The organism is Micromonospora sp. NBC_00389 (assembly GCF_036059255.1).
In the GTDB taxonomy this organism is placed as follows: Bacteria; Actinomycetota; Actinomycetes; order Mycobacteriales; family Micromonosporaceae; genus Micromonospora.
In genome coordinates, this window is the sequence record NZ_CP107947.1 from 2,265,797 (window position 1) to 2,323,467 (window position 57,671).

Consider the following 57,671-nt stretch of genomic DNA (forward strand, 5'->3'; position numbering starts at 1 on the left):
GGGCGACGCCCGCGCCCAGGCCGCGATGCACCAGAGCATCGCGCTCGTGCAGGTCAACAGCGGCCGGTACGAGGAGGCTCGCGACCATCTGCTCGACGGGCTGCGGCGCACTGACGCGGACTGCTGGGAGGAGGGACGAACCGGAATCCTCAACAACCTCAGCGCGGTGCACCAGCGACTCGGCGACCCGCAGGCGGCGATCGACTGCGCCCGCCTCTCGTTGGCGCTCAGCCGCCGATCGGGCAACGACGGCGGGGAGGCGATGTCCCTGGCCAACCTCGGGTTTTCACACTGGCAGCTCGGCGCGTTCGCGGAGGCGGACGCCCACTTCCGGGCCGCCCTGGAACGCGGTGAGCGGGCCGGCGCGCACTACAACGTGGCCGTGCTCCTGGTCGACCTGGCCAACGTGCGCCGGGATCGGGGAGACCAGCGCGGCGCCGATGATCTCTACGCCCGGGCGCTCACCGCCAATCAGGACCTCGGCTACCGCTACGGCGAGGCGACCGCTCTGGCCGGCCGGGCAGTGCTCTGGTGCGGCACGGATCGAGCGGAGTTGGCCCGTGCCGACGCCGAGCGGGCGGTGGCCCTGACCCGGGAGATCGGCGACGCGGGAACCGAGGCATGGGCGGCGGACGCACTGGGGCGGGTGCTGCTGGCGCTGGGGCACGCGGGCGAGGCGGCCGAGCAGCATGCCCGAGCGCTCGAACTGGCACGGCGTACGAGGTTCTGCTGGTGCGAGGCGACGACCCTGACCGGCCTCGCCGCCGCCGAGTTGGCCGGGGGCGACCCGGAGGCCGCCGGGCGGCACGGCCGGGCCGCGTTGACCCTGGCCGCCCGCTCCGGATACCGGCCGATCGAGATCCGGGTGTCCCGCGTCCTCGCCCGTGTCGCCGAGCAGTCCGGAGACGCCGTCGAGGCACTGCGGCTGGACGGCCGGGCGGCGCGGTTGGCAGGGGAGACCGGGTACGCGCCGCCGGACTGCTCAGCTCCGCAGCCGCACCGGTAGCGGGGCCGGTCGTTGGGCCGGCCCCGCCGGAGGGCGTTACGGCCTCCAGGAACCGGCGGTCTCGAACTCGTGCTGGTACTCCAGCACGCCGTTGGTGCCCGACACGTCGAACACCACGGTGCCGGTGCGCTTGGTGCCGGCGCTCAGGCCGTTGCCCGCCGACATGGACTTGCCGCAGCCGGAGAAGATGCCGGCGATCGCATTGGTCTCGGTGCCGTCGGCGGCGACCCACTGGAAGTAGAGCGGGTTCGCCGAACCGGTGCCCTTGGTGACCGTCACGGTCACATCGGCGATCACGTAGATGCCGTTGTCGGGCTTGAGTCCGTAGGACGCGCAGGGCTTGGTGGCGGTGCTGAACTTCGTCACGGTGACCTCGACGGTGCCGTCGTCGCCATCGATGACCAGGGTTTCCCCGGCCGACATGTTCCGGGTGTCGTCGTCGGTCGAGGGCGGGTTCGACGAGGGGGCGGTTCTCGGCGACTGCCCGACGCCCCGGGTCACGCCGGGGGTGGGCAGGGCCTCGGTCACCTCGTTGGCGGCCCGGTTCGCGCCGATGACCACGGCCACGATGCCGCCGGCGCAGCACAGCAGGGTGAGCACGGCCGCGGTCACCGCGACGATCACCACGGTCTTCTTGGACTTCTTCGCCGGCGCGGGCGGCGGCATGGTGAGCGGATGGCCCGGGCCGCCGGGCGGCGGGTACGCGCCGCCGCCAGCCGCCGGGTACGCGCCGCCCGAGAACGGTGGCTGCGGCCAGGGCTGGTCGGGCGAGGCCGGGTAGGGCGTGCTGGCATAGGGCGGCTGCGGCGCGGCGGCGTACGGGGGTTGCGGCGCGTTGGCGTACGGGGGCTGCGGCACGGTCGGCGGCGCCCACTGATCCGGCACGCCCGGCTGCGACACCCCGGACACCGGCATCCCGGACACCAGCGGCTGCGGCGCGTTCGCCGCCGCCGACCACGGGTTGGCCGGTACGGGTGCCTGCGGGACCGTCGGGTCGGCGGCGGACTGCGGCTGCGATGTCGCCGGGAACCGCTGGGTCGGCGGCTCCGGGCTCGGCTGCTGAGGGTCCTGCGGCCCGACGGGGGGCTGGGGGTGGGTCACCGTACTCCTAGACACTTCGGTACGTGCGGTTCGGGAACTCGCCGACGCTACCGTGTGTCGCGTACCGCCCGGTCGCCGCTCCGGACCCCGTCCCACGCTGCCGTCGGATGGGCGGCAGAGCAGCCCACCGACCACTATGGATGGTGCCGGGCCGGGATGCCCGACGGATGGACGTGTGGCACCCGGGAGTCAGCGGAGCGGGAGGACGGCGGCGGTGCGGACCAGCCCGTCGGCGACCACGAACCTGCCGGTGACGGTGGACGGCGGGTCGGCGACCGCCGCCGCGTCCACTCGCGCCGGAGCGATCCGGGCGGTGAACGTACCGGCGTCCGGGTCCAGGTCCAGCCGGGCGTCGTGGAAGTCCAGCCAGCTCCCGACGACCGGGTACCAGACCTTGTAGACGGTTTCCTTGGCGCTGAACAGCACCACCGGCCAGGAGATGCCGCCGGGCAGCCGGGCGCAGTTCTCCTCCTCCTCGGGCAGCAGCACGAGTCGGCGTACTCCCGCATTGACCTCGCGGTGCTGCTCGGCGTCCATTCCGACGGACCGGATATCCGTGCTGCGCGCCGCCGCGGCGGCGCAGTAGCCGGTGGTGTGGGTGATGGTTCCGACGATCCCGGCCGGCCAGACCGGCGCTCGGTCGGCGGCGGCGGGCACGGCCGCCGGCGGGAGGCCGAGGCCGGTCATCGCCCGGCGGGCGCACACCCGCCCGGCGGTGAAGTCCCGCCGACGGGTCTGCACCGCCCGCTCACCGAGACATGCCTGCTCGGCGGCGAGCAGGTCCCCGGCCCAGTCGTCCGGGCCGGCGACGGCCACCGCGACCGTTGCTGGCAGCAGGTCACGCATGACCGCTTACCCGTCGGTAGGAATGGACGTGCTGCCAGGACATGCGGTCAACCGTCAACTTTCCGACTGTCACGAGGGGACAACGTACCGCAAAGATGTAACACCGGAGGTACGCACAGCGCTCCCCGGACAACACCGGGGGTGAGGACCATCAGCCGCTGGCCGGGGCACGGCAACAGGCAGTCCCGCGGACATCTGGAGAGGACGTGCGATGACCCATGGTGCGGAACGGCCGGGGGCGCGGGCTGACGAGCACGCCCCGACAACCCCCGGCTGGAGCTGCGGCTCCTGCGGCGATGAGTGGCCGTGCGCGACGAAGCGCAGTCGGCTGCTGGCGGAGTACGGGGGTGACCGGGCGATGCTCAGCGTCTACCTCGGCTCCTGTCTCGCCGCCGCCACGGAGGACCTGCGCTCCGCCCCGGTGATGTCGCTCCAGAATCGGTTCATCGGCTGGCTGCCGCGCGGTTCGCAGCGCGGCTGAGGCCGCCCGGTGGCCGCCGCTCGGCGGCGGCCACCGGGGCCGGACGATCTCAGCGGCGTCCGGGCCTGCGGGTCAGGGCGAAGCCGACCACTCCGGCCACCGCGGCGAGCACGCCACCGATGCCGGTCCAGACCCAGCGCGACCCGAGATCCGGGAGCCAGTCCGCCGGTGAGTCACCCTCGTCGTCGGCCTCCGGGTCCGCCGCCGGTACGGCGTTGAGCACCGTGCCCGCCTTGGTGTTCGGCACCAGCGGCGCGGCCAGTTCGCCGTCGTCGGCCGAGGCGCCCCGGTCGGCGACGGTGCCGACCAGCAGGTCCACGTCGATCGGCGCGCCCAGGTCCGGTTCCGGCAGGTCCACCACGGAGAGCCGGATGACGTACGTGCCGGGCAGCGGGTCGGCCGACCATGGCTCCGCCCAGGGCCGCACCTCACGCAGGATGCAGCCCAGCGCCACGCTCGACGCCTGCGCGTCCACCGTCGGCGTCTGCGCCCCGGCCGTGCACGCCTGGCGGCGGCGCAACCCGTCGAAGACGTCGACGGTCCAGGTGGAGGCTCCGCTGCGCGCCTTCGGGAAGGTGACGGTGGCGCTGATCTCGTGCACCTGCCCGGCCGTCGCCGGGAACGACCAGTAGAGGTGGTCGCCGACCGAGGCGTCCACCCGCACCGGTTGCCCGGCGGTGATCGGCGTGGCAGTGAGGAACGACGTGCCGGCCCGGGTGACCGGTGTGGCGCCCGGCGAGGGGGTGGGGGCGGCGACGGCCGCCGCGGGCAGCAGCGCGGACCCGCCGGCGGCGACCAGCGCCGCCAGCGACCGGAACAGTGCGGTACGCATCAGTTCTCCCTCCAGGTGGCGACCCACCAGCGGGTGAGCAGCCCGGCGAGCAGGCCGGTGAGCAGGCCGGCAACGGTGAGCAGGGCGAGCAGCATCCAGCCCCGGCCGAGGTCCGGCCCGTCCGGCGCGGGCGCGGCGGCGACCACGTCGATGGTCAGCTCCACCGGCATGCCGGGGGTCGCCGAGGTGCCGGGGCGCGGGGCGAAGGAGTTGCTCACCACCAGGCAGACGGTGGTGGGCTCGATCGCCGTCGGGGTTGCCTCGGCCTCGGTGGCGTCCTCGTCGTCGGCGCTGGCCGACCAGCGCAGCCCGGCGGAGAGCACGTCGGCGCGCCCGCTGCCGGCGTCCGCGCCACGGACCAGTTCCCGGCCGTCCGCCGCAGTGGCCCGCAGCAGCACCCCGTAGTCCCGGTTCACCGGCCGGTCCAGCGCCATGCTCACCGACGCGCGCAGCTCCTGCCCGGGACGCACCGGCACCCGGTAGTACCGGTGCTCGGAGAACGACTCCCGGTCGGCGTACACGCCGGGGGCCAGCAGTGGGGCGGAGTCGCAGGCGTTCGTGCCGCCGACCACGGTCGGGGCCAGGGTGTGCGTGTCGCCGGCCCGCTCGACGAGCTGCTTGATGCGGTCGGTCAGCTCCTCGGCGCTCTGCGCCGCCGTGTAGGTGCCACCGGTCGCACCGGCGATGCAGAGCAGCTGCTTGCGGACCTTCTCGTCGGGGGCCAGACCGAGCGTGTCGACCACCAGGCTGGTGCCCTGGGCGGCCAGCTCCCGGGCCACCTCGCACGGGTCCGGCGGGGCGCAGGTGTCCTCTCCGTCGGTGATCAGCACGATCCTCCGGGTGGTGGCCCCGGTGCCCAGGTCCTGCGCGGCGGTGCGCAGCGCGAGGCCGACGGGCGTGAACCCGGTCGGTCGCAGCGTCGCCACCGCCGCCTTGGCCCGGGCCCGGTCGACCGGCCCGACCGGCACGATCTGCTGGGTGTCCTGGCAACCGACCTTCTTGTCCTTGCCCCGGTAGGTCGCGCCGAGCACCCGGATGCCGAGCTGGGTCTCCGCCGGAAGCGCGTCCACCACCTCGTTGAACGCCTGCTGGGCGACCGAGATCCGGCTGCGCCCGTCGATGTCCGCGGCCCGCATCGAGCCGCTGACGTCGAGCACCAGCTCGACCCGGGGCGGCTCGGCCACCGGCTCCTGGTCGTCGGCCGCCGCCGGGGCCGGCCCGGTCAGTGCGGTGGTCGCCAGCAGTCCGAGGAGGACGGCCGCCGATCGTCTGAAGTTGATCACGGGCCGCAGTGTAGTGAGATCCACTTTGGATGATCATTTGGGTGGCGGATTGGCGATCGTCCAGGTGCCGGACCGGCGGTGGGCGAGAGCGGTGGGGTGTGGCGGGTGGGGTCAGGCCGGCTCGTCGGGAGCGGCGTCAAGCAGCGTGACCAGCCGCTTCGGCGCGATCTCCCGGTAGGCATCGCGGCACAACTCGTCGATCTCGGTCCAGTCGACCGCGCCGTCGAGCCGTACGCCGAGCCAGCCCCGACCGCCCACATAGGGCGGTCGGAAGAACCGGGCCGGGTCGGCGGCGGTCAGCTCGGCCTGGGCTCCCGGAGGGGCGGCGCACCACAGGTGGGGAAAGTCGTTGTGGTGGTGCCCATCGGCGTGCAGGGTCACGAAGACGCTCTTGTCCCGGACGAACCAGGTGGGCGACCCGTGGCTGGGCCGCTCGGTCACCTCGGGCAGGGCCAGGCAGATCACCCGGACCCGGTCCAGCAACTGCATGGCATCCCCCGCCCTCGTCACGATCGCGACGCCCGGTCCCGGCGAGCCTAGCGCCACGGGTCGCTCGATGGCGGTCTCGAAACGGGTCGGCGACGGCCTCGGACCAGCCCGTTCTTGGCTCTGGGTCCACGCCGGGTCACCCTCGGTCAACGCCTGGAGGGGAGGTGTCGGCCCGGCCGGCATCCGTCGGAAATCTGACCTAAGTCGACCCGTTGTGCCGGTGGTGCGCGGTGGTTAAGCTCTTCATGCGCGCCCCAATCGCCCGCTTCCCCCGTGGCAGGCGATCGGGGCGCGCATCTCTGTCGAAACGGGCCCGCACGCTTGAAGCGTGCGGGCCCGTTTTCGTCGCGCTGCGCTGCGCGTCGCCTGTCGATGCTTATATCCAGCGACCGTCCAGCCACATCCGGGACAGCCAGTCCGAGTACGGAATCACCTGGCCCACGAAGATCGGATAGAAGTACGCGAAGCAGAGCGCCACCAGCAGCACGTACGCCCCGGCCGCGATGCTGCCCACCAGCCGGCGTTCGTAGCCCGGGTCACCGGGGACCAGCGGGGCCACCGCACCGACGTCACCCCCGGCCGGGGCGATCAGCGCGCCCAGCACGTACACCACGGCCAGGACCATGAAGGGCAGCGCCGGAGCGGTGTAGAACGAGAACATCGTCCGGCCATCGAGAGCGAACACGAACCAGGGCAGCAGGCCCGCCGCCACGCTGAGCAGGATCGCGCCGGCCCGCCAGTCCCGGCGGGCCACGCCCAGCCAGGTCAGCGCCACCAGGGCGGGCAGGAACGACCACCAGAGCAGCGGGGTGCCGAGCAGCAGGATCTCGGAGGCGCAGCTCGGCGCGCCGCAGGCGCCGTCGCCGGAGTAGTGGAACGCGACCGGACGGCCGAGCAGCAGCCACTGCCACGGCCACGACTGGTACTTGTGCGGGTCGTCCAGCCCGGTGTGGAAGCCGTACGCCGCGCGGTGGTACTCGAAGAGGTTGATCAGCGGGCCGATCACCGGGGTGTCACTGAGCGGGGCGTTCGGGTAGGACGACGCGAGCCGGTAGTAGCCGTCGTCGCTGAGCAGCCAGCCCGACCAGGTGGCGATGTAGGTGCCCACCATGAGCACGCCGGCCAGCACCAGCCAGGGCAGCTCGTCGAGCAGGGTGTCCCGCCAGGGCCGGCGGACCCCTGCCGAGCGGCGGACGCCGACCTCCCAGAAAAGCACCAGCAGCGCGAAGACCGGCACGAAGTACAGCGCGCTCCACTTCACCGCGCAGGCGCAGCCGAGCAGCACCCCGGCGGCGAGCCGCCACCACGGCCAGGTGCGCCAGCCGGTCGGCGGTCGGCCGGCGCGGCCCCGCTGGGTCGGGTCGAGCCCGTCGTCCAGGGCCCGCGCCCAGCGCCGACGGCGGGCGTCCCGGTCGAGCACCAGCGCGCCGAACGCCGCCAGCACGAAGAAGAGCAGGAAGATGTCGAGCAGCGCCGCGCGGGACAACACCAGGTGGAAGCCGTCCAGGGCGAGCAGCAGGCCAGCCGCGCAGCCCAGCACCGTCGAACGGAACATCCGCCGGCCGATGCGGACCAGCAGCAGCACCGACAGGGTGCCGACCACGGCCGCCGAGAACCGCCAGCCGAACTCCGGCGCGGTGGTGAACAGGTGCCCGGGGACGGAGACCTTCGACTCGGCGTCCTGGTAGCCGAAGGCCCACTCGCCGAGGCCGATCAGCCACTTGCCCAGCGGCGGGTGCACCACGTACGACGGGGCGTTGTCCTTGTAGTTCCACTCGACGCCGCGGCTGATCAGCCCGTAGGCGTCCTTGGCGTAGTACGTTTCGTCGAAGATCTTGCCCTTCGGACCGGACAGGCCGACGAAGCGCAGGATCGCCGCGATGGCCACCACCACGGCGGTGGCCAGCCACGAGAACCGGTCCAGTCGGGTATCGACGGTGGTGAACCCACGCCGGACCACGCCGGTCACCCCGGTCCCGGCGACGCTGGGCGCCGCTGCTGTCTGGTCGGGGCGGTGCTCGCCTGCGGTCACTTCGACCGTCTTTGCCGGGTCGGCGCTCCGGCTCTGCGCTGTCGACGCACTCGTCACCCGGCGATCGTAGGCTGCCAACGTGTCCTGTGGCGCCCGTCGTCCCCGATACCGGTATCCGCTGTCAATGAAGGAGACGATCCCGTGGGTGAAATGTCCGAAGCTGGGCGCCTGATCCTGCTCGGTGCCCCGCTCGGCAACCCCGCCGACGCCTCGGCCCGGTTCCGGGAGGTGCTGACCAGCGCCGACGTGGTGGCCGCCGAGGACACCCGGCGGCTCACCCGGCTGGCCCGCGACCTCGACATCACCGTCGGCGGCCGGATCGTCTCCTACTTCGAGGGCAACGAGGAGCGGCGGACCCCCGAGCTGGTCGAGGTCATCCTCGGCGGGTACGTGGTGGCGCTGGTGACCGACGGCGGAATGCCCAGCGTCTCCGACCCCGGCTACCGACTGGTCCGGGCCGCACTGGACGCCGGGGCCCCGGTCAGCGTCGCCCCCGGGCCGAGCGCGGTGACCACGGCGTTGGCCGTCTCCGGGCTGCCCGTCGACCGGTTCTGCTTCGAGGGGTTCCTGCCCCGTACCCCCGGGGCCCGCCGGTCGCGGCTGCGCGCCCTCGCCGCCGAGGAGCGCACCCTCGTCTTCTTCGAGGCGCCGCACCGGATCGGCGCGGCGCTCACCGACCTGGCCGAGACGTTCGGCGCGGACCGGCCGGCCGCGGTCTGCCGCGAGCTCACGAAGACCTACGAGGAGGTGCTCCGTCGCCCGCTCGGCGAGCTGGCCCGGTGGGCCGCCGAGGGGGATCCGCGCGGGGAGATCACCCTCGTCGTGGCCGGGGCGCCGGTGACGGCCCCGGAACGGCCCGACGACGACACCCTGCGCGCGGCCGTCGCCGAGCGGGAGGCGGCCGGCCGGTCCCGCCGCGACGCCATCACCGAGGTCGCCACCGAGTACGCGCTGCGCCGCCGCGACGTCTACACGATCGTGCACAGCTGACCCCCACTCCCGCCGCGCCGGCCCCGAGGCGTGTTCACCAGGCGGCGACCAGGAAGCCGAGGGTGATCAGGGCCGGGCCGGCGATCGCGGCGCTCACCGCCCAGCGGCGGTTCCGCCGGCCGGCCAGCCGGGTCGACCCGGTCCACCGGGTGATGCCGGCCGCGCAGGCGAGGATCACCAACAGGCCGGGCACCCAGCGCAGGTGCCGGCCCATGCCGGTGTCGGCGTACGCGGTGCCGCCGTCCGGGCCGGCCATCCTCGCTGGCAGAGCCGTCCCCGGAGCGTTCTTCCCGGCGGGCACCCCGGTGACCCGTACCCCGTGTGCCAGGAACCGCCCGTCGTCGGCCATGAAGATCCCCCGGCAACGCTGGGTGAGCTCGCCGCCGGTGCACTTGTCGATCACCACCGTGCCGACCCGGGCATGACCGACCGCGAGCCAGAACGGGCCGGCGCTGACCCAGGCGAAGAAGGCCGTGACCAGGCTCAGCAGCACCAGCGCGGCGAGCCCGGGCAGCGGGTCCGGCGGTGGGGCGGTACGGGCCCCCGCCCGGCGCCACGCCACGCCGGAGCCGCGGTCCCGTTCCGGCGCGGGGTCCTCCCGGACGGGGGTGCCGTCCCAGTGGACCTGTTCGATCGGCGCCCAGACGGCGCCGTCGTCGATCCGGCGGGCGCCCCGGTGCCAGCGGCTCAGCTGCCGGACCGGCACCCGGCGTGGCACCGCGTCCACCGGCGCCCCGGTGGTCGGCTCCACTTCGACGACCCCTGCCGCGGGCTCCCCACCGCCGGACGGTGAGCCGTCCGTCGAGCCCGACGGGGTGGGGCGGGCCGGGCTGGGTGCCGGTGCCGCCGGAGCGGGACGGGCCGGGGTGGGTGCCGGCGCGGCCGGCGCCGGACGGGCCGGGGTGGCGGCGAGCCCCGCCGCGTCGTCCCGCCTAGGCGTGGCCGCCCGCCCTGCCGGCGTGGGCCGCTGCCGGCCCGGCCGATCGGCGGCGGGGGCGGAGCCGGGTGCCGGCGCGGCGCCCGATCGGGGGTTGGGGCCAGGTCGTGGGGCGACGGCTGGTCGGGGAGTGGCGTCGTCCGGGGCACGGTTCGCGTCTTCCCCGGGCACCGGCCGGGGTTGGGGCGCGACCGACGCGCCCCGCGACCCGCCAGCTCCGGGGCTCGGGTCGTCGTCGACCGCGGGACCGGTGGGACGGTCGTCGTGATCCCGGGCCGCTCGTCTGCCAGTCACGTCGTTCATTGCACACCGGTCCACGAGGAGGATCGGGCAGCTCAGCCGCGTGTCGGCGACAAATCGGACCAATGGACGGGGTGGTCGGCACGGTCCGCCGCCCCGGCACCCCCTATTGGTTCGCGGTCGCACCGGACGGGTCACTAGGCTTGCTGCTCATGAGTCACGTTCTCGCGGCAGTGGCCTGGCCGTACGCCAACGGCCCCCGCCACATCGGCCACGTCTCCGGTTTCGGCGTTCCCTCCGACGTCTTCGCCCGGTACATGCGGATGGCCGGCCACGACGTGCTCATGGTCTCGGGCACCGACGAGCACGGCACCCCGATCCAGGTGCAGGCCGACGCCGACGGGGTGACCCCGCGCGAGCTGGCCGACCGGTACAACCGGGTGATCGTGGAGGACCTGCACGGTCTCGGGCTCACCTACGACCTGTTCACCCGCACCACCACCCGCAACCACTACGCGGTGGTGCAGGAGTTGTTCGAGGGGATGTACCGCAACGGCTACATCGTGCCGAAGACCACCATGGGCGCGATCTCCCCGTCCACCGGGCGCACCCTGCCCGACCGGTACATCGAGGGCACCTGCCCGATCTGCGGGTACGACAGCGCCCGTGGCGACCAGTGCGACAACTGCGGCAACCAGCTCGACCCGATCGACCTGATCAACCCGAAGTCGCGGATCAACGGGGAGACCCCGAAGTTCGTCGAGACCGAGCACTTCTTCCTGGACCTGCCCGCCCTGGCCGACGTGCTGCGGCAGTGGCTGGACACCCGGGAGGGGTGGCGGCCGAACGTGCTGCGGTTCTCCCGCAACCTGCTCGACGACCTCCAGCCCCGGGCGATCACCCGGGACCTGGAGTGGGGCGTACCGATCCCGCTGGACGGCTGGCGGGACCGGCCGGACAAGCGGATCTACGTCTGGTTCGACGCCGTGATCGGCTACCTGTCCGCCTCGATCGAGTGGGCCCGCCGCTCGGGCGACCCGGAGGCCTGGCGCCGGTGGTGGTCCACCGACGGCGAGGGCAAGGACGCCCGGTCGTACTACTTCATGGGCAAGGACAACATCGTCTTCCACTCGGTGATCTGGCCGGCGCTGCTCTCCGGCTACTCCGGTGAGGGCTCCCGCGACGGTGAGCCGGGCGAGTTGGGCCGGCTCAACCTGCCCACCGAGGTGGTCTCCAGCGAGTACCTGACCATGGAGGGCCGGAAGTTCTCCTCGTCCCGCAAGGTGGTCATCTACGTCCGGGACTTCCTGGAGCGCTACGACGCCGACGCGCTGCGCTACTTCATCGCCGCCGCCGGCCCGGAGAGCAACGACACCGACTTCACCTGGGCCGAGTTCCTCCGCCGCAACAACGACGAACTGGTCGCCGGCTGGGGCAACCTGGTCAACCGGTCCGTCTCGATGGCGGCGAAGAACTTCGGCGCCATCCCGTCAGTCGACGCGGCCGGGCTCACCGAGGCCGACGAGGCGCTGCTCGCGGTGGCCCGGGCCGGCTTCACCACGGTCGGCGACCTGATCGGCCGGCACCGGCAGAAGCAGGCGATCGGTGAGGCCATGAGGGTGGTCGCCGAGGCCAACCGTTACCTCTCCGAGCAGGCGCCGTGGAAGCTCAAGGACGAGGCGGACAAGCCCCGGATGGGCACCATCCTGCACGTCGCCCTCCAGGTGGTCAGCGACGCCAACACGCTGCTCACCCCGTTCCTGCCGCACTCCGCGCAGCAGGTGCACGAGCTGCTCGGCGGCACCGGCGTGCACGCGCCGATGCCGGTCATCGAGCAGGTCGACGACCTGGACGGCGGGCCGGCGTACCCGGTGCTGACCGGGGACTACACGGTCGGCGCGCGCTGGGAGTCGGTGCCGCTGGAGTCGGGGCGGCCGCTGGCCGCGCCGAAGCCGGTGTTCCGCAAGCTCGACCCGTCGATCGTCGACGAGGAGCTGGCCCGGCTGGCCGGCTGAGCGCGACACGGCCGCACGGCTGAGCGCGGCCCCGGGGGAATCCCGGGGCCGCGCCTCGCCTGGACGGCCGGCGTCACATCGCGTACCGCGTGTCCATCACCTGGTCGTCGGTCACCTCGGCGCCCGGCGCCCACGCCTCGTAGACGCCGCGATCGTGGCACTGCGCCCCGGTGGCGAGCACCGTGTCCGGGTCCGGGAAGCGCAGCCGCAACCGCAGCCAGCCGGCCTCCTCCCGCAGCACCAGGCAGGGCACGCCCCGCCACTGCGCGAACCGGAGCCGCCGGGCGACCTGCTCCACCGGGTAGCGGGCCGCCCGGGTCATCGCCAGCACCCGGAACCCGCCGGGCAGATCGGCCACCGCCTCGTACTCGCTGTCGCCGTGCACGCCGACCAGCTGGGTGGAGCGCAGGGAGTCCCCGGTCGGCACGTACTCCTGGTCCGGGGAGAGACCCGGCACCGCCGACAGCAGGTGTCGCCACTGCGGGCCCACCATCCGCAGCCAGCCGCGCTGTTCGGCCTGGTAGGTGTAGAGCACAACCTCCACCCCCTCCGCCGGGTAGGCGAGCAGGGCGGCGTTCGCCGGCATCGGCAGATCGGCGAAGTCCCGGGTGATGAACTCCGGGATGAGCTGGCCGTTGCTAGGCACGAAGCCCGTGCCCAGCACCGGCGGACCCAGTCGGTCCCGGGGAGCCAGCGCGGTCAGGCCACGGTGCGCCTCGCCCACCGGCACGGCGTAGTCCCCCGGGTCGGCGGCCCGCCAGCGCAGCGCGTACGCCACGTCCAGGCCGTCCCGCCCGACCTCGCCGTCGGTACGCAGCACCGTGGTCGCCGCTGGTGTGCGCAGGTGCGCCACGTCGTGCTCGCGGTAGCAGAAGCCGTGCGGCAGCCACCCCCGCACGTACCCGGCGAGCTGCCGGGGGGAGAGCACCTTCACCATCCGGGTGCCCCGCCGGATCACCGCCGACGCGCGTGCCGCAGCCAGCATCGGGTCACCCGCCGAGGCCGGCTGCTGGCTGAGCTGTTGCAGCTGCGCCCAACCCCGCTCCCGGTGCGCAGGCATCATCAGCGGCGTCTCCGGCTCCTCGGCCGGCTCCGTCGCCCCGTGCACCGCGGCCACCTCGGTGACGTGCACGAACCGACGCCACGGCAGGGCGCTGCCCGGTCGGGGCGCCCACTCGAAGCCCTGCACCTCGTCGGCGCTGAACAGCTCGTACGCGGCGCCCCGGGCGATCTCCTCGGCCGGGTAGACGCCGCCGCCGAACGCCACGCGCAACCCGGTACGTTCGCTGGCGGCGCCGCTGGACTGGGGGGTGACGCTCACACCGCCACCTCGCACCGCTCGGCAGCGGCGCGAGACGCCACGCTGCCGCGCCTCATGGTTCGCTCGCTGCGCTCGCTCACGCGGCGACGGTAGAGTCGCGCGGCGTAGTCGAGGTGAACGTCGGGTGGCGGGCGGATGGACAGCCCCGGTGTGTGATGCTGTCGCTGATGAGCGAGCCCACTGAAACCCGCCGCGAGCGGGCCGCCCGGCGGGCCGGAGAGTTCCCGCCCGCCCCCGAACCACTGCCCCGGCCGGTGCTGGACAGCCACACCCACCTGGACATCACCGTCAGCGAGGCCGGCGTACCCGGCGGCGGGTCCGCCGATGACCCGGTCGCCGCGGCGATCGCGCTGGCCACCGACGTCGGGGTGGACCGGCTGGTCCAGGTGGGTGTGGACGTCGCCTCCTCCCGGTGGGGCGCGGACACCGCCGACCGGCACCCCGCCGTGCTTGCCACGGTGGCGCTGCACCCCAACGAGGCGCCCCGGCTGGCCGACCTCGACGAGGCGCTGCGGGAGATCGAGTCGCTCGCCGCCCGGGAGCGGGTCAGGGGGATCGGCGAGACCGGGATGGACTTCTTCCGGACCGGCGACGAGGGGCGCGCCGCGCAGGAGGAGAGCTTCCGGGCGCACATCGCCATCGCCAAGCGGTACGGCCGGGCGCTGGTCATCCATGACCGGGACGCCCACGCCGACGTGCTGCGGATCCTCGACGACGAGGGGTCCCCGGACACCGTGGTGCTGCACTGCTTCTCCGGTGACGCCGACTTCGCCCGCGAGTGCGTCCGCCGCGGCTACCTGCTCAGCTTCGCCGGCACCGTCACCTTCGGCAGTGCCACCGCGCTGCGCGAGGCCGCCGCGCTCACCCCCGTGGATCAGATCCTGGTGGAGACCGACGCGCCCTATCTCACCCCGATGCCGCACCGGGGCCGGCCGAACGCGTCGTACCTGATCCCGCTCACCGTCCGCTCGCTCGCCGCGACCACCGGAACCGACCTGGACGAGCTGTGCGCGGCCATCTCGGCCACCGGCGACCGGGTCTTCGGCCCGTGGTGAGCCCGGCCCGACGGTCGGCCCTGCCGCCGCTACGCTCCCAGGCATGACCGGTCTCCTCGGCCCGGCGGAGATCCGGGAACTCGCCGCCCGGCTGGGCGTCGCGCCCACCAAGAAGCTGGGCCAGAACTTCGTGCACGATCCGAACACCGTGCGCCGGATCGTCACGGCCGCCGGCCTGACTCCCGATGACGTGGCCCTGGAGGTCGGCCCCGGGCTCGGCTCGCTCACCCTGGGGCTGCTGCCGGTCGCCGGGCACGTGCACGCCGTGGAGATCGACCCGGTGCTCGCCGGCGCGCTGCCGGAGACCGTCGCCCGGCACGCCGGGGCGGACGCCGGCCGGCTCACCGTGCATCGCGCCGACGCGCTGCGCATCGACGCCGCCGAGCTGGCCGACCCTCCGCCGACCGCGCTGGTGGCGAACCTGCCCTACAACGTGGCCGTGCCGGTGGTGCTGCACCTGCTCGCCGAGCTGCCCAGCCTGCGGCACGGCCTGGTGATGGTGCAGAAGGAGGTCGCCGACCGGCTGGTCGCCGGTCCCGGCTCCAAGGTGTACGGCATCCCGTCGGTCAAGCTCGCCTGGTACGCCCAGGCCCGGGGCGCCGGCCGGGTGCCGCCGAACGTGTTCTGGCCGGTGCCCAACGTCGACTCCGGTCTGGTCGCCTTCACCTGCCGTCAACCACCCCGCGCCGACGTACCCCGGCAACGGGTCTTCGCCGTGGTGGACGCGGCGTTCGCGCAGCGCCGCAAGACCCTGCGCGCCGCGCTGGCCGGCTGGGCCGGCGGCGCGGACCGGGCCGCCGCCGCGCTCACCGCCGCCGGCGTCGACCCCGGCGCCCGGGGGGAGTCGCTCACCGTCGAGCAGTTCGCCGCCATCGCCGCGTCGGCTCCAGTCGGTACGCCGGCCGCGAAGTAGGCTGACGCCGTGCCCGTCGAGGAGGTCCGGGTGAGTACCGACCACACCGAGGAGCTGATCGTGGCCAAGCCGTTCGACATTCGCCTGCGCGTGCGGGAGATCGCCCCGTGACCGAGGCCTGGCGACCGGACGAGGAGGACGAGCGGCGTGGGGCCAGCGGCCCGGTGAAGGTCCGGGTGCCCGCGAAGGTCAACCTGCACCTCGGGGTGGGCCCGCTGCGCCGGGACGGCTACCACGAGCTGAACACCGTCTACCACGCCATCTCCATCTACGACGAGCTGACCGCTCGGCGCGGCGACACCCTCACGCTGACCATGGAGGGCGAGGGCACCGGCGAGTTGGCGCTGGACGACACCAACCTGGTGATCCGCGCCGCGCACGCCCTCGCCGGTTACGCCGGGGTGCTGCCGCACGCCCGGCTGCACCTGCGCAAGCAGATCCCGCTCGCCGGCGGGCTGGCCGGCGGCAGTGCCGACGCGGCCGCCGCGCTGGTGGCCTGCGACGCGCTCTGGGGCACCGGGCTGTCCCGCGACGAGCTGGCCGGGATCGCCGCCGATCTGGGCTCCGACGTGCCGTTTCTGATCTACGGCGGCACCGCGCTGGGCACCGGCCGGGGTGAGGCCGTGAGCCCCGTACTGGCACGCCCCACCTCCTGGTACTGGGTCGTGGCCATCGCCGACGGCGGCCTGTCCACCCCGGCCGCGTACCGCGAGCTGGACCGGCTCCGCGACTCCGGTGCGGCCGGCGCCCCGCTGGGCAGCACCGACGCGCTGCTGGGCGCGCTGCGCCAGCGCGACCCCCGGGTGCTCGCCCGTACGCTCGGCAACGATCTCCAGGACGCCGCGCTGGCCATGCGCCCGGCGCTGGCCGACACCCTCAAGGCCGGCGAGGCGGCCGGCGCGCTCACCGGCATCGTCTCCGGCTCCGGCCCGACCTGCGTCTTCCTCGCCGCCGGTGCGGCCGACGCGGAGCGGATCGCCGCCGAGTTGACCACCGCAGGCGTGTGCCGTGCGGCGCGGGTCGCGCACGGCCCGGTGGTCGGCGCCCGCGTCGTCTGACCCTGCTCAAGGTCAACTCCAGGGGCGACGTCGGCGCGTCCCGCCGCGACCTGGAGTTGACCAAGTCGCCGTCGGTGCCCCGGCGGGCGCCCGGGGCGTCCGCGTACCCTTGGGTCAGGCGTCCAGGTGCCCGCCGGCACCGGGACGCCTTGATCATGAAGGGTGGGAGTGTGGCCAACATCGTCAATCTGGACCGGGTGTCCAAGGGGTACGGCGCCGCCGGGCGGCTACTCACGGACGTCTCGCTCGGCCTGGACGACGCCGACCGGATCGGCGTGGTCGGCCTCAACGGTGCCGGCAAGTCCACCCTGCTGCGGTTGCTCACCAAGCAGGAGGACCCTGACGACGGCCGGGTCACCCATCGCCGCGACCTGCGGGTGCTCTGGCTGCCGCAGCAGCTCACCCTCGCCCCCGACGCCACCGTCCGGGACGTCGTGCTCGGCACCGCCTGGCTCGGCGAGGGCATGGGCGCCGAGCACGAGTGGGCCGGCGACGCCGGGGTGCGCGCCATCCTCGACGGCCTCGGCATGCCGCACCTGGGCCTCGACCAGCCGGTCGGCCCGATGTCCGGTGGCGAACGGCGCCGGGTCGCGCTCGCCGCGCTGCTCGTCCGCGACTCCGACCTGCTCATCCTCGACGAGCCCACCAACCACCTCGACGTCGGCGGCGTCGACTGGCTGGCCCGGCACCTGGTCGGCCGCAAGGGTGCCCTGGTCGTGGTCACCCACGATCGGTGGTTCCTGGACGCGGTCTGCACCAACACCTGGGAGGTCGCCGACCAGGCCGTCCGCGTGTACGAGGGCGGCTTCGCCGCCTGGATCCTCGCCCGAGCCGAGCGCGAACGCGTCGCCGCCGCCACCGAGGCCCGCCGGCAGAACCTGCTCCGCAAGGAGATCGCCTGGCTGCGCCGTGGTCCGCCCGCCCGCACCTCCAAGCCCCAGTTCCGCATCGACGCCGCCAACGCGTTGATCGCCGACGTGCCGCCGGCGCGGGACACCATGTCGCTGCAACGGATGGCCACCTCCCGGCTCGGCAAGCAGGTGTACGACCTGGAGAACGTCGAGCTGCTCGCCGGCCCCAAGGAGATCCTGCGCGACGTCACCTGGCAGGTCGGGCCGGGCGACCGGATCGCCATCCTCGGCGCCAACGGTGCCGGCAAGACCACACTGCTGCGGATGCTCGCCGGCATTACCCGCCCCGACGGCGGCCGCCTCGGCACCGGCTCCACCGTGCGTCCGGCCTTCCTGTCCCAGGAGCTCGCCGAGCTGCCCGGGCACCTGCGGGTGCTCGAAGCCGTGGAAGAGGTCGCCCGCCGGGTCCAGCTCGGCGACCGGGAGGTCTCCGCCGCCCAGCTCGCCGAGGTCTTCGGCTTCGACGACCGCCGGCTCTGGACCCCGGTCAGCGACCTTTCCGGTGGGGAACGCCGCCGGCTGCAGATGCTGCGGCTGCTCGCCGGCGAGCCCAACGTGCTGCTCTTCGACGAGCCCACCAACGACCTGGACACCGACACCCTGGCCGCACTGGAGGACCTGCTCGACTCCTGGCCCGGCACGATCATCGTGGCCAGCCACGACCGCTACCTGATCGAACGGGTCACCGAGTCGGCGTTCGGGATGTTCGGCGACGGCCGGCTGGTGCACCTGCCCGGCGGCGTCGACGAGTACCTCGCGCGGACCGCCGAGCGTGCCGGCGCGCCGCGGGCCGGTGCCACCCCGACCGCCGCGCCCACCGGCCCCTCCGCGGGCGGCATGTCCGCGGCCGAGGTCCGCCAGGCCCGCAAGGAGCTGACCCGGCTGGAACGCCAGCTCGGCAAGCTCGACCAGCGCGAGACCACCTTGCTCGACCAGCTCGCCGCCGACGCCACCGACTACGCCCGGGTCGCCGAGCTGGACACCCAGCTCAAGGATCTGCGCGCCGAGCGGGAGCGGATCGAGGAGACCTGGATGACCCTCGCCGAGGACCTGCCCGAGAGCTGACCGGGCCGCGCGAGCCGGGCCGGGGGCCGTGTGCGGCGTCACACCGCCACATGCGGGACAATCGTCGGCGACACCTACCCCACGTCGTTGGAGATCAGACATGGCCCATACCCCCGTCAACCACCCCGCGCGGCCGGTCTACCGGGCGATCGGCGGGCTGACCGGTCTGTACCTGGTGGTCTTCGGTGCGCTCGGCATCATCGAGAGCGCCGGCAACGAGGTCTTCGCGCAGGACGGCACCCGGGTCCTCGGCCAGGGCACCAACCTCGGCTTCTCGCTGCTCAGCGTGCTGCTCGGGGTCATCGTGCTGGGTGGCACCGCGCTCGGCCGCAACATCGACGTGGCGGTCAACCAGTGGCTGGCGTACGTCATGATGGTGGTCAGCCTGGCCGGTCTGGCGTTCATCCGCACCGATGCCAACTTCTTCAACTTCAGCATCGCCACCGTGGTCGTCGTGATGGTGGCTGCCCTGGTGCTGCTGATGGTCGGCATGTACGGCAAGGTCGGCACGGACGAGGAGGCGGAGGCGTTCCAGAAGGCTCGCCTGGTCCTCTGATCGGTTTCCTCTGGTTGCGGCCGTGGGTTTTCGCCGGAGCCCGAGCTGCTCCGGGCGGTCAGGCTTGATCCCTGCGCAGCTCGGGCTCCGGCGAAAACCTGACCTGGTCCATCCTTCGGCGGACCCTGCTCGCCATTGTGGTTCTCCGGACAGTCACCTCTGCCCCGGGTGACAATCCTCCTGAAACGGTCTAACTCAGGTGGATGGGGTTCAGGGTATGCCGCACTTTCCGGTGAACCATCCGGCACGGCCGCTCTACCGGGTCCTCGCCGGCCTGATCGGTGTCTACATCCTGGTCTTCGGAATCTGGGGCGTCGTCGAGACGATCGGCGATCCGCTCTTCGACCGGGGCAGCCACTGGGCCCTCGGTCTGCGTACCAACCTGGCCTTCTCGCTCGCCTCGGTGGTCTTCGGAGTCGTCCTGATCGTGGGGGCGTCCCGGCGCAGCAACCTCGGCCACTACATGAACCTCACCGCCGGGGTGGTGTTCCTGGTGACCAGCATCCTGATGATGTCCGTGCTGCAGACCGAGGCGAACTTCCTGAACTTCTCGATGTCGACCGTGGTCGTGTCGATGCTGTTCGGCCTGATCCTGCTCGGCACTGGCCTGTACGACAAGGTCGGCCCCGAGGAGCACGCCGAGGCGGAACGGCGCCACCGTCATCACCCGGTGGCCGAGGTGCACCGCCGCTGAGTGAAGTCAGTGGCGGCGGGCGGTGATCAACGTCGGCTTCGCCTCCAGGTGCGACAACCCGTTCCAGGCGAGGTTGACCAGGTGCGCCGCAACCGTCTCCTTGCGCGGCTTGCGCACCTCCAGCCACCAACTGCCGGTCAGCGCAACCATGCCCACCAGCGCCTGCGAGTACAGCTCCGCCAGCTTCGGGTCGTACCCACGGCTCTTGAACTCGGCGCCCAGGATGTGCTCGACCTGGTGTGCCACGTCGTTCATCACGCTGCTGAAGGTGCCCGTCGCGGACATCAGCGGCGACTCGCGGACCAGCACGCGGAACCCGCTGGTCTCCTCCTCGATGTAGCCCAGCAGGGCCATCGCCGCCTGCTCCAACAGCTCCCGCGGGTGCCCGGCGGTCAACGCCGTGGTGATCCGGTCCAGCAACGCCCGGACCTCCCGGTCCACCACCACCGCGTAGAGCCCCTCCTTGCCGCCGAAGTGCTCGTACACCACCGGCTTGGAGACCTTGGCGCGGGCCGCCACCTCCTCGATGGAGGTGGCGTCAAAGCCCCGCTCGGCGAAGAGCTGCCGGCCGGTCGCGATCAACTGCTCCCGCCGCTGGGCCGCGGACATCCGGACCCGGGAGGTGGACTTGGGTTTCGCCGGCGGGACCGCCGCCGTACGCCGACTGTCGGCGCCGTCGCTGACCTCGGCCATGTCGCCGCCTCGCTGGCGCTCGGTGACGCCCTGCCGTGGGATGGTGCCTCCGCTGTGCCCGTTCACGTCGTCGCCTCACTGGCGGGCGGTCCGACCGCCCAGCCGCGCCGTCCGACCGTACCCGGATCGGGCCCGGCCCCCCGTCTGCCGAGCCGTCCGGTCCCCCCGCGTCGCTCGGTCATCCGACTATCCTGCCAGGCGACCTCCAGGAGCACCGCCCGCATTTAGCGGGGTGCGACCGGCTTCACCAGCTTGGCCGCGATGCGCTCCGGCTTCGGCCAGCGCACCTGTGACGCCGCGCCGACCTTCTCGAACAGCCAGATCACCCGGGCGGAGATGTCCACCTGACCACGCAGCACGCCGTGCCGGGCACTGGTCGGGTCGGCGTGGTGCAGGTTGTGCCAGCTCTCGCCGAACGACAGGATCGCCAGCGGCCAGAAGTTCGACGCGCGGTCGCCCTGCCGCATCGCGAACGGGCGCTCGCCGTAGACGTGGCAGACCGAGTTGATCGCCCAGGTGACGTGGTGCAGCAGACCGATGCGGACCAGCCCGGCCCAGAAGAACGCGGTCAGTGCGCCCTGCCAGGACCAGGTCACCAGGCCACCGATCAGCGCCGGGCCGAGCAGTGAGATGGCCACCAGCATCGGGAAGAGCCGGTCCACCCGGCTGATGTCACGGTCGGCTTGCAGGTCCGGTGCGAACCGCTCCCGGTTGGACAGCTCCCGGCGGAACAGCCAGCCCACGTGCGCGTGGAACAGGCCCCGGGTCAGCGCCCAGAAGCTGGTGCCGAAGCGCCACGGCGAGTGCGGGTCGCCCTCCATGTCGGAGAAGGCGTGGTGCCGCCGGTGGTCGGCCACCCACTGGATGATCTCGCCCTGCACGGCCAGCGAGCCCGCGACCGCCAACGTCACCCGCAGCCACCGCTTGGCCTTGAACGAGCCGTGCGTGAAGTAGCGGTGGAAGCCGACCGTGATGCCCAGCCCGGAGACCACGTACCAGACCAGGCCGATGACGACATCGGTCCAGCCGAGCCAGCCACCCCAGGCCACGGGTACGGCGACCAGCAGGGCGACGAAGGGGATCACTACGAAGGCCCAGAGGGCGGCCAGGATTCCGGGGGACTGACTGCCGTCGGTGAGCGGTTTCGGGCCGGGGCCGGCGGTGTTGGGTTCGAGCAGAGCGGTGGACATTTCACCTCGCAGAGGGGACGGAAACGATCACGAAGCTACGCCTACGTTACCGTAACTTACGGCACCGTAGATCGCACGGGGAAGTTCCGAAAACCCTTACGCGGTCGGGCCAAAACGCAGGTCAGAGCCTTGAGGTGTGCGGCGATCCGGGGCACGGTCAGTCCCTCACCGCAGGGACGGCGCGGCGCTGCGGGCCCGCGCCGTGCAGCTTGGTGGCATCGATGCTCGGCAGTGCGCCGAACTGACGGCGGCGACGTCGGTGGGGTGGGTGGCGATAGCGGTGGTGCCGTCCGGGGTGAATCGCAACAAAGAGAGGATCAGGCAAGAGGTGGAGAGCATTCATCTATCACTCGCACTGCTCACGCTGGTTTTCTGGGGTTAGCCCAACTCCCAGGAGCATGTGATGGCTCCACGAATGAACAGGTAGGCGAATCATGCGGGTCGCTATCGTCACCGGCGCCAGCTCGGGCATCGGCCAGAGCGCTGCCATCCAGCTCGCCAAGCGCGGATCGGGAGTCATCCTGACCTACAGCAACAACCAACCCGGGGCGCTGGAGACCGTGGAGAGCATCGAGAAGGAGGGCGGCACGGCCGTCGCGCTGCCACTGGACGTCGGCCGCAGTGAGACCTTCCCGGCCTTCCGCGAGTCGGTCGTCGCCGCGCTGCGCGACACCTGGCAGCGGGACACGTTCGACTCCCTGGTCAACAACGCCGGGTTCGCGCGGATGGCGCTTTTCCAGGACACCTCCGAGGAGCTGTTCGACGGGTTCATGCGGGTGCTGCTCAAGGGGCCGTTCTTCCTCACCCAGGCACTGCTGCCACTGCTGGCCGACGGCGGCGCGATCGTCAACACCAGTAGCAACTCGGCGCTGGCCTCCGGCCTGGAGCCCGGCTACTCCGCGTACGCCTCGATGAAGGGCGGCCTCATGGTGCTGACCCGGTACATGGCCAAGGAGTTCAGCAACCGCGGCATCCGGGTCAACTCCGTCGCCCCGGGCTCCACCCGGACGCGCCTCGCCGACAACGCCTTCGAGCGGTTCCCCGAGGTGATTCCGCTTCTCGCAGCGAAGACCGCACTCGGTCGGGTGGGCGAGCCCGACGACATCGGCATGGTGATCGCCACGCTGCTCGGCGAGGAGGGCCGCTGGATCACCGCCCAGAACATCGAGGTCGCCGGCGGGTACAACCTCTAGTCAACCCGTCTGCGGCGTCCGGGCCCGGTTCGGACTGCCCGCCCCGACACCGTCCGGGCGCGCCGCCGGTCGCCGGGCGTGGCGGAATGAGCGATGGCGTCCGGCGGCCGGGGCGCTAAGGTGTAGCGCGGGATGCTCATCCCTGATGTGACGCGCTCGCGTCGCTGATCGGCCGTGGTGTAATTGGCAACACCCGGGTCTTTGGTACCCGTATTTCAGGTTCGAACCCTGGCGGCCGAGCTGCCCCCCTAAGTCCGTTTTAGGTTCCAGTGGGGGTAAGACGGGAACGCGCCGGGCACCGCGGTTAGCATGGCCGCGAGAGTGTCCGCCGTCCCGACGGGAGCCACATCGTGCCCCAGCCCCACCTCCGTACCGTCGTCGTACTTGCCGCCGGTGAGGGCAAGCGGATGAAGTCGACACTGCCCAAGGTGCTGCACCCGCTGCTCGGTCGGACGCTGCTCGGCCACGTGCTGAGCGCGGCCGCGCCGCTGGCCGCGGACCGCACCGTCGTGGTGGTCGGACACGGCGCCGACCAGGTCCGGGGACACCTGACCGAGATCGCACCGGACAGCACGCCGGTCCTCCAGGCCGAGCAACTCGGCACCGGGCACGCCGTCCGGATCGCGCTGGACGCTGTCCCGGACGGCGCCGGCACCGTCGTGGTGATCAACGGGGACGTACCGCTGCTGCGGCCGGAGACGGTCGGCGCGCTGGTGACCGCGCACGAGGAGGCCGCCGCGGCGGCCACCGTGCTGGCCGCCGCGGTGCCCGACCCGACCGGGCTCGGGCGGATCGTTCGGGACGCCGACGGTCGGCTGGAGCAGATCGTCGAGGAGCGCGACGCCGACGCGACGCAGCGCGCGATCCGGGAGATCAACGCCGGCATCTACGCGTTCGACGCGGTGCGGCTGCGCGCCGCGCTGGGCAAGCTCTCCACCGACAACGACCAGGGCGAGGAGTACCTGACCGACGTCTTCGGGCTGCTCCGCTCGGCTGGCGAGCCGGTGGCGGTGCACGTGGCCGTCGACCACGTGGAGACGCTGGGCTGCAACGACCGGGTGGAGTTGGCGACGCTGCGCCGGCTGCTGCGCGACCGGGTCAACGAGGCGTGGATGCGTACCGGGGTGAGCCTGCTGGACCCGGCGACCACCTGGATCGACGTGACGGTGGCGCTGGACCGCGACGCGGTCGTCGACCAGAACACCCAACTGCGCGGCGGCACGGTGGTCGGCACCGGCGCGCTGGTCGGGCCGGACGTCACGCTGGTCGACACCATCGTCGGCCCCGGTGCGTCCGTGGTGCGCAGCCACGCGGTGGGTGCCGAGGTGGGCGCGGGCGCCAGCGTCGGTCCGTACGCGTACCTGCGGCCGGCCGCGCGGCTGGCCGAGAAGGCGAAGGTCGGCACGTTCGTCGAGGTGAAGAACTCGCAGATCGGCGCCGGCTCCAAGGTGCCGCACCTAACGTACGTAGGTGACGCGACGATCGGCGAGCAGAGCAACATCGGCGCGGCGTCGGTCTTCGTGAACTACGACGGGGTCAACAAGCACCGCACGGTCATCGGCAGCCACGCCCGGACCGGGGCGGACAACATGTTCGTGGCCCCGGTCGAGGTGGGCGACGGGGCGTACACGGCGGCCGGCTCGGTGATCGTGGAGGACGTGCCGGCGGGCGCGATGGGCGTCGCCCGAGCACGCCAGCGCAACATCGAGGGCTGGGTGGTGAAGCGGCGGGCCGGCACGGCCGCGGCGGAGGCCGCGCAGCGGGCCCGCGCCGGCGAGGGTGCGTCGGGTGTGGCCCCCACCGCAAGCGACAGTGAGGCAATGCACGGGAGGGCCGAGACGGTGGGCGGTGCGTCCGGCACGGGAGATACTGCAACCGAATAGTCCCCGCGCCACCACCACCGGGCCGGGTACCACCGAGAAACGGGAGCAGACGGGCCCATGGGCAGCATCGTCGCCGAAAACCGCAAAAGCCTGATGCTCTTTTCCGGACGTGGCTTTCCGGAGCTGGCCAAGGAGATCGGTGAGGTGCTCGGCGTGGCGCCGACGCCGGCCGACGCGTACGAGTTCGCCAACGGCGAGATCTTCGTACGGTTCAAGGACTCGGTGCGTGGTTCGGACGCCTTCGTGGTGCAGTCCGTGACGCACGGGGTGAACACCTGGGTCATGGAGACCCTGATCATGGTGGACGCGCTGAAGCGGGGGTCGGCCAAGCGGATCACCGTGGTGCTGCCGTTCTACCCGTACGCACGTCAGGACAAGAAGCACCGCGGTCGCGAGCCGATCTCGGCCCGGCTGGTGGCGGACCTGCTGAAGACGGCCGGCGCGAACCGGATCCTCACCGTCGATCTGCACACCGCGCAGATCCAGGGCTTCTTCGACGGTCCGGTCGACCACCTCTTCGCGATGGACATCCTCGCCGAGTACGTGGAGCACAAGTACGCGGGCCGGCCGATGACCGTGGTGGCGCCGGACTCGGGCCGGGTGCGGGTGGCCGAGCGGTGGACCGACCGGCTGGGCGGTTGCCCGCTGGCGTTCATCCACAAGACCCGCGACCCGATGAAGCCGAACCAGGTGGTGGCGAACCGCGTGGTCGGCGAGGTGGAGGGTCGGGTCTGCCTGATCGTCGACGACATGATCGACACCGGTGGCACGATCACCGGCGCGGCGGACATCCTCAAGGAGTCGGGCGCGGCGGAGATCGTGGTCGCGTCCACCCACGCGCTGCTGTCGGATCCGGCGACCGAGCGGCTGAAGAACAGCTCGATCAGTGAGGTCGTGGTGACCAACACGCTGCCGTTGCCGCCGGAGAAGCAGTTGGACAAGCTGACCGTGCTGTCGATCGCGCCGCTGCTGGCGCGGGCGATCCGGGAGGTCTTCGACGACGGTTCGGTGACCACCCTCTTCGGTGGCCTGAGCTGAGCGTCGCGCTGCGGTGAGCCCCGTTTCCGCCATCCGGCGCTCCGGCGGGGCCGGGGCTGCCAAGCTGGTGGAAACGGGGCTGGCACGCTGGTGGGAACGCCACCGATGCGCCGGCCTGGACCCATGAACGGGGACTGCCGGAAACCCCGGAATCAGCTCGGGTAGACTGGTGCGGTTGCCACGGCGAGGGTGCCCGGCGGGCCGCTGAACAGCGCCGCACGGAGGTACCGTCATCGACGCGGTGCTCCGGGCAGTCGTTCATGACGCATGAGCCCCAGCGAGCCCCTCGCCCCAGCACCGCAAGACGACAAGCCGCCGCAGCGAAAAGCATCAGGAGTTTCCCCGTGTCCGAGGTAAAGATCAGCGCCGAGCCCCGTACCGAGTTCGGCAAGGGTGGTGCCCGCCGTACCCGCCGGGCCGGCAAGGTGCCCGCCGTGCTGTACGGCCACGGCGAGAAGCCCAAGCACATCGCGCTGCCGTCCCGGGAGTTCGCTGCGGCGATCCGCAAGGGTGGCGCCAACCAGCTGTTCGCGATCGACATCACCGACGGCACGCAGGTGCTGGCGCTGCCGAAGGCGATTCAGCGTGACCCGATCAAGGACACCTTCGAGCACGTGGACCTCATCCTGGTCCGCCGGGGCGAGAAGGTCACCGTCGAGGTCCCGGTCCAGCTGACCGGCGAGGCCGCGCGGGACACCCTGATCGTGCACGACCACGACACCCTCTCGGTGACCGCCGACGCCACCAAGGTGCCGGACCACCTCGAGGCGTCGATCGAGGGCCTGGAGGCGGGCTCCCAGGTGACCGCCGGCGACGTGCAGCTCCCGGCCGGTGTCGAGCTGGCCGTCGACGCGACGCTGCCGGTCGCTGCGGTGACCGCCGCGCCGACCGCCGAGCAGCTCGAGGCGACGCTGCCCGAGGTCGAGGAGGCCACCGAGGAGGCCGAGGCCGAGGTCGGCGAGGTCACCGAGGGTTCCGAGGGTGCGGACGCCGCCCCGACCGCCGAGGGCGCGGAGAACACCGAGGCGCGCACCGAGGCCTGATCGGTTCGTACTGTGCGGCAGGCGTCCCCGAGCGTTCCGGGGGCGCCTGTCGGCGTATCGGGAGTTCGGCGGGAGGGACGGGTCGTGACGGACGAGGCGGGGCCGTGGCTGGTGGTCGGCCTGGGCAACCCAGGTCGGGAGTACGCCGGGAACCGGCACAACGTCGGGTTCATGGTGGCTGACCTGCTGGCCGGACGGGTGGGCGCGCGGTTCGGCCGGCACAAGCGGGCGGTGGCCGAGGTGGCCGAGGGTCGACTGGGTTTCGGCGGGCCGAAGCTGGTGCTGGCGAAGCCACTGACGTACATGAACCTCTCCGGCGCGCCGGTGGCGGCGCTGGCGCAGTTCTACAAGGTGCCGCCGGCACAGGTGATCGCGGTGCACGACGAACTGGACATCGGGTACGGCCAGGTGCGGGTCAAGTGCGGTGGCGGCGAGGGCGGGCACAACGGCCTGCGTTCGATGTCGAAGTCGTTGGGCACCAAGGAGTATGTCCGGGTGCGGTTCGGCATCGGCCGGCCACCCGGGCGGCAGGACCCGGCGGACTACGTGCTGTCGGATTTCGGCGCCGCGGAGCGCAAGGAGCTGGATTTCCTGGTGGACCGGGCCGCCGACGTGGTGGAGTCGGTGGTCGTCAAGGGCGTGGAGCCGACTCAGAACCTCTACCACGGCGGTTGAGACTGTCGGGAAGCCCCGCCTCGCTCGCCTCGGGACTTTCCGACAGTCTCTGAGCCGGGCGGGGCGTACCGGATCGGGGTCGATGGGCCGGTAGTCTGCGCCTTCGGCGTGCCGCGACCGACGACGCGGTCGCGGCGGAGCGGCCGGTGCGGGCACGGGTCGCGGCGAGGCGACGGGAGCGGGCAGATGAGCAGTCCTCCGATGATCGACGGTGCGTTCGCCCGGTGGTTGGCGGCCCGGGCCGGTCAGGCGCTGCTCGACCTGCGGGCCGAGCTGGGTTTCGGCGACGCCGGCGCGCTGAAGTCGGCCGGGGACAAGGTGTCGCACGACCTGATCCGCACGGAGTTGGCGAAGTGGCGGCCGGGGGACGCCGTGCTCTCCGAGGAGGACGAGGGGTCGCGGCTGGCCTGGGCGGCGGAGGTGAACGCCGAGGCGGTGTCCCGGTTGGCCGCGGACCGAGTGTGGATCATCGATCCGTTGGACGGCACCCGCGAGTTCGCCGAGGAGGGCCGCTCGGACTGGGCGGTGCACGTGGCGCTCTGGGCGCGTAGCGCGCCGAGCCCGCACGGGCTGGTCGCCGGGGCGGTGGGGCTGCCGGCGCAGCACCGGGTGCTGGGCACGGACTACCCGCCGGCGTACCCGCCGATGACGGTGGAGGCGGCGACGGCCGGCGCGCGGGTGATCCGGTTGGCGGCGAGCCGGAGCCGGCCGCCGGTGTTCCTCACCGACCTGGCCGAGGACGTGGGGGCGAAGCTGGTGCCGATGGGTTCCGCCGGCGCGAAGATCGCCGCGGTCATCACCGGAGAGGTCGACGCGTACATCCACGCCGGCGGGCAGTACGAGTGGGACTCGGCGGCGCCGGTGGCTGTGGCGACGGCCACCGGACTACACGCTTCCCGGATCGACGGTTCTGCGCTGAGATACAACGAGGCGGATCCACGCCTGCCGGACCTGTTGGTCTGCCGCAAGGATCTCGCCTCCCGGTTGCTTGCAGCGCTGCAGAGGCATTCCGGGTAGCCTGGGCGCACTTCTTGACATGTCCGACCGGAAAGGTCTGGAAATCGGATGAGCGAGCGAATCGAGCCGGTGTCATGACCACCCCCGCGGCCTACCGGGTCTCCCACCTGGACGCCCTGGAGGCGGAGAGCATCTTCGTGATGCGCGAGGTGGTCGCCGAGATGGAACGCCCGGTGCTGCTCTTCTCCGGCGGCAAGGACTCGATCGTCATGCTGCGGCTGGCGCAGAAGTCGTTCGCTCCGGCCAACATCCCCTTCCCGGTCATGCACGTCGACACCGGCCACAACTTCCCCGAGGTGCTGGAATACCGCGACCAGCGGGTCGCCGAGCTGGGGTTGCAACTCGTGGTGGCGAGCGTGCCGGAGGCCCTGACCAGCGGGCTGGTCCGGGAGTCCGGCGACGGCATGCGTAACCGGATCCAGACGCCGGTGCTGCTGGACGCGGTGGAGAGGCACCGCTTCGACGCGCTGTTCGGTGGCGCCCGCCGGGACGAGGAGAAGGCCCGGGCCAAGGAGCGGGTGTTCAGCTTCCGGGACGAGTTCGGCCAGTGGGACCCGAAGAACCAGCGGCCCGAGCTGTGGTCGCTGTACAACGGCCGGCACCACCCGGGCGAGTCGATCCGGGTCTTCCCGCTGTCCAACTGGACCGAGCTGGACGTCTGGCACTACATCGCCCGGGAACGGATCCCCCTGCCGTCGATCTACTACGCGCACGAGCGCGAGGTGATCGAGCGGGACGGGATGTTCTACGCGGTCAACGAGTTCTTCCGTCCCCGGGCGGGCGAGGAGCGGTTCAAGGCGCAGGTGCGCTACCGCACCGTGGGCGACGCCTCCTGCACCGCCGCGGTCCGCTCCGACGCGGACACCGTGGAGAAGGTCATCGAGGAGGTGGCGGCCACCCGGATCACCGAGCGCGGCGCGACCCGTGGTGACGACCGGGTCAGCGAGGCCGCCATGGAAGACCGCAAGCGGGAGGGCTACTTCTGATGACCACCGAGATCGTGGCCCCGGCCGCCGTCACCAGCGGGTCCGGGCCGGAGGCGCGGCCGATGGACCTGCTGCGGTTCGCCACCGCGGGCAGCGTGGACGACGGCAAGTCGACCCTGATCGGCCGACTGCTCTACGACACCAAGTCGCTCTTCACCGACCAGTTGGCCGCGGTGGAGGCGGTCAGCGCGGCCCGCGGCGACGAGTACACCAACCTGGCGCTGCTCACCGACGGCCTGCGCGCCGAGCGGGAGCAGGGCATCACCATCGACGTGGCCTACCGGTACTTCGCCACGCCGCGGCGCAAGTTCATCATCGCCGACACCCCGGGGCACATCCAGTACACCCGCAACATGGTGACCGGGGCGTCCACCGCCGACCTCGCGCTGATCCTGGTGGACGCGCGCAAGGGCCTGGTCGAGCAGTCCCGCCGGCACGCGTTCCTCTGCTCCCTGCTGCGGGTGCCGCACCTGGTCCTCTGCGTCAACAAGATGGACCTGGTGGACTGGTCGCAGGAGGTCTACGAGCGGATCGCCGACGAGTTCACCGCGTTCGCCGCGAAGCTCGACGTGCCGGACCTGACCGTGGTGCCGATCTCCGCGCTGCGTGGCGACAACATCGTCACCCGGTCGGAGAACATGCCGTGGTACGAGGGCTCGTCGCTGCTGCACCACCTGGAGCGGGTGCACATCGCCAGCGACCGCAACCTGGTCGACGTCCGGTTCCCGGTGCAGTACGTGATCCGGCCGCAGTCCACCACGGTCACCGACTACCGCGGCTACGCCGGTCAGGTCGCCTCCGGCGTGCTCAAGCCGGGCGACGAGGTGATGGTGCTGCCGTCCGGCTTCACCAGCCGGATCGCCGCGGTGGAGACCGCCGACGGGCCGGTCGCGGAGGCGTTCCCGCCGATGTCGGTGACGGTACGGCTGGCCGACGAGATCGACATCTCCCGGGGCGACATGATCTGCCGGCCGAACAACGCTCCCGCGGTGGCCCAGGACATCGAGGCGATGGTGTGCTGGATGGACGAGACCCGCCCGCTGCGGGTCGGCGGCCGGTACGCGATCAAGCACACCACCCGGTCGGCGCGGGCGATCGTGCGCGGGCTGCACTACCGGCTGGACATCAACTCGCTGCACCGCGACGAGTCGGCCGATGAGCTGCGGCTCAACGAGATCGGCCGGCTGCGGCTGCGCACCACGGTGCCGCTGCTGGCCGACGAGTACCGGCGCAACCGCACCACCGGCGGCTTCGTCATCATCGACGAGGCCACCAACCGCACCGTCGGCGCCGGCATGATCGTCGAAGCCAGCTGACCGAGGCTCGGCCCGACCCGGCCCGGTTGCCCGCAAGATCGCGCTCCATCCAGGAAGTAGTGGCCTCGCCCGATGGACGAGGCCACTACTTCCACGAACGAGCACGATCTCACCCCGCCCCCCACCCCCACCTCGACCGGTGATCAAGAGGTTTGCGTCAGTCCGAGCCCGGATCCTGACGCAAACCTCTTGATCAACCCGGGGGGGTGGGGTTAGTCTCCGTCTCCCTGTTGGGTGGCCCGTTCCGGGCTGAAAACTGTTCTCGCCTGTTGCGCTGTGCCGGTGGTTGGTGGTGCCGTGGTGGGGTCGCCCGCTGACGTCGTCGCCTCCTTGGTTCGGTTCAGGCCGTGGGTTAGTCGGATGCTGGTGGCCACGCTGATGGGCCCTTCACTGTTGCTTCGAGCACGAGGATTAGATTCGCTGTCCCTCTGTGGTCACCGCGGGCGACGCCGTTGGCGGGTTCGGCGCGGGCAGGGAGGGTCACGTGTTGGAGGAGACTCAGGAGCGCGAGGAGATCATCGAGCGGATCGCCGCGCTGGATATCGGTAAGTCCTCGCTCGTGTGTTGTGTGCGGCTGCCCCACCCGGACAGACCGGGTCGGCGGGTGCAGGAGGTCGAGACCTTCTCGACGATGACCCGGTCGCTGGGGCGGATGGCCGAGCGGCTGCGCAGCTTGGGTGTGACCCGGGTGGTGATGGAGGCGACCAGCGACTACTGGAAGCCGGCGTTCTATCTGCTGGAAGCAGCCGGGTTCGAGACGTGGCTGGTCAACGCCCGCGATGTCAAACACCTGCCGGGACGACCCAAGACCGATCGGTTGGACGCGGTGTGGCTGTGTAAGGTCGCCGAGCGGCAGATGCTGCGGCCGAGTTTCGTGCCGCCGCCGCAGATTCGGATGCTGCGCGACCTGACCCGCTATCGAGTCGATCTCGTCGCCGCGCAGACAGCGGAGAAGAACCGGGCCGAGAAGCTCCTCGAAGACGCGCAGATCAAGCTGTCCGTGGTCGCCTCCGACATCTTCGGCACTTCCGGGCGGGCCATGATGGCGGCGTTGATCGCCGGTGAACGCGACCCGCGCCAGCTCGCGCAACTGGCCCGGTCCAGCCTCCGCCGCAAGATCAGCATGTTGGAAGAGGCGTTCGTCGGTCGGTTCACCGACCATCACGCGTTCCTGCTGAGCAAGATGCTCACCCGCGTCGACGCGATCGAGGCCGACATCGCCGACGTCGACACGCAGATCGAGGTCTGCATCGCCCCTTTCGCGCAGGCGGCCAGCCGGCTTGAGCACATCCCCGGCGTGGGACCGGTGGCCGCGCGGGCGATCATCGCGGAAATCGGCGTGGACATGAGCCGTTTCCCAACCCCGGCCCACCTGACCTCATGGGCCCGGTTCTCACCCACCGTGAAAGAATCCGCAGGCCGCAAGAAAGGCAGCGGCTCCACCAGCCACGGCAACCCCTACCTGGCCCGCGTCCTCGGCCAGATCGCCGTCAGCGCCGCCCGCACCCCCACCTTCCTCGGCGAGCGCTATCGCCGCATCGCCCGCCGACGCGGCGCCAAACGCGCCATCGTCGCAGTCGGCCGATCCACCCTCATCATCATCTGGCACCTTCTCCACGACCCCGAGGCCACATTCCACGACCTCGGCGCCGACTTCTACGACACCCGCGTCAACCCCGAACGACGCGCCCGCAACCACATCCGACAACTCGAAGCCCTCGGCTACACCGTCACCGCCGAACGCACCCACCTACCCACCGCAGCCTGACCGCACCACCACACCGAGTCCGGCTCCGCCGGACGCTGCCGCGCGCCCACCCACCCTCAGTTTTCGGATTAGTTGAGGCGGGTGGCGCCGGGGGATGGGAGGACTGGGATGGTGGTGGGTGCGGTGAAGCCGCGTTCGGCGTAGGCGGCCGTTACGGCGGCGGCTACCGCGTCGGTCCGGTCCGCCGCTATCAGGGCGAGGACGCAGCCACCGAAGCCACCGCCGGTCATCCGGGCACCCAGCGCGCCGGCCGCCAGCGCCGCCTCGACCGCGGTGTCGATCTCCGGCACGGTGATCTCGAAGTCGTCGCGCATCGAGACGTGTGAGGCGGTGAGCAGCGGGCCGATGTCCCGGACCCGGCCGGCGCGCAGCAGTGCCACCGTGTCCAACACCCGCTGGTCCTCGGTGACCACGTGCCGGACCCGCCGCCGGGTCTCCTCGTCGTCGAGTCGGGCCAGCGCGGTGTCGAGCTGGTCGATGGCGACGTCACGCAGCGCGGCGACGCCGAGGGTCTTGGCCGCCGCCTCGCAGGACCGGCGGCGGGCGGCGTACTCGCCGTCGGCGTGCCGGTGCGGCGCCCGGCTGTCGATGACCAGCACGGCCAGCCCGGCGGCATCCAGGTCGAACGGGATGTGCTCGACCGACTCGTCGCGGCAGTCCAGGAAGAGGGCCTGCCCGGCGCGGCAGCGGATCGCCGCGGACTGGTCCATGATTCCGGTCGGTGCACCGACGTAGACGTTCTCCGCGCGTTGCGCCAGCCGAGGCTGCCGTTCGGCGGCCAGCTCCACCCCACCCAGGTCGAGCAGGGCGGCGAGCACGGCCGACTCCAGTGCGGCCGAGGATGAGAGCCCGGAGCCCAGCGGCACGTCGGAGGCGATCGCCAACCGGGCGCCGGGTACCGGGTGGCCGGCCTCGCGCAGCGCCCAGACCACCCCGGCCACGTACGCGCCCCAGCCGGTGACCCGGCCCGGCTGGGTCACGTCGTCCGCGCCGAAGGTGATCGTCTCGCCGGACAGCTCGGACCAGACCGTCCAGCGCTCCCCGTCCTGCCGGTCGGCGGCGACCACGGTGCGCAGCGGCAGCGCGAAGGGCAGCACGAACCCGTCGTTGTAGTCGGTGTGCTCGCCGATCAGGTTGACCCGGCCGGGAGCCGCCCAGCGCCCAGCGGCCTGACCGCCGTACTGCTCGGTGAAGCCGGCGGCGGCCCGCTCGGCGACGTCACCGGTGTGGTCGGTCACGCTGCTTCCTCCGTTCGCGACTGCGGGGCTCGCAACATCGGCTCACTCCTCGCGCTCACCGTTGCTCCAGAATGTGCGTGCGGTAGAAGGCCCAGGCGTCGCCGACCATGTCGTGCAGGGTCGGCTTCTGCGGCACCCAGCCCAGGTCGTCGCGGGCCAGAGCGGAGGAGGCGACCAGCTCGGCCGGGTCGCCCTCGCGGCGTGGCGCCACCTCGACCGGCAGTGCATGCCCGGTGACCTCGCGGACCACGTCGGCCACCTGTCGGTTGGTGAAACCGTTGCCGTTGCCCAGGTTGTAGATCCGGTGCTGGCCCGCGGTGGCGGCGTCCAGTGCCAACAGGTGGGCTCGGGCCAGGTCGGCGACGTGGATGTAGTCGCGGACGCACGTGCCGTCCACGGTGGGGTAGTCGTCGCCGAAGAGCTGGAGCTTCTCCCGCCGGCCGGCGGCGACCTCCAACGCGATCGGGATCAGGTGCGTCTCCGGGTCGTGCCGTTCGCCGAGCGCGACGTCGCCGTCGAGGTGCGCGCCGGCCACGTTGAAGTAGCGCAGCGACACGGCGGCCAGCCCGTGCGCGATCGCCTCGGAGGTGAGCGCCATGTCGACGGCGAGCTTGGTGGCGCCGTACGTGTTGGTGGGCGCCTTGACCGCGGTCTCCGGGATGGGCAGCTCGGTGGGGTTGCCGTAGACGGCGGCGGTGGAGGAGAAGACCATCCGGGGCACCCCGGCGGCCCGGACCGCGTCGATCAGGGCGAGGGTGCCGACCGTGTTGGTCTGCCAGTACAGCTCCGGCTTGACCATCGACTCGCCGGCGGCGATCAGGGCGGCGAAATGCAGCACCCCGTCGAAGCCGGCGTCGGGGGTGACGATCCGGGCGGCGTCGTGGATGGACGCCTCGACGTGGGTCGCGTCCGGAGCGAGCGCCTCGCGGTGGCCGGTGCGCAGGTCGTCCAGCACGACGACCTGGTGGCCCGCGTCGAGCAGCATTCGGGTCACTACGCTGCCGATGAAGCCGGCGCCCCCCGTGACGAGCAGTTTCACGTCGTTGCCTCCTGCCTGGCCCGCCCGGGACGTGGCCCTTCGGTGATCACCCTACGGCGGCGCGTGTACCCCTACCGACCACGCCGCCATCCGCATTCCATCATAATCTCTCACGATTAAACAGACCCGAACATGACCGTCAGCCGTGCGTGATCCCCGGTGCGATGGGCCGTCGGTGTCTACCATCTCTGTCATGCGGGAAGCGGCCCATACGGGGCTCCGGCGACGCGCGCGGGGGCGGCCCCGCCGTGACCCCGGTCCGCTCGCCCGGGCTGTCGCCCGGATGGTGGTCCGCGCCGCCGACGGTGCCACCCGCCTCGTCACCGACCTGCTCGGAGCTGGCCCGGCGGCCGGCCGGGAGCGCATCTCCGAGGCAGAGCTGCGGGACCTGGTCGCCGCGAACACGGTGCTCGACCCGGACGAACGGCGGATCATCGACGAGGTCCTGGTGGCCGGCGCCAGCCTGATCCGCGAGGTGATGATGCCCCGCACCGAGGTGGTCTTCCTGCCCGCCCGGCTGACCATCGCCGAGGCCGCCCGGTTGGTCCGGGCCGAGACGCACACCCGCTACCCGGTCACCGACGGCACCCACGACGACGTGGTCGGCTTCGTGCACCTGCGCGACGTACTGCTGCGCCCGGACGCCGACCCGTGCGTCACCGTCGGCGAGCTGACCCGGGAGGTGAAGCGGCTGCCCGGCAGCAAGCGGGTGCTGCCCGCACTCACCGAGATGCGCCGGGAGGGTCAGCACCTGGCGGTGGTGGTCGACGAGTACGGCGGCACCGCCGGGATCGTCACCCTGGAGGACCTGATCGAGGAGTTGATCGGCGAGATCCACGACGAGTACGACACCAAGCCGGACCCGGTGCACGGCCTGCCGGCCGTGGTGGACGGTCGGCTCAACCTGGCCGACTTCGCCGAGAGGACCGGGCTGGTGCTGCCCACCGGGCCGTACGAGACGGTCGGTGGGTTCGTGATGGCCGCGCTGGGTCGGCTGCCGGTGACCGGCGACGAAGTACCGGTGCCCGCTGAACCGGTCGACGCCGACGGGCCCGACCCGGCCGACCCGTCGGGCGGCTGGCTGTTGCGGGTGCTGACGCTGGATGGACGCCGGGTGGCCCGGCTCGCGGTCTCCGCCGTGCGGATGCCCGAGCAGCGCCGCGAGGCTGGCACCGGGCAGTCGAGGGAGGTCGGCACCGGGCAGTCGCGGGAGGCCGGCGCGCGGTGGTCGTCGGAGCCGGTGGCCGGGCAGCAACGCGGGGCCGTGGTCGGGCCGATCCGCCGGGTCGGCCAGGGGGACCCGCGCGAGGTCAACGCCCCGACAGCGGCGGGCCGCGGCCGACCCGCCGGCCCGTCATGACGGACCCCGTCGCTTGCTGACAGAATTATCGCCATGTCCGACGTTCCCGCCCGCCCCCGCGTCTTCTCCGGCATCCAGCCGACGGCCGACTCTTTCCACCTCGGCAACTACCTCGGCGCGGTGCGGCACTGGGTGGCCCTGCAGGAGACCCACGACGCGTTCTACTGCGTCGTGGATCTGCACGCCATCACCGCGGGGCACGACCCGGTGCTGCTGCGCCAGCGGACCCGAGTGGCTGCCGCCCAGCTCTTCGCGGTCGGTCTGGACCCGGAGCGCAGCACCCTGTTCGTGCAGTCACAGGTGCCTGAGCACTCGCAGCTGGCCTGGGTGCTCGGCTGCATCACCGGCTTCGGCGAGGCCAGCCGGATGACCCAGTTCAAGGACAAGTCACAGAAGCAGGGCAACGAGCGGGCCAGCGTCGGCCTGTTCACCTACCCGATCCTGCAGGCCGCCGACATCCTGCTCTACCAGGCCAACGCGGTGCCGGTCGGCGAGGACCAGCGTCAGCACCTGGAGCTCTCGCGGGACCTGGCCCAGCGCTTCAACTCGCTGTTCGGCCCGACGTTCACGGTGCCCGCGCCGCACATCGTCAAGGACACCGCGAAGATCACCGATCTGCAAGACCCGACCGCGAAGATGTCCAAGTCGTCGTCCTCGCCGGCCGGCATCATCGACCTGCTGGAGGACCCGGCCCGGTCGGCGAAGAAGATCCGTTCGGCGGTGACCGACACCGGCCGGGAGATCGTCTTCGACGCCGAGACCAAGCCGGGCGTGTCCAACCTGCTGACCATCCACTCGGCGCTCAGCGGGCGCGGCATCGACGATCTGGTGGCCGCGTACGCCGGTCGCGGTTACGGCGACCTGAAGAAGGACCTGGCCGAGGTGGTGGCGGAGTTCGTCCGCCCGATCCAGGAGCGCACCCGCACCTACCTCGACGACCCGGCGCAGCTGGACAAGCTGCTCGCCGCCGGCGCGGAGAAGGCCCGTGCGGTGGCCGGACCGACCCTGCGGTCCGCGTACGAGCGGGTCGGGTTCTTCCCGCCGGTACGCGGCGAATAGCGCCCCGGGACAGGTGGGCGGGTCGGTGGCCGAAGGGGCGGCGCGGAGCGTGGATCGCAGTGGCGGGGTGCCGCCAGCCGGCGACACGATCCAGGTCGGCATCGCGGTGGACATCCCGGAGCCGTGGGGGGCGCAGCTCACCCGACGGCGGGTTGAGGCCGGCGACCCGCTGGCGGTGCCCGCGCACGTGACGCTGCTCGGGCCGACCGAGATCCCGACGGCCGCCCTGCCCGCCGTCGAACGGCACCTGGCCGCCGTCGCCGCCGCGCACCTGCCGTTCGCGCTGCACCTGCGGGGCACCGGCACGTTCCGCCCGGTGACCCAGGTGGTGTTCGTGGCGGTGGCAGCCGGGATCAGCGAGTGCGAGCTGCTGGCCGGCGCCATCCGCGCGGCACCGGAGCTGCACCGCGAGACCCGTTTCCCGTACCATCCGCACGTCACCGTGGCACAGGACGTGGCAGCGGAGGCGCTGGACAAGGCGTACGAGGATCTGGCCGACTTCTCCGCGATGTTCGAGGTCGACGCGTTCACCCTGTTCTCGCACAGCGGGCAGGCCCGGTGGCAGCCCCGTCGGGACTTCCGCCTCGGCGGCTGACCGTTCGGCGACGCGCCGGGGGCGACGCACCTTTCGGCGGCGCATCGTTCGGCGAAGCATCGTTCGGCGACGCGCCGGTCGGCGAGCATCGGGAGCCGGTTGCCCCTATGGCGGCGGGAGATCGGCGAGGATGATCGCGTGAACGTGATCGGGGCGATCGAGGCGGGCATCGACCGCTGGGTGAGCGCCGCGCGCTCCCGGTCGGGGCTCTTCGACCACGTGTGGCGGGCCGGCGCGCTCTACGCCGAGTTGCTGGCCGGGCGACTGGCCGCTGCGATCGCCTACTACGGCTTCTTCGCGGTGTTCGCCCTCGCGCTGGTCGCGTACTCGATCTTCGGCGCGATCCTGGAGGACAACGACGAGGTCAGCGCGGCGGCGGCCGGGTTCCTGAAGGAGAACCTGCCGTTCCTGGACGCGGAGCAGATCGCCAACTCCAGCGGCACGGTCGGCGTGGTCGGCCTGGTCATCCTGGTCTTCACCGGGATCGGCTGGGTGGAGGCGATCCGCTCCTCACAGCGGCTGATGTACCGGCTCAACCAGCAACCCGGAAACCTGGTGATTCGGCGGCTGGTCGACCTCGGGGTGATGATCGGCGTCTTCGTGCTGCTCGGTGTCTCGGTGGCGGCGGTCGACGCCCTGGAGTCGCTGCTGCGATTCCTGCTGCGCAGCACCGGCTCGGTCGGTCTGACCACGATCAGCGCGATCCTCAGCGTACTGATCAACGCGGTGCTCGCGACCGCGCTGCTGGTCGCGGTGCCCCGGCTGCGGGTGAGCCGGTCCCGGCTGCGCCCGGTGGTGGTGCTGGTCGCGATCGGCATCACGCTGCTCAACACGGTCGGGCGGTACTACGTGGTGCGCACCGAGCGGAACCCGGCGTACACCGTGGTGGCCGGCGCCGTCGGCCTGCTGCTCTACCTATACCTGCTCAACCAGCTGGTGCTTTTCGGAGCGGCGCTCCTCGCGACCAGTCCGCGTGGACGGGTGTTGGACCTGGCGGAGGGTGCCCCGCCGGTGGCTCTCGACGAGGACACCGATCCCGGTACGCCGGGCGGTGCGGGCTGATGGCGGAAGGTGCGCAGGTGACGATCTCGGTCGACTCGGACTCGTCGGTGCCCCCGTACGAGCAGGTACGCGGGCAGCTCGCCGAGTTGATCGGCGACGGCCGGTTGCCGGTGGGCAGCCGGCTGCCCACCGTCCGGCAGCTCGCCGCCGACCTGCGGCTGGCCGCGAACACGGTGGCCCGCGCGTACCGGGAGTTGGAGACGGCCGGGCTGCTGGAGACCCGGGGGCGCAACGGCACCTTCGTCGCTCCCGGCCGGGACGACGCCGTCGACCGACTGCACCGGGCGGCGGCCGGGTACGCGGCCGAGGCGACCCGGCTGGGCGTGCCGCCCGCCACCGCGCTCGCCCTGGTCCGCGCCGCCCTGGACGCCGCCCGCCCCGGCTGACCGGTCGCCGATCGGACGCCCGGCGGGCGGAAACTGAGGCGAACGGCGTCGGCGCTCGTGTTCGCGGACCATGATGAGCCGGTGGGCGCACTCATGACACTGGACCTGCCGGCCGACTCGCCGATGCTCGGTCTGCCGTGGATCATCACCTTTGGCCCGCTCGGTGACCTCGACGAGTGGGAGCCGGTGGTCTGCGGGCCGTACGAGCGGCCGCACGCGTTGGCGCTGGCTGAGGCGGTGGTGGCCGACGAGCAGCTGATAGCCGTCGTGGAGCCGCTGCTGCCGGCGCTGTCGGCCGACGAGATTCGCAGCGAGATCGCCGCCGCGCAGGTCGCCGCCGAGGACGAGGACCGCCAGGTCGAGGGGGCCGACCTGTACGGCGACTTCGAGGACGTGATCGACGAGGAGTTGGACGCCGCCGCCGACGAGGCGGGGCACGGCGAGCCCGCCGAGCCGCCGGACGAGGCCGAGGTACGCGCCGGCTTCACCCGCATCGCGGCGCTGCTCACCGCGAAGTGAGCCGCTCCGGACCGGGACGCCGGGCGCCGGTGCGGTCAGCGGACGGAGCACACCTTGGCGCAGACGGACACCGGCGCCACCCGGAGCGGACTCCGCGTGGCGCCGGTGCCACCTCACCCCCCACCACAAGGGGCCGGTAGCCCAGTCGCCCGCCGGCGCGGGGCACGACGGACGACCAGGTTGGTGACGGGTTACCCGCTCAGCGCCGTTCCAACCAGGCGGCCGCGTCAACCGGAAGCAGATGGCCGGAGCCCTGCTCGGTGAGCGCCGCGCTGGCGACGAGCGGTTGGCCGTACCCGTCGATCAGGACCGGCGCGCCGCTGAGGTTGACCACGCAGGTCAGCACGGTCGCGCCGGAGGTGCGGGAGAAGGCCAGCACGCCGGGCCCGCTCTCCAGCCAGGTCACCCCGCCAGCGTCGATGGCCAGCGCCGGGTGCTCGTGCCGGATGCGCAGCGCGGCCCGGTACAGCTCCAGCGTCGAGCCGGGCACGCCGGTCTGCGCGGTGACCGACAGGGCTCGCCAGGTCGCCGGGGCCGGTAGCCAGCTCAGCTCGCCGCCGGCCGGCCCGAAGCCGTACGGGGCCAGCTCGCCGCTCCACGGGATGGGCACCCGGCAGCCGTCCCGACTCTCGCCGGTGCGCAGGAACGCCGGGTCCTGGCGCAGCTCGTCGGGGAGGTCGAGCACCTCGGGTAAGCCGAGCTCCTCGCCCTGGTAGAGGTAGGCGCAGCCGGGCAGGGCGAGCATCAGCAGGCTGGCGGCGCGAGCCCGGCGCAGCCCCTCGGCGCCGTCACCGTAACGGGTGACGTGCCGCTGCTTGTCGTGGTTGGACAACACCCAGGTGGTGGGTGCGCCGACCACCGTCGACTCGGACAGCGCGGTGTCGATCACCTTGCGGAACGAGTCGGCCGACCAGGTGGCGTCGAGGAAGTCGAAGCTGAACGCCTGGTGCAGCTCGTCCGGGCCGATGTAGCGGGCCAGTCGCTGCGGGGTCTCGGCCCACGCCTCGGCGACCGCCATCCGGCCGCCCGGGTAGCTGTCCAGGATGGGCCGCCAGGCGCGGTAGATCTCGTGGACCTCGTCCTGGTCGAAGTACGGCAGCCGGCCCTTGCCGAGCAGCTCGACCTGGCGCTGGCCGGTGGTCATCGTGCTGAAGCCGACGTCCGGCAGCCCCTCGGCCTTGATCATGCCGTGGGCCACGTCGATCCGGAAGCCGTCCACGCCCCGGTCCAGCCAGAACCGCAGCACGTCCTCGAACTCGGCGCGGACCTCGGGGTGGCGCCAGTTCAGGTCCGGCTGAGCCGGGTCGAACAGGTGCAGGTACCACTCGCCGTCCGCGACCCGGGTCCAGGCCGGGCCGCCGAAGATGCTCTCCCAGTCGTTCGGCGGCAGTTCGCCGTGCGCACCCCGGCCCTCGGCGAAGAGGTAGCGGGCCCGCTCCGGGGAGCCGGGGCTGGCGGCGAGGGCGGCGGCGAACCAGCGGTGGACGTCGGAGGTGTGGTTGGGCACCAGGTCGACGATGATCCGCAGGTCGAGGGCGTGCGCGTCGGCGATCATCGCGTCGAAGTCGCTGAGGGTGCCGAACATCGGGTCGACGTCTCGGTAGTCGGCGACGTCGTACCCGCCGTCGACCATGGGAGAGGTGTAGAAGGGGGTCAGCCAGAGCGCGTCCACCCCGAGGTCGCGCAGGTACGGCAGGCGTTGCCGGATGCCCTGGAGGTCACCGATGCCGTCGCCGTCGCTGTCGGCGAAGCTGCGCACGTAGACCTGGTAGACGACCGCGGAGCGCCACCAGTCGTCGTCGGCGGTGTGGGGCGGGGTGGTGGTGCTGACGGTCATCGGTGGCGTTCCCCGTCTGTCTCGGGTCAGGTGCGGCGGCGGCACCCGGCGCGGCGCGGACGGTGGCAGCGCGGGTGTCTGAGCAATATGCCGCCCGAACACTGCAAGAGTCAAGCAGTTCTTGCGCAAGACCTGCCGGGAGTGCTGCTGCGCCAGTCGGCTGCCCAGCCTGGTGGGGTGCTGCTCAGGCGGGGACGGCCAGCGCCGACGAGCCGGGTCGGTGCCGGTTCGATCCGCCTCCGCCGGTCCGGGTGCCGGCCGGGGCGACCGCCGTAGAGCCGCGCACCACCAGCTCCGGGCGGAACAGGTACTCCGAGTGCGGGGCGCCGTGCCCGTTGATCTCGTCGACCAGGGCCCGGACCGCGGCCACCGCCATCGCGATGACCGGCTGCCGCATGGTGGTCAGTGGCGGGTCGGTGAAGGCCATCAGTGGCGAGTCGTCGTAGCCGACCACGGAGAGGTCGCCGGGGACGGTCAGGCCGCGCTGGCGGGCCGCCCGGATCGCGCCGAGCGCCATCAGGTCCGAGCCGCACACCACGCCGGTCACGCCGCGGTCCAGCAGCCGGCCGGCCGCGGCCTCGCCACCCTCCACACCGAACAGGGACAGCTCGGCCAGCGGGCCCAGGTCGGCCTCGGCGACGCCGGCCAACCGGGTCATCGCGGAGCGCCAGCCGGCCACCTTGCGCTGCACCGGGACGAAGCGGTCCGGGCCGGTGATCAGGCCGATCCGACGGTGCCCGAGCGCGACCAGGTGGGCCACGGCCAGCTCGGCCGCCTCCCGGTCGTCACAGGAGACGAAGGGGGCACCGATGCCGGGCACGTACCCGTTGATCATCACGACGGGCAACGGCCGGGCGATCAGCGCCCGGTAGCGGTCGTGGTTGGCGGCGGTGTCAGCGTGCAGACCGGAGACGAAGGCGATCCCGGAGACCTGACGGTCCAGCAGCATCTCGACGTACTCGTCCTCGGTGACGCCACCGGCGGTCTGGGTGCAGAGCACCGGGGTGAATCCGCTCTGCGCCAGGGTCGACTCGATGACCTGGGCGAAGGCGGGGAAGATCGGGTTGTCCAGCTCCGGCACCACCAGGCCGACCAGCCCGGCGCTGCGCTTGCGCAGCCGAGCCGGGCGCTCGTAGCCGAGCACGTCGAGAGCGGTGAGGACGGCCTGCCGGGTCTCCGGGGCCACGCCGGGGCGGTCGTTGAGCACCCGCGACACCGTGGCCTCGCTGACTTCGGCCTGCTGGGCGATGTCGGACAGTCGAGCGCGCATGGCGGCACTTTAGCCCACCGGCAAGTTCTTGCGGGGCGCTCTGCAAACGCTTCCATAATCTGCAACCTCTTGCTAACGTCCCCGCAACATGCGAGAGCAGCGGCGCAGCACCCAAGCGCCGGTAGGCAAAAACTTCCAGAGCTTCCCATCGGTGGGCCGCCCTTCCCCCGGCGGACCCGCCATGACGACAGGAGTACCGATGCGCATCCGTACCGCGGGTGTGGTCGCCCTCTTCGCCCTGGCGCTCGCCGCCTCGGGCTGTGGTGGCGACAGCGACGAGCCGGCCGCGAACCAGTCCCCCAAGGCGGCCGGCGGCAAACTGGTGATCTGGGCAGACGACAAGCGGACCGCCGCTCTCAAGCCGTTCGCCGAGAAGTTCGGCCAGGAGAACGGCGTCACCGTCGAGGTCCAGGCCGTCAGCAAGGACCTGCAGACCAACTTCGTCACCGCCTCGCAGCAGGGCAGCGGCCCCGACGTGGTGGTCGGCGCGCACGACTGGATCGGCAACCTGGTGCAGAACGGCGCCATCGACCCGGTGCAGCTCTCCGCCGAGCAGAAGAGCGGGTTCAACCAGACCGCCGTCAAGGCGGTCACCTTCAACGGTCAGCTCTACGGCGTGCCGTACGCCCAGGAGAACCTGGCGCTGATCCGTAACACCGAGCTGGCCCCCGAGGCGCCGAAGACCATCGAGGACCTGGTCGCCCAGGGCAAGCAGCTCAAGGCGGCGAAGAAGGCCACCGAGACGCTCTGCCTCCAGGTCGGCCAGAACGGCGACGCGTACCACATCTACCCGCTGTACACCTCGGCCGGCGGCTACCTCTTCGGTGCCGGCGCCAACGGCGACTACGACCCGAAGGACCTGGGCGTGGGCAAGCCCGCGTCGATCGAGGCGTTCAAGAAGATCGGCGCGCTGGGCGAGAAGGGCGAGGGCGTGCTCAAGCGCTCCATCTCGGACACCAACTCGATCGCCACCTTCACCGGTAAGAAGTGCGCCTACCTGGTCTCCGGCCCGTGGGCGGTGGCCGACGTCAAGAAGGCCAACATCAAGTACGACATCTCCGCCATCCCCGGCTTCGCCGGCGGCAAGGAGGCCCAGCCGTTCGTGGGCGTGCAGGCGTTCTACGTCGCCGCCAAGGGCAAGAACAAGGCGCTGGCCCAGGAGTTCGTGGCCAACTACACCACGACGCCCGAGCTGGCCGTCGCGCTGTACAACGCCGAGCCCCGGCCGCCGGCGCTGACCGCCGCCCTCGACCAGGTCAAGGGCAGTGACCCGGACCTGGCCAAGTTCCAGGAGGCCGGCAAGAACGGTCAGGTGCTCCCGGCCATCCCGGCGATGGCCGCGATCTGGGACCCGTTCGGCAAGGCCCAGGCCGCCGTCATCGGTGGGGCCGACCCGACCAGCACCATCACCGCGGCCGGCAAGACCATCTCGGGCCAGATCAAGTAATGAGCACGCCGCAGTCCGGCCCGGGGTCCGCCACGCGGACCCCGGGCCGGGAGCCGGTCGGCTCCCGGCCCCCGCGCTCCCGTACCGCGCGTGACCACGCGCCGATCACCCTGACCGGCCTCGCCGGCAAGGTGCTCCTGCTCGGCCTGACCGCCGGTATCGCGGTCTGGGCGGCCTTCCCGCTCATCGACGGCGGAAAGTGGGCCGGCCTGGCCCTGCTGGCGGCGACCACCGCCGGACTGTTCTACCTGTACCTCACCCGCCGGCACATCCCGGCCAAGTACCTGGTCCCGGGCACCCTGTTCCTGATCGCTTTCCAGGTCTTCCCGGTGCTGTACACCGCCAGCACCGCCTTCACCAACTTCGGTGACGGGCACCGGGGCAGCAAGGACGACGCGATCGTCGCGATCCAGACCTCCTCGGTCACCCAGGTGCCCGGCTCCGCCGAGTACGCCCTGTCGATCGCCACGAAGGGCGACCCGGCCTCCGCCCCGCTGGTCTTCCTGGTCACCGACCCCACCACCGGCACGGTCTCCGCCGGTGACACCGGCGGGCTACGCCAGCTCGACGCCGCCGACGTCACGGTCGCCGCGGGCGGCAAGGTCACCGCCGCCGAGGGCTACACCGTGCTGAACTTCGGCCAGGCCAGCGCCCGCAGCAAGGAGATCACCGACCTGGTGGTGCCCACCGCCGGCGGCGCGCTGCGCTCCAGCGGCCTGTCCCGCGCCTACGAGGGCAAGGCGGTGCGGGCGTACGAGGCCGGCTGCGACTGCGTCCGGGACACCGGGACCGGGCAGACCTGGACCGCCGACGAGGAGGTGGGCGCCTTCGTCGCCGCCGACGGCGAGCGGCTGGCCCAGGGCTGGAAGGTCAACGTCGGGCTGAGCAACTTCACCCGGGTGCTCACCGACGAGAACATCTCCGGCCCCTTCCTCAGCACCCTGATCTGGAACTTCGCCTTCGCCATCGCGTCCACCGGCGGGACGTTCCTGCTCGGCATGATGATCGCGCTCGTGCTGCACTCGCCCCGGATGCGCGGCACCAACCTCTACCGGGTGCTGCTGGTCCTGCCGTACGCCATGCCGTCGTTCGCGATGCTGCTGGCCTGGCGGGACATGTTCAACGCCGACTTCGGGCTGATCAACAACCTGTTCGGACTGGACGTGGACTGGTTCGGCCAGCCGTGGACGGCACGCCTCGCGGTCATCCTGGTGCAGCTCTGGCTCGGCTACCCGTACATGTTCCTGGTGGCCACCGGCGCGTTGCAGGCCATCCCGCGGGAGCTGACCGAGGCGACCTCGGTCGACGGGGCCTCGCCCTGGCAGTCCTTCCGCGCGGTCACCCTGCCGCTGCTGCTGATCGCGCTCTCCCCGCTGCTGATCTCGTCGTTCGCGTACAACTTCAACAACTTCAACGCGATCTACCTGACCACCGAGGGCGCGCCCTTCCCGGCCGACAACCCGACCAACGGCGCCACCGATCTGCTGATCACGTACACCTATCGGCTCGCCTTCGGCGGGCAGGGCGCGGAGTTCGGCTTCGCGGCCGCGATCTCGCTGTTCATCTTCGCCATCGTCGCGGTGGTCTCGACCGTCAGCTTCCGGCGGACCCGCAAGCAGGAGGAGGTGTACTCGTGACCACACTCACCGGGGCCGCGCGTACCGGCGACACGGCGGGCCGGCCGCCCGCGGCCAACCGCAACGCCACGGGCCGGCGCCGCAACCGCTGGTTCGCCCAGGTCGGCTGGCGGCACCTGGTCGCCGTGCTCGGCGTGCTGTTCAGCCTCTTCCCGATCGTGTTCGTGCTCTCCGCCGCGCTCAACCCACTCGGCACGCTCTCCACCACCGAGCTGGTGCCCACCGGCGGGGTGTCGCTCGGCAACTTCGGCGAGTTGTTCGAACGGACCGCCTTCGAGCGGTGGTTCGTCAACTCGCTGCTGATCGCCGGAGTGGCCTCGTTCGCGTCGGTGTTCCTCTCCGCGCTGGCCGCGTACGCCTTCTCCCGGATGCGGTTCCGCGGCCGGCGGGTGGGGCTGCTCTCGCTGCTGTTGATCCAGATGTTCCCGCAGTTCCTGGCGATCGTGGCGATCTACCTGATCTTCGGCACGATCACCGACCTGTGGCCGTCGATCGGCTTCAACACCCCGTGGGGGCTGCTGCTGCTCTACATGGGTGGCGCGCTCGGGGTGAACACCTGGCTGATGAAGGGCTTCTTCGACACCCTGCCCCGGGAGCTGGACGAGTCGGCCACCATGGACGGGGCCTCGCACGCCCAGGTCTTCTTCCGGATCATGCTGCCGCTGGTGGCGCCGATCCTGGCGGTGACCGGGCTACTGGCGTTCATCGGCACCATCAACGAGTTCCTGATGGCCAACGTGTTCCTCACCAGCAGCGACTCGAAGACGCTCGCGGTCGGCATGTACGGCATGTTGCAGGGCAACGAGCGCAACAACAATTTCGGGATCTTCGCCGCCGGGACCCTGCTCACCGCGATCCCCACCGTGCTGGTCTTCCAGCTCCTCCAGCGCTACATCGTCTCCGGGCTGACCGCCGGCGCCGTGAAGGGGTAGCCGTCGGCGCCCGTCTGCGAGTACCCCCGAGTGCACCCGAGAGGAGAGCCAGCCGTGCAGTCGCACCATGACGGATCCGCCTGCTACGTCCCGCAGCAGGAGCCCACGCTGGGGGAGGTCGTCGACGTCTTCGTCCGGGCGCCGGCCGGCGCCGACGTCCGCCAGGTACACGTACGCACCACCGGTGACGGTGAGCCGAGGTTCACCGAGGCGGTGGTGGATCGCACCGACGGCGGAGACGTCTGGTGGCGGGCCGAGGTGCCGGCCCGCAACCCGGTGAGCAACTACCGCTTCCTGCTCTCGGGGCGGCGTGGTCCCCGATGGCTGACCGCGGCGGGGCTGGTCGACCACGACGTGCCCGACCACGGCGACTTCAAGCTGGTCACCCACGCCCCGCCGCCGGCCTGGGCGCGGGACGCGGTGATCTACCAGATCTTCCCGGACCGGTTCGCCCGGTCCGCCGCGGCCGACGCCCGGCCACTGCCGGACTGGGCGATCCCGTGCCACTGGGACACTCCCGTGGTCGGCCGTGGCCCGGAAACGCCGCACCAGCTCTACGGTGGCGATCTGGACGGGATCGCCGAGCGGTTGGACCACCTGGATCGGCTCGGGGTGAACACGGTCTACCTGACCCCGATCTTCCCGGCGCGCTCCAACCACCGCTACGACGCGGCCAGCTTCGACCGGGTCGACCCGCTGCTCGGCGGGGACGCCGCGCTGGCCCGGCTCGCGGACGCGGTACGGGCCCGGGGCTGGCGGCTGCTCGGCGACATCACCAGCAACCACACCGGCGACGCGCACGACTGGTTCACCGCCGCCTCGTCCGACGTGCGTGCCCCGGAGCGGGAGCTGTACTACTTCGACGAGATCACCGGGGACTACGAGTCCTGGAACGGGATCAAGTCGCTGCCGAAGCTGAACTGGGGCAGCGCCGAGCTGCGCCGCCGCTTCGCCACCGCCGACGACGCGGCGCTGCGCCGCTGGCTCCGCCCGCCGTACGGGCTGGACGGGTGGCGGGTGGACGTGGCGAACATGACCGGCCGACGGGGCGCCGACGCGTACACCCACGAGGTAGCAGCGCTGCTCCGCTCGGTGCTGGCCCGGGATCGGCCGGACGGCCTGTTGATGGCAGAGCACGGCCACGACCACACCGGTGACCTGGACCGCGACGGCTGGCACGGCACCATGAACTACGTCGGCTTCACCGACCCGGTCTGGTCCTGGCTGCGGCACGGCGACCAGCCGGTGCCGAACTTCCTCGGCACCCCGGGCGGGGTGCCACGGCGGGACGCGGACGCGGTGCTCGGCACCATGGACGCCTACCGGTCGCTGATCTCCTGGCGCTCGTACACGCACTCCTGGCAGCTGCTCGGCTCGCACGACTCGGCCCGGATCCGGACGGTGGTCGGCGACGCCGCCCGGCAGGAGGTGGCCGCCGGTCTGCTCGCCACCATGCCCGGCATCCCGATGATCTTCGCGGGGGACGAGCTCGGTCTGGTCGGCACGAACGGCGAGTCCTCGCGTACCCCGATGCCGTGGCACCGCCCGCATAGCTGGGACGCCGGCACGCTCGCCGCGTACCAGGCGCTGATCGCGCTGCGCCGCGGCGAGCCGGCGCTGCGCCACGGCGGCCTACGCCGGCTGCACCACGACCCCGACACGATCGTCTTCCTGCGCGAGGCACCGACCGGGGCGGTGCTGGTGCTGGCTCGGCGGGCGGCCGGGGCGCCCGTGCGGCTGGCCGGGCTGCCGGCCGCGGAGAACGTGTACGGCGGCGCGCCGGCGCTGCGGCCCGGCCCGGACGGTGCGCTGACCCTGCCCGCGGACGGCCCCACCTTCCAGGTCTGGCGGCTGTGCTGAACGCCGCCGCGGTGGCTCGGACGCGCCGAGCGCCACGACCGGGCTACTACAAACTGTCGTTGATAGGGGAAGATGGGCGGCGTGGAAGCACTGAGACTGACTCTCCTCTATGTCCATCTCATCGGGTTCGCCCTGTTGCTCGGCGGCACGATCGCCCAGTACGTCAGCGGCCGGCTACGGATCAACCCGGCCATGCTGTGGGGGTCCGTGATCGGTCTGCTGACCGGGATCGGGCTCTCCGCCCCGCTGCGGGACGGTGACGAGCCGGCACCGGCGAAGATTGTGACGAAGCTGGTGCTCGCGCTGCTGATCTTCGTCATGGTCTTCTTCTCCCGGAAGCGGGACGCGGTCAACCGCGGCCACTTCCTCGCGATTGCCGGTCTGACCCTGGTCAACGCGGCGGTCGCGGTCTTTTGGCGGTAACGTCCGACGGGGGGCCACCCCTCGAAAACGGGACTTTGAGGGCGCCTCGGCTGCTCGCCTACCAGCACGATGAGTGACTTGCCCCACGCAAGGGTTACACGCGGGTAACAGGCGCTCAACAGTCGTGCACGATTGTCGGCCGGTGGGTGGGCGCGGGCGTACGCTCCCGTCCGTAACGTGGGACAGCCGGCGGCACACCGCAGGTCGGCTGATGGGCTGCCACCGCACTAGGCGCGGTGTGCAATGGGAAGGAGACGTCTTGCGCTCGGTGCGTGGGATGCGGATCGCCTCGATCTTCGCGGTGGGTGGGCTCGTGCTCAGCGCCGCCGCGTGTGGCGAGGCCCCCGATGATGACAACAACGCCGGCAGTGGCGCCAAGAAGTTCAGCGCCTGCATGGTGACCGACGTCGGCGGCATCGACGACAAGTCGTTCAACACCTCGGCCTGGAAGGGTCTCGAGGAGGCCAAGGCCGCCAACAGCAACATCGAGACCAAGTTCGTGGCGTCGAAGGCCGAGGCCGACTACGAGCCGAACCTGACGCAGTACGTCAACCAGAAGTGCGACTTCATCCTGGCGGTCGGTGGCCTGATGGCCAACGCCACCTCGAAGATCGCCAAGGCCAACCCGAACCAGACGTTCGGCATCGTCGACGCCAACCCGGGTGACGCCAACGTCTACCCGATGCAGTTCGACACCGCGCAGGCCGCGTTCCAGGCCGGCTACCTGGCCGCCGGGATGAGCAAGTCCGGCAAGGTGGGCACCTACGGCGGCCTGCCGATCCCGCCGGTGACCATCTTCATGGATGGCTTCGTCGACGGCGTGGCGTACTACAACCAGACCAAGGGCAAGAACGTCCAGGCGCTGGGTTGGAACAAGGAGACCCAGAAGGGTTCCTTCACCAACGACTTCGCCAAGCAGGACGAGGGCAAGAAGGTCTCCGACGCGCTGGTCGCCCAGGGCGCGGACATCATCATGCCGGTCGCCGGCGGCGCCGGCCTCGGCACCACCTCCGCGGCCAAGGCCTCGGGCGGCAAGTACAACACCATCTGGGTGGACGTCGACGGCTGCGAGAGCACGCCGGACTGCTCCGCGATCATCACCACGGTGGTCAAGAACATCCCGGAGGCCGTCAAGGAGGCCGTGCTCAAGGCTGCCGGTGGCGAGAAGCTGCAGGCCAAGCCGGGCTTCGTGGGCACCCTGGCCAACACCGGTGTCTCGATCGCCCCGTACCACGACTTCGACAGCAAGGTTCCGGCCGAGCTGAAGGCCGAGGTCGACAAGATCAAGGCGGACATCGCCGCTGGCACCATCACCGTCACCTCGAAGGCCCAGCCGACCAAGTGACGACCGGCCGGTCCCTCCGATGAGATCATCGGGAGGGTCGGCGGGGGACAGGTACGACCGATCCGGCCGCTCCGGCGCCGCGGGTTAACCACCCGTGGGGCCGGAGCGGCCGATCGCGCGCCACGGTGACCGGGCCAGTCCGGCTCGGTCAACGGCAGCTACGCTGCACCATCGCTCGCACTCCAGGAGGTTGCGCTGAGACTCGAACTGCGCGGCATCACCAAGAGGTTCGGTGATCTGGTCGCCAACGACCACATCGATCTGACGGTCGAGCCTGGAGAGATTCACGCCCTGCTCGGCGAGAACGGCGCGGGCAAGTCGACCCTGATGAACGTCCTCTACGGGCTCTACCAGCCCGACGAGGGCGAGATCCTGGTCGACGGCAAGCCGCTGAAGCTGAAGGGCCCGTCCGACGCGATCGCCGCCGGGATCGGCATGGTGCACCAGCACTTCATGCTGGTGCCGGTCTTCACCGTGGCGGAGAACATCATGCTCGGCGCCGAGCAGGTCCGGGGCGGCATCGCCGGCTTCCTGGACCGGCGGCGGGCCCGGCGCGAGGTCGCCGAGGTGTCCGAGCGCTACAACCTGCGGGTCGACCCGGACGCGGTGATCGAGGACCTGCCGGTCGGCATCCAGCAGCGCGTCGAGATCGTCAAGGCGCTCACCCGCAATGTCGACCTGCTCATCCTGGACGAGCCGACGGCGGTGCTCACCCCGCAGGAGACCGAGGAGTTGCTGACGGTCATGCGGTCGCTCAAGGCCGCCGGCAAGTCGATCGTCTTCATCACCCACAAGCTCGGCGAGGTCAAGGCGATCGCCGACCGGATCACCGTGATCCGGCGCGGCAAGACCGTCGGCACCGCCCTGCCGGAGGCCAGTCGCGACGAGTTGGCCGCCCTGATGGTCGGGCGCAACGTCCGGCTCACCGTGGAGAAGTCCCCGGCCACGCCGGGCGAGCCGGTGCTGGAGGTGGCCGGGCTGGTCGTCGACGACGACCGGCAGATCCGGGCGGTCGACGGCGTGGACCTGACCGTGCGCGCGGGCGAGGTGCTCGGCGTGGCGGGCGTACAGGGCAACGGCCAGACCGAGCTGATCGAGGCGATCATGGGCCTGCGCCCGTTGCTCGCCGGCACGGTCAGCCTGGCCGGCGACCGGATCGACGGCTGGAAGACCAAGAAGGTGCTCCGCGCCGGCGTCGGCTACGTGCCCGAGGACCGCAGCGTGGACGGCTTGGTCAAGGAGTTCAGCGTCGCGGAGAACCTCGTGCTGGACATCTACGACCGGCCGCCGTTCGGCGCCGGGCTCGCGCTCAAGCCGGACGCGATCGCGACGTCGGCGAAGGAGCGGATCGAGCAGTTCGACGTGCGCACCTCATCGGCCGACGCGCCGGTGGGCACCCTCTCCGGCGGCAACCAGCAGAAGGTGATCGTGGCCCGGGAGATGTCCCGGCCGCTGAAGCTCTTCATCGCCGCCCAGCCGACCCGCGGCGTCGACGTCGGGTCGATCGAGTTCATCCACAGCCGGATCATCCGCGAGCGGGACATCGGCACCGCCGTCATGGTGGTCTCCAGCGAACTCGACGAGGTGATCGGGCTGGCCGACCGGATCGCGGTGATGTACCGGGGCCGCATCATCGGCATCGTCGGCCCGGACACCCCGCGCGAGGAGATCGGCCTGCTGATGGCCGGCATCAGCCCGGACGCGCTTCCCGAGCGCGGTGCGGACGCCGCGCCGACCGACGGCACGGCGACCGGCGGCACGGCTACCGGCGGAACGGCCACCGACGGTGCGCCGACCGACGGCCCGGTGACCGACGGGGGCCCGGCGAGCGCCGCACGCCCCGCGAGCGAGGACGAGGAATGAGCGACCCCAACCCGCAGTCCGGCTCGCCGGACAAGGAACCGGCGAGCGAGGCGCAGGCCGCGCAGACCGCTCTGGGCAACACCGAACAGGCCGAGTCGGCGACCGCGCCGGGCCGGCCGACGCCGGAGCCGAAGCCCGCCCTGGGCCGGCTGTTCCTGGACAACCTCTGGGCGGCCAACACCTTCACGGTGACCCTGCTGTCGCTGGTGCTGGCGATCGTGGTCGGCGCGGTCTTGATGATCATCTCTGATCCGGACGTGCTCGCCACCTACTCGTACATCACCTCCCGCCCGTCCGACGCGCTCAATTCGAGCTGGACGCTGGTCAGCGAGGCGTACGCGAACCTGTTCAAGGGCTCGATCTTCGACCCGGAGGCGTTCTCCGGCTGGCTGAACGGCACCAACGGCTGGGAGGCCGTGCTCGCGCCGATCTCCGAGACGCTCACCTACAGCGCGCCGCTGGTCTTCACCGGCCTGTCGGTGGCGCTGGCCTTCCGTGGCGGCCTGTTCAACATCGGCGCCCAGGGCCAGGCCACCATCGGCGTGATCTTCGCCGCGCTGGCCGGCTTCCTGCTGCCGCTGCCGCCCGGCCTGCACCTGCTGGTGGCGGTGCTGGCCGGCGCTCTGGGCGGGGCGATCTGGGGCTTCATCCCCGGCATCCTCAAGGCCCGTGCCGGTGCGCACGAGGTGATCAACACGATCATGCTCAACTACGTCGCCACGTACTTCCTGACCTGGCTCATCGTGCAGAACGGCGTGCAGGATCCGACCCGCACCGACGCGATCAGCAAGGCGGTGGACAGCTCCGCGCAGCTGCCCCGGCTGCTCGGCGACAACCTGCGGGTGCACGCCGGCATCCTGCTCGCCGTGCTGGCCACCTGGGCGGTCGCCTGGCTGCTCAACCGCTCCACGCTCGGCTTCGAGCTGCGCGCGGTCGGTGCCAACCCGGACGCCGCCCGCACCGCCGGCATCAGCGTCACCCGGACGTACATCCTGATCATGGTCTTCGCCGGGATCCTGGCCGGTCTCGGCGGCTCGAACATGGTGCTCGGCTCCACCGCCAGCGCGTTGACCCCGCTGGTGGTCGCGCAGATCGGCTTCGACGGCATCCTGGTGGCGCTCCTCGGGCGGGTGAAGCCCTGGGGGGTGTTGCTGGCGGCGCTGCTGTTCGGGGCGCTACAGGCCGGCGGCAACCGGATGCAGTCGTACTCGGGGATCTCACTGGAGCTGGTCACGGTGCTCCAGGCCCTGATCGTCATCTTCATCGCCGCGCCCGCCCTGGTGAAGGCGATCTTCCAGCTCCGGGCCGCACGAGCAGCCCGGTTGCAGACGAGCCTGGCGAAGGGCTGGTAACTCATGTCCACCATGGCTGTCCCCGACGTGGCGGTCGCCGCGGTCGACGAGGGCTTCTGGACCCGGAACCGCAAGGTCGGCCTCGTGCTGCTCGCGCTCGGCCTGCTCTCGGCGGTGCTCTTCGGCGCGCTCGCCACCGACCAGCAGGCCCGGTTCACGCTCAGCGATGACGCGGGCGGCGCCGCGCTGGAGATCAACGGCACGATCGGGGCGATCCTGTTCGGGATCATCGCGATCGCCGCCGGCGCGGCCCTGCTCGCCGGGGTGCCCAAGCGCTGGTTCACCACCGTGCTCGGGGTCGGGCTGATCGGCTTCGTCCTGTCGTTCCTCTGCTGGCAGGTCTCCGCCGCGCCGACCGGGCAGAACTTCATGCCGCTGGTCAACATCATCCGGGGCACCTTCATCCTGGCTCTGCCGCTGATCTTCGGTGCGCTGGCCGGCGTGCTCTGTGAGCGTTCCGGTGTGGTCAACGTGGCCATCGAGGGGCAGTTGCTGATGGGCGCGTTCAGCGGCGCGCTCTTCGGCAGCATCTCCGGCAACGTCTGGGTGGGCCTGGTGGCCGCCGCCCTCGGCGGCGCGTTCATCTCGCTGCTGCTGGCCATCTTCGCCATCCGCTACCTGGTCGACCAGGTGGTCATCGGCATCGTGCTGAACCTGCTCGCGGTCGGCGTCACCGGCTTCCTCTACGAGCGGCTGATGCAGACCAACATCGAGCGGTACAACAGCGCTCCCCGGTTCAGCAACTGGGAGATCCCGCTGCTCAAGGACATCCCGGTGCTCGGCCCGGCGCTGTTCCGCGGCAACATCTTCCTCTACCTCGGCCTGCTCCTGGTGCTGGTGATCCACATCGCGCTGTTCCGCACCCGGTGGGGGCTGCGTACCCGCTCGGTCGGTGAGCACCCGACCGCCGCCGACACGCTCGGCGTCAAGGTGCTGCGGGTGCGGTACCGCAACGTGCTGCTGGCCGGTGTGGTCGCTGGCATCGGCGGTGCCTCCTACACGCTGGCGCTCTACTCGTTCACCAAGAACATGATCGGCGGCAAGGGCTTCATCGCGCTGGCCGCGCTGATCTTCGGCCGGTGGAACCCGACCGGGGCGCTGCTCGCCGCGCTCTTCTTCGGCTTCGCCGACCAGCTCGCCACCTATCTCGGTGCGATCAACAGCGCGATCCCCAGCCAGTTCCTGGCCATGCTGCCCTACCTGGCGACGATTCTGGCGGTGGCCGGGCTGGTCGGCCGGGTCCGGGCACCGGCCGCCGACGGCAAGCCGTACATCAAGGGCTGACGCCCGGTGGCCGACGCGGCGGGGCCGAGGTGGTCCCGCCGCAGGCCACGATGGCGGTGCGGCAGAATGATGGGATGACCGAGATCGACTGGGCGCGCCTGCGCGCCGCCGCCACGGATGCGATGCGGCACGCGTACGCGCCGTACTCGACGTTCCCGGTCGGTGCGGCCGCTCTGGTCGACGACGGCCGGGTGGTGGTCGGCTGCAACGTGGAGAACGCCGCGTACGGGGTGACCCTCTGCGCCGAGTGCGGGGTGGTCTCCAGCCTGCACGCCACCGGCGGCGGTCGGCTCGTCGCGCTCTCCTGCGTCGACGCCACGGGTGAGCCGCTGATGCCGTGCGGCCGGTGCCGGCAGCTGCTCTGGGAGCACGGTGGGCCGGAGTGCCTGATCGAGACCAGGGACCGCCCGCTGCGGATGGCCGAGCTGCTGCCACACGCCTTCGGCGTGGAGGACCTGGAGGCGGTGACCGGCGAGACGCCGGTGCCGGTGGTTCCGGAGCGGCTGGCCGCCTGGCGTGGACGCGGCACCGTCTTCGTACACCCGGACATGTCCGCCGGGCAGCAGGTCTGGACGGCGTACTGGGAGCGGTCGGCCGGGGACGACGCGGGCGCCGAGACCGGTGTGCTGGAGGAGGCCCCGAGCTGGGACGACCCCGCAGAGGCGATCACCTGGGGAATGGCCCGGACGCCCCGGGTGGTGGTGGTCGACGCGACCGGGACCATCTTCTGGGCCGGCGAGGGTGAGCCGCCGATGGAGATCCCGGTTCGCTGGTCTTGATCTTTGTTGCTGGTTGCGCTTGGGGCCGGGGCCGACCGTGCCCGGCTCCGGGCGGTCAGGCTTGATCCCTCCGCCGGGCACGGTCGGCCCCGGCCCCGTCGTGGGCACGGCCGTACGTCGGTCACGGTTGCGGGCCGGTATCTCGATACGACTAGAGAGATCTTCTGATGAGTAGTGGTTTTGCTGCTGTTGATGTCATTCGGGTGAAGCGGGACGGGGGTGTGCTGTCGGACGCCCAGATCGACTGGGTGGTGGACGCGTACACCCGGGGGGTGGTCGCCGACGAGCAGATGTCGGCGCTGGCCATGGCGATCCTGCTCAACGGCATGACCGGGCCGGAGATCGCGCGGTGGACCGCCGCGATGATCGCCAGCGGTGAGCGGCTGGACCTCTCGGCGGTGCGTCGCCCGACCGTCGACAAGCACTCCACCGGCGGCGTCGGGGACAAGATCACCCTGCCGCTCACCCCGCTGGTTGCGGCGTGCGGCGCGGCCGTGCCGCAGCTGAGCGGGCGCGGCCTCGGCCACACCGGCGGCACGCTGGACAAGTTGGAGTCCATCCCGGGCTGGCGGGCCGCGCTGAGCAACGACGAGTTCATCACGCAGCTCGGCGACGTCGGCGCGGTGATCTGCGCGGCCGGCGCCGGGCTCGCCCCCGCCGACCGCAAGCTGTACGCGCTGCGCGACGTGACGGGCACGGTGGAGGCGATCCCGCTGATCGCCAGCTCGATCATGAGCAAGAAGATCGCCGAGGGCACCGGGGCGTTGGTCCTCGACGTCAAGGTCGGCTCCGGTGCCTTCATGAAGTCCGTCGACCAGGCCCGCGAGCTGGCCCGCACCATGGTCGAGCTGGGCGGCGCGCACGGCGTCCGGACGGTCGCCCTGCTCACCGACATGTCCACGCCGCTCGGCCTGGCGATCGGCAACGCGGTCGAGGTGACCGAGTCGGTCGAGGTGCTGGCCGGTGGCGGGCCGGCCGACGTGGTGGAGCTGACGCTGGCCCTGGCCCGGGAGATGCTCGACGCGGCCGGCCTGCCGGACGCCGATCCGGCGGCGGCGTTGCGGGACGGCCGGGCGATGGATTCCTGGCGGGCGATGGTCCGGGCGCAGGGCGGCGACCCGGACGCGCCGATGCCGGTCGCCCCGGAGGTCGAGGTGGTCCGCGCCGAGCAGGACGGGCACGTCGCGGCCGTCGACGCGTACGCCATGGGGGTGGCGGCCTGGCGGCTCGGCGCGGGCCGGGCCCGCAAGGAGGACCCGGTGAGCGTGCCGGCCGGGGTGGTGCTGCACAAGCGGCCGGGCGACCCGGTACGGGCCGGCGACGCCCTCTACGAGCTGCGCGCCGAGGACCCGGCGCGGATCCCGGCGGCGCTGGCAGAGGCTGCCCGTGCCGTGCGGATCGCGCCGACCGCACCAGCGGCGACGCCGTTGGTCATCGAGCGGATCGGCTGACCAAGCGCGGAGTCGGGGTGGCATGGTGCCTGTCACCAGGGGGCGCTATTCTCGCAGGCCAAGGGGGATAGCCGGCCTTGAGCCGTCGCGAGCAGACAGGAAGACTCCGCCGTGACCGTACCTGCCCCCAACCCCCGTGAGGTGCGCGAGGCGAGCCTGGACGAGCTGTCCCGGCTCGGCCTGCCGTTGCCGCCGGCCCAGTTCCCGCTCGTCTGGGAGCCGGGTGACAAGATCGAGCTGCGCCCCACGGCGGAGATCGAGGCGCGGATCGCCGTGCTGCACCTGATCCTGGCCCGCTGCTTCGGG

50 protein-coding genes, 1 tRNA gene and 1 pseudogene (2 of these 52 running past the window's edge) are annotated in these 57,671 nt (G+C 71.8%); 38 read left to right on the forward strand and 14 right to left on the reverse strand.

The window, feature by feature from the left end; genetic code table 11:
• On the forward strand, positions 1–1,006 hold the 3' portion of the coding sequence (locus tag OG470_RS10935; protein WP_328423302.1) for an AfsR/SARP family transcriptional regulator. The gene continues 2,117 nt to the left of window position 1, outside the view; 1,006 of the gene's 3,123 nt are visible here — the last part of the coding sequence; the start codon falls outside the window, past its left edge; it ends in the stop codon at positions 1,004–1,006.
• Positions 1,007–1,042: 36 nt separating this feature from the next.
• Here OG470_RS10935 and OG470_RS10940 read toward each other — a convergent pair whose 3' ends face one another.
• Together OG470_RS10940 and OG470_RS10945 are read right to left on the reverse strand one after the other, a co-directional pair.
• Positions 1,043–2,107 carry a hypothetical protein gene (locus tag OG470_RS10940; RefSeq protein ID WP_328423303.1) on the reverse strand — a complete coding sequence of 355 codons (1,065 nt, stop codon included), beginning with the start codon at positions 2,105–2,107 and terminating at the stop codon, positions 1,043–1,045.
• A 189-nt stretch (positions 2,108–2,296) separates the two neighbouring features.
• A complete protein-coding gene (locus OG470_RS10945) occupies positions 2,297–2,953 on the reverse strand; it encodes a 4'-phosphopantetheinyl transferase family protein (protein ID WP_328423305.1) in 657 nt (218 codons plus the stop codon).
• 211 nt (positions 2,954–3,164) lie between these two features.
• Between OG470_RS10945 and OG470_RS10950 the strand changes: the two genes are divergently transcribed.
• Positions 3,165–3,434, forward strand: a complete 270-nt coding sequence (locus OG470_RS10950; RefSeq protein ID WP_328423307.1) for a hypothetical protein — start codon at positions 3,165–3,167, stop codon at positions 3,432–3,434.
• A 49-nt stretch (positions 3,435–3,483) separates the two neighbouring features.
• Here the strand turns inward: OG470_RS10950 and OG470_RS10955 are convergent, their stop codons facing one another.
• The 4 genes from OG470_RS10955 to OG470_RS10970 form a co-directional block, all read right to left on the reverse strand.
• Positions 3,484–4,266: a peptidase gene (locus OG470_RS10955; RefSeq protein WP_328423309.1), complete on the reverse strand. Its 783-nt coding sequence runs from the start codon at positions 4,264–4,266 to the stop codon at positions 3,484–3,486.
• Positions 4,266–5,549, reverse strand: coding sequence for a VWA domain-containing protein (locus OG470_RS10960; protein WP_328423311.1), 1,284 nt, complete (start codon positions 5,547–5,549; stop codon positions 4,266–4,268). Before OG470_RS10960 ends, OG470_RS10955 begins: the two co-directional genes overlap by 1 nt.
• A gap of 111 nt (positions 5,550–5,660) precedes the next feature.
• On the reverse strand, positions 5,661–6,038 hold the full coding sequence (locus OG470_RS10965) for an MmcQ/YjbR family DNA-binding protein (RefSeq protein ID WP_328423313.1): 378 nt from the start codon (positions 6,036–6,038) through the stop codon (positions 5,661–5,663).
• 376 nt (positions 6,039–6,414) lie between these two features.
• Positions 6,415–8,127 carry a dolichyl-phosphate-mannose--protein mannosyltransferase gene (locus OG470_RS10970; protein ID WP_442931094.1) on the reverse strand — a complete coding sequence of 571 codons (1,713 nt, stop codon included), beginning with the start codon at positions 8,125–8,127 and terminating at the stop codon, positions 6,415–6,417.
• Positions 8,128–8,220: 93 nt separating this feature from the next.
• On the opposite strand from OG470_RS10970, the gene rsmI reads away from it, so the two are divergent.
• Positions 8,221–9,060: a 16S rRNA (cytidine(1402)-2'-O)-methyltransferase gene (rsmI, locus tag OG470_RS10975; protein WP_386985272.1), complete on the forward strand. Its 840-nt coding sequence runs from the start codon at positions 8,221–8,223 to the stop codon at positions 9,058–9,060.
• 34 nt (positions 9,061–9,094) lie between these two features.
• On the opposite strand, the gene OG470_RS10980 is transcribed toward rsmI, so the two are convergent.
• Positions 9,095–10,291 carry a hypothetical protein gene (locus OG470_RS10980; RefSeq protein ID WP_328423317.1) on the reverse strand — a complete coding sequence of 399 codons (1,197 nt, stop codon included), beginning with the start codon at positions 10,289–10,291 and terminating at the stop codon, positions 9,095–9,097.
• Positions 10,292–10,449: 158 nt separating this feature from the next.
• Between OG470_RS10980 and metG the strand changes: the two genes are divergently transcribed.
• Positions 10,450–12,252 (forward strand): methionine--tRNA ligase, encoded by a 1,803-nt coding sequence (metG, locus tag OG470_RS10985; RefSeq protein WP_328423319.1) that lies wholly within the window; start codon positions 10,450–10,452, stop codon positions 12,250–12,252.
• A gap of 73 nt (positions 12,253–12,325) precedes the next feature.
• Here the strand turns inward: metG and OG470_RS10990 are convergent, their stop codons facing one another.
• Positions 12,326–13,573 carry a hypothetical protein gene (locus OG470_RS10990; RefSeq protein WP_328423321.1) on the reverse strand — a complete coding sequence of 416 codons (1,248 nt, stop codon included), beginning with the start codon at positions 13,571–13,573 and terminating at the stop codon, positions 12,326–12,328.
• 155 nt (positions 13,574–13,728) lie between these two features.
• Between OG470_RS10990 and OG470_RS10995 the strand changes: the two genes are divergently transcribed.
• The 6 genes from OG470_RS10995 to OG470_RS11020 all read left to right on the forward strand — a co-directional run bounded on the left by OG470_RS10995 (position 13,729) and on the right by OG470_RS11020 (position 19,825).
• The gene (locus OG470_RS10995) at positions 13,729–14,628 is read left to right on the forward strand and encodes a TatD family hydrolase (protein ID WP_328423323.1); all 900 of its coding nucleotides are present in this window, start codon (positions 13,729–13,731) and stop codon (positions 14,626–14,628) included.
• Positions 14,629–14,671: 43 nt separating this feature from the next.
• A complete protein-coding gene (gene rsmA, locus OG470_RS11000; RefSeq protein ID WP_328423325.1) occupies positions 14,672–15,541 on the forward strand; it encodes a 16S rRNA (adenine(1518)-N(6)/adenine(1519)-N(6))-dimethyltransferase RsmA in 870 nt (289 codons plus the stop codon).
• Positions 15,542–15,648: 107 nt separating this feature from the next.
• Entirely contained in the window at positions 15,649–16,599 is a 951-nt protein-coding gene (locus OG470_RS11005; RefSeq protein ID WP_328423327.1) for a 4-(cytidine 5'-diphospho)-2-C-methyl-D-erythritol kinase, read from the forward strand.
• Between the two features lie 170 nt (positions 16,600–16,769).
• Positions 16,770–18,575: an ABC-F family ATP-binding cassette domain-containing protein gene (locus OG470_RS11010; RefSeq protein WP_328423330.1), complete on the forward strand. Its 1,806-nt coding sequence runs from the start codon at positions 16,770–16,772 to the stop codon at positions 18,573–18,575.
• Between the two features lie 100 nt (positions 18,576–18,675).
• Positions 18,676–19,131 carry a DUF4383 domain-containing protein gene (locus OG470_RS11015; protein WP_328423332.1) on the forward strand — a complete coding sequence of 152 codons (456 nt, stop codon included), beginning with the start codon at positions 18,676–18,678 and terminating at the stop codon, positions 19,129–19,131.
• A 217-nt stretch (positions 19,132–19,348) separates the two neighbouring features.
• Positions 19,349–19,825, forward strand: a complete 477-nt coding sequence (locus OG470_RS11020; RefSeq protein ID WP_328423334.1) for a DUF4383 domain-containing protein — start codon at positions 19,349–19,351, stop codon at positions 19,823–19,825.
• 6 nt (positions 19,826–19,831) lie between these two features.
• Here the strand turns inward: OG470_RS11020 and OG470_RS11025 are convergent, their stop codons facing one another.
• Positions 19,832–20,518: a TetR/AcrR family transcriptional regulator gene (locus OG470_RS11025; protein ID WP_328426281.1), complete on the reverse strand. Its 687-nt coding sequence runs from the start codon at positions 20,516–20,518 to the stop codon at positions 19,832–19,834.
• A gap of 224 nt (positions 20,519–20,742) precedes the next feature.
• Positions 20,743–21,708 (reverse strand): acyl-CoA desaturase, encoded by a 966-nt coding sequence (locus OG470_RS11030; protein ID WP_328423336.1) that lies wholly within the window; start codon positions 21,706–21,708, stop codon positions 20,743–20,745.
• A gap of 434 nt (positions 21,709–22,142) precedes the next feature.
• On the opposite strand from OG470_RS11030, the gene OG470_RS11035 reads away from it, so the two are divergent.
• The 10 genes from OG470_RS11035 (at position 22,143) to OG470_RS11080 (ending at position 32,627) form a co-directional block, all read left to right on the forward strand.
• Positions 22,143–22,901: an SDR family NAD(P)-dependent oxidoreductase gene (locus OG470_RS11035; RefSeq protein ID WP_328423338.1), complete on the forward strand. Its 759-nt coding sequence runs from the start codon at positions 22,143–22,145 to the stop codon at positions 22,899–22,901.
• A gap of 168 nt (positions 22,902–23,069) precedes the next feature.
• Positions 23,070–23,141, forward strand: a tRNA-Gln gene (locus tag OG470_RS11040).
• A gap of 107 nt (positions 23,142–23,248) precedes the next feature.
• Complete coding sequence (gene glmU, locus OG470_RS11045) at positions 23,249–24,784, forward strand: bifunctional UDP-N-acetylglucosamine diphosphorylase/glucosamine-1-phosphate N-acetyltransferase GlmU (RefSeq protein ID WP_328426283.1); 1,536 nt, start codon at positions 23,249–23,251, stop codon at positions 24,782–24,784.
• A 57-nt stretch (positions 24,785–24,841) separates the two neighbouring features.
• On the forward strand, positions 24,842–25,822 hold the full coding sequence (locus OG470_RS11050) for a ribose-phosphate diphosphokinase (RefSeq protein WP_328423340.1): 981 nt from the start codon (positions 24,842–24,844) through the stop codon (positions 25,820–25,822).
• A gap of 344 nt (positions 25,823–26,166) precedes the next feature.
• Complete coding sequence (locus OG470_RS11055) at positions 26,167–26,865, forward strand: 50S ribosomal protein L25/general stress protein Ctc (RefSeq protein ID WP_328423342.1); 699 nt, start codon at positions 26,167–26,169, stop codon at positions 26,863–26,865.
• 84 nt (positions 26,866–26,949) lie between these two features.
• Positions 26,950–27,540 carry an aminoacyl-tRNA hydrolase gene (gene pth / locus OG470_RS11060; protein ID WP_328423343.1) on the forward strand — a complete coding sequence of 197 codons (591 nt, stop codon included), beginning with the start codon at positions 26,950–26,952 and terminating at the stop codon, positions 27,538–27,540.
• 186 nt (positions 27,541–27,726) lie between these two features.
• Positions 27,727–28,557: an inositol monophosphatase family protein gene (locus OG470_RS11065; RefSeq protein ID WP_328423344.1), complete on the forward strand. Its 831-nt coding sequence runs from the start codon at positions 27,727–27,729 to the stop codon at positions 28,555–28,557.
• Positions 28,558–28,631: 74 nt separating this feature from the next.
• Positions 28,632–29,543: a sulfate adenylyltransferase subunit CysD gene (gene cysD / locus OG470_RS11070; RefSeq protein ID WP_328423346.1), complete on the forward strand. Its 912-nt coding sequence runs from the start codon at positions 28,632–28,634 to the stop codon at positions 29,541–29,543.
• Positions 29,543–30,859, forward strand: coding sequence for a sulfate adenylyltransferase subunit 1 (locus tag OG470_RS11075; protein ID WP_328423348.1), 1,317 nt, complete (start codon positions 29,543–29,545; stop codon positions 30,857–30,859). The genes cysD and OG470_RS11075 overlap by 1 nt, the downstream gene beginning before the upstream one ends.
• A 484-nt stretch (positions 30,860–31,343) precedes the next feature.
• A complete protein-coding gene (locus OG470_RS11080; protein WP_328416230.1) occupies positions 31,344–32,627 on the forward strand; it encodes an IS110 family transposase in 1,284 nt (427 codons plus the stop codon).
• A gap of 68 nt (positions 32,628–32,695) precedes the next feature.
• On the opposite strand, the gene galK is transcribed toward OG470_RS11080, so the two are convergent.
• Both galK and galE read right to left on the reverse strand, forming a co-directional pair.
• A complete protein-coding gene (galK, locus tag OG470_RS11085) occupies positions 32,696–33,865 on the reverse strand; it encodes a galactokinase (protein WP_328423350.1) in 1,170 nt (389 codons plus the stop codon).
• A 55-nt stretch (positions 33,866–33,920) separates the two neighbouring features.
• Positions 33,921–34,850, reverse strand: a complete 930-nt coding sequence (gene galE / locus OG470_RS11090) for a UDP-glucose 4-epimerase GalE (protein WP_442931188.1) — start codon at positions 34,848–34,850, stop codon at positions 33,921–33,923.
• A gap of 247 nt (positions 34,851–35,097) precedes the next feature.
• Between galE and OG470_RS11095 the strand changes: the two are divergent.
• The 6 genes and pseudogenes from OG470_RS11095 to OG470_RS11120 form a co-directional block, all read left to right on the forward strand.
• Positions 35,098–36,105, forward strand: a pseudogene (locus OG470_RS11095) (hemolysin family protein); the annotation flags it as partial.
• 192 nt (positions 36,106–36,297) lie between these two features.
• Positions 36,298–37,323: a tryptophan--tRNA ligase gene (trpS, locus tag OG470_RS11100; RefSeq protein ID WP_328423356.1), complete on the forward strand. Its 1,026-nt coding sequence runs from the start codon at positions 36,298–36,300 to the stop codon at positions 37,321–37,323.
• 13 nt (positions 37,324–37,336) lie between these two features.
• A complete protein-coding gene (locus OG470_RS11105) occupies positions 37,337–37,918 on the forward strand; it encodes a 2'-5' RNA ligase family protein (protein WP_442931095.1) in 582 nt (193 codons plus the stop codon).
• A 138-nt stretch (positions 37,919–38,056) separates the two neighbouring features.
• A complete protein-coding gene (locus OG470_RS11110; protein ID WP_328423361.1) occupies positions 38,057–38,980 on the forward strand; it encodes a YihY/virulence factor BrkB family protein in 924 nt (307 codons plus the stop codon).
• Positions 38,981–38,997: 17 nt separating this feature from the next.
• A complete protein-coding gene (locus tag OG470_RS11115; RefSeq protein ID WP_442931096.1) occupies positions 38,998–39,366 on the forward strand; it encodes a GntR family transcriptional regulator in 369 nt (122 codons plus the stop codon).
• A gap of 81 nt (positions 39,367–39,447) precedes the next feature.
• On the forward strand, positions 39,448–39,885 hold the full coding sequence (locus OG470_RS11120) for a hypothetical protein (RefSeq protein WP_328423365.1): 438 nt from the start codon (positions 39,448–39,450) through the stop codon (positions 39,883–39,885).
• Positions 39,886–40,084: 199 nt separating this feature from the next.
• Here the strand turns inward: OG470_RS11120 and OG470_RS11125 are convergent, their stop codons facing one another.
• Together OG470_RS11125 and OG470_RS11130 are read right to left on the reverse strand one after the other, a co-directional pair.
• Entirely contained in the window at positions 40,085–41,722 is a 1,638-nt protein-coding gene (locus OG470_RS11125) for a glycoside hydrolase family 13 protein (protein ID WP_328423366.1), read from the reverse strand.
• A gap of 184 nt (positions 41,723–41,906) precedes the next feature.
• On the reverse strand, positions 41,907–42,992 hold the full coding sequence (locus OG470_RS11130) for a LacI family DNA-binding transcriptional regulator (protein ID WP_328423368.1): 1,086 nt from the start codon (positions 42,990–42,992) through the stop codon (positions 41,907–41,909).
• A 199-nt stretch (positions 42,993–43,191) separates the two neighbouring features.
• Between OG470_RS11130 and OG470_RS11135 the strand changes: the two genes are divergently transcribed.
• The 12 genes from OG470_RS11135 to OG470_RS11190 form a co-directional block, all read left to right on the forward strand.
• The gene (locus tag OG470_RS11135) at positions 43,192–44,439 is read left to right on the forward strand and encodes a sugar ABC transporter substrate-binding protein (RefSeq protein WP_328423370.1); all 1,248 of its coding nucleotides are present in this window, start codon (positions 43,192–43,194) and stop codon (positions 44,437–44,439) included.
• The gene (locus OG470_RS11140; RefSeq protein WP_328423372.1) at positions 44,439–46,076 is read left to right on the forward strand and encodes an ABC transporter permease subunit; all 1,638 of its coding nucleotides are present in this window, start codon (positions 44,439–44,441) and stop codon (positions 46,074–46,076) included. Before OG470_RS11135 ends, OG470_RS11140 begins: the two co-directional genes overlap by 1 nt.
• Positions 46,073–47,008 carry a sugar ABC transporter permease gene (locus OG470_RS11145; protein WP_442931097.1) on the forward strand — a complete coding sequence of 312 codons (936 nt, stop codon included), beginning with the start codon at positions 46,073–46,075 and terminating at the stop codon, positions 47,006–47,008. The genes OG470_RS11140 and OG470_RS11145 overlap by 4 nt, the downstream gene beginning before the upstream one ends.
• Positions 47,009–47,062: 54 nt before the next feature.
• Positions 47,063–48,868, forward strand: coding sequence for a glycoside hydrolase family 13 protein (locus tag OG470_RS11150; RefSeq protein WP_328423374.1), 1,806 nt, complete (start codon positions 47,063–47,065; stop codon positions 48,866–48,868).
• Positions 48,869–48,949: 81 nt separating this feature from the next.
• Positions 48,950–49,291, forward strand: a complete 342-nt coding sequence (locus OG470_RS11155; RefSeq protein ID WP_328423376.1) for a hypothetical protein — start codon at positions 48,950–48,952, stop codon at positions 49,289–49,291.
• A gap of 277 nt (positions 49,292–49,568) precedes the next feature.
• Complete coding sequence (locus OG470_RS11160) at positions 49,569–50,636, forward strand: BMP family lipoprotein (protein WP_328426289.1); 1,068 nt, start codon at positions 49,569–49,571, stop codon at positions 50,634–50,636.
• A gap of 255 nt (positions 50,637–50,891) precedes the next feature.
• Complete coding sequence (locus OG470_RS11165; RefSeq protein ID WP_328426291.1) at positions 50,892–52,499, forward strand: ABC transporter ATP-binding protein; 1,608 nt, start codon at positions 50,892–50,894, stop codon at positions 52,497–52,499.
• The gene (locus OG470_RS11170; RefSeq protein ID WP_328423378.1) at positions 52,496–53,851 is read left to right on the forward strand and encodes an ABC transporter permease; all 1,356 of its coding nucleotides are present in this window, start codon (positions 52,496–52,498) and stop codon (positions 53,849–53,851) included. The genes OG470_RS11165 and OG470_RS11170 overlap by 4 nt, the downstream gene beginning before the upstream one ends.
• A gap of 3 nt (positions 53,852–53,854) precedes the next feature.
• Positions 53,855–55,135 (forward strand): ABC transporter permease, encoded by a 1,281-nt coding sequence (locus tag OG470_RS11175; protein WP_328423380.1) that lies wholly within the window; start codon positions 53,855–53,857, stop codon positions 55,133–55,135.
• A gap of 50 nt (positions 55,136–55,185) precedes the next feature.
• Positions 55,186–55,914, forward strand: coding sequence for a cytidine deaminase (locus tag OG470_RS11180; RefSeq protein WP_386986656.1), 729 nt, complete (start codon positions 55,186–55,188; stop codon positions 55,912–55,914).
• A gap of 167 nt (positions 55,915–56,081) precedes the next feature.
• The gene (locus tag OG470_RS11185; protein WP_328423384.1) at positions 56,082–57,365 is read left to right on the forward strand and encodes a thymidine phosphorylase; all 1,284 of its coding nucleotides are present in this window, start codon (positions 56,082–56,084) and stop codon (positions 57,363–57,365) included.
• Between the two features lie 111 nt (positions 57,366–57,476).
• A protein-coding gene (locus OG470_RS11190) for a DUF4272 domain-containing protein (protein WP_328423385.1) crosses the window boundary here: on the forward strand, positions 57,477–57,671 show its 5' end (the start). Its footprint extends 486 nt past the window's final position; 195 of the gene's 681 nt are visible here — the first part of the coding sequence; the start codon lies at positions 57,477–57,479; the stop codon falls past the right edge of the window.

Excerpts from the sequence above, each read along its gene's own strand:
- rsmA (WP_328423325.1), top strand. The coding sequence starts at position 14,672 with ATGACCGGTCTCCTCGGCCCGGCGGAGATCCGGGAACTCGCCGCCCGG.
- OG470_RS11035 (WP_328423338.1), top strand. The coding sequence starts at position 22,143 with ATGCGGGTCGCTATCGTCACCGGCGCCAGCTCGGGCATCGGCCAGAGC.
- OG470_RS10995 (WP_328423323.1), top strand. The coding sequence starts at position 13,729 with ATGCTGTCGCTGATGAGCGAGCCCACTGAAACCCGCCGCGAGCGGGCC.
- OG470_RS11180 (WP_386986656.1), top strand. The coding sequence starts at position 55,186 with ATGGCGGTGCGGCAGAATGATGGGATGACCGAGATCGACTGGGCGCGC.
- OG470_RS11075 (WP_328423348.1), top strand. The coding sequence starts at position 29,543 with ATGACCACCGAGATCGTGGCCCCGGCCGCCGTCACCAGCGGGTCCGGG.
- OG470_RS11030 (WP_328423336.1), bottom strand. The coding sequence starts at position 21,708 with ATGTCCACCGCTCTGCTCGAACCCAACACCGCCGGCCCCGGCCCGAAA.
- OG470_RS11175 (WP_328423380.1), top strand. The coding sequence starts at position 53,855 with ATGTCCACCATGGCTGTCCCCGACGTGGCGGTCGCCGCGGTCGACGAG.
- OG470_RS10945 (WP_328423305.1), bottom strand. The coding sequence starts at position 2,953 with ATGCGTGACCTGCTGCCAGCAACGGTCGCGGTGGCCGTCGCCGGCCCG.
- OG470_RS10965 (WP_328423313.1), bottom strand. The coding sequence starts at position 6,038 with ATGCAGTTGCTGGACCGGGTCCGGGTGATCTGCCTGGCCCTGCCCGAG.
- rsmI (WP_386985272.1), top strand. The coding sequence starts at position 8,221 with ATGTCCGAAGCTGGGCGCCTGATCCTGCTCGGTGCCCCGCTCGGCAAC.
- metG (WP_328423319.1), top strand. The coding sequence starts at position 10,450 with ATGAGTCACGTTCTCGCGGCAGTGGCCTGGCCGTACGCCAACGGCCCC.
- galE (WP_442931188.1), bottom strand. The coding sequence starts at position 34,850 with ATGCTGCTCGACGCGGGCCACCAGGTCGTCGTGCTGGACGACCTGCGC.
- OG470_RS11135 (WP_328423370.1), top strand. The coding sequence starts at position 43,192 with ATGCGCATCCGTACCGCGGGTGTGGTCGCCCTCTTCGCCCTGGCGCTC.
- OG470_RS10955 (WP_328423309.1), bottom strand. The coding sequence starts at position 4,266 with ATGCGTACCGCACTGTTCCGGTCGCTGGCGGCGCTGGTCGCCGCCGGC.
- OG470_RS11160 (WP_328426289.1), top strand. The coding sequence starts at position 49,569 with ATGCGGATCGCCTCGATCTTCGCGGTGGGTGGGCTCGTGCTCAGCGCC.
- OG470_RS11170 (WP_328423378.1), top strand. The coding sequence starts at position 52,496 with ATGAGCGACCCCAACCCGCAGTCCGGCTCGCCGGACAAGGAACCGGCG.
- OG470_RS11130 (WP_328423368.1), bottom strand. The coding sequence starts at position 42,992 with ATGCGCGCTCGACTGTCCGACATCGCCCAGCAGGCCGAAGTCAGCGAG.
- trpS (WP_328423356.1), top strand. The coding sequence starts at position 36,298 with ATGTCCGACGTTCCCGCCCGCCCCCGCGTCTTCTCCGGCATCCAGCCG.
- cysD (WP_328423346.1), top strand. The coding sequence starts at position 28,632 with ATGACCACCCCCGCGGCCTACCGGGTCTCCCACCTGGACGCCCTGGAG.
- OG470_RS11015 (WP_328423332.1), top strand. The coding sequence starts at position 18,676 with ATGGCCCATACCCCCGTCAACCACCCCGCGCGGCCGGTCTACCGGGCG.
- OG470_RS11065 (WP_328423344.1), top strand. The coding sequence starts at position 27,727 with ATGAGCAGTCCTCCGATGATCGACGGTGCGTTCGCCCGGTGGTTGGCG.
- OG470_RS11185 (WP_328423384.1), top strand. The coding sequence starts at position 56,082 with ATGAGTAGTGGTTTTGCTGCTGTTGATGTCATTCGGGTGAAGCGGGAC.
- OG470_RS11025 (WP_328426281.1), bottom strand. The coding sequence starts at position 20,518 with ATGGCCGAGGTCAGCGACGGCGCCGACAGTCGGCGTACGGCGGCGGTC.
- OG470_RS11140 (WP_328423372.1), top strand. The coding sequence starts at position 44,439 with ATGAGCACGCCGCAGTCCGGCCCGGGGTCCGCCACGCGGACCCCGGGC.
- OG470_RS11125 (WP_328423366.1), bottom strand. The coding sequence starts at position 41,722 with ATGACCGTCAGCACCACCACCCCGCCCCACACCGCCGACGACGACTGG.
- OG470_RS11050 (WP_328423340.1), top strand. The coding sequence starts at position 24,842 with ATGGGCAGCATCGTCGCCGAAAACCGCAAAAGCCTGATGCTCTTTTCC.
- OG470_RS11020 (WP_328423334.1), top strand. The coding sequence starts at position 19,349 with ATGCCGCACTTTCCGGTGAACCATCCGGCACGGCCGCTCTACCGGGTC.
- OG470_RS10950 (WP_328423307.1), top strand. The coding sequence starts at position 3,165 with ATGACCCATGGTGCGGAACGGCCGGGGGCGCGGGCTGACGAGCACGCC.